Below are 55,025 nucleotides of genomic sequence, written 5' to 3'. Positions count from 1 at the left end.
CGCGGGTGTGTGAGGGTGGGATGACGGAGTCGACGTAGCCGCGTTCGGCGGCGACGTAGGGGTTGCAGAGGGTGTCTTCGTACTCCTGGATGAGTTCGGCGCGCAGTTTCTCGATGTCTTGGCCCTCGCTTTCGGCGTTGGCGAGGGTTTTGCGGTAGACGATGTTGGCCGCGCCTTGGGCGCCCATGACCGCGATCTGGGCGGTGGGCCAGGCGAGGTTGATGTCGGCGCCGAGGTGTTTGGAGCCCATGACGTCGTAGGCGCCGCCGTAGGCCTTGCGGGTGATGACGGTGACCAGGGGGACGGTGGCTTCGGCGTAGGCGTAGATGAGTTTCGCGCCGCGGCGGATGATGCCGTTCCATTCCTGGTCGGTGCCCGGGAGGAAGCCGGGGACGTCGACGAAGGTGAGCACGGGGACGTTGAAGGCGTCGCAGGTGCGCACGAACCGGGCGGCCTTCTCGCTGGCGTCGATGTCGAGGCATCCGGCGAACTGGGTGGGCTGGTTCGCGACGATTCCCACGCTTTGGCCGTCGACGCGGCCGAACCCGACGACGACGTTGGGGGCGAACAGTTCGTGGACCTCGAGGAACTCGCCCTCGTCCACCACGCGGCGGATGACTTCGTGCATGTCGTAGGGCACGTTGGGCGAGTCGGGGATGAGGGTGTCGAGTTCGCGGTCGTCGTCGGTGATGTCGTCGGCGACCGAGTTGCCCGAATGCGCTGGGGCTTCGAACACCGGGGGCTCGGAGAGGTTGTTGGCGGGCAGGAACGACAGCAGTTCCTTGACGTAGGAGATGGCGTCGTCCTCGTCCGCGCCGAGGTAGTGGGCGTTGCCCGACTTGGTGTTGTGCGAGCGCCCGCCACCGAGTTCCTCGAAGGTGACCTCTTCACCGGTGACGGTCTTGATCACATCGGGGCCGGTGATGAACATGTGCGACGTCTGATCCACCATCACCACGAAGTCAGTGAGCGCGGGGGAGTAGACGTGCCCACCGGCGTTGGCGCCCATGATCAACGAGATCTGCGGCACCACACCGGACGCCTTGACGTTGCGGGTGAAGATCTCGCCGTAGAGGCCGAGCGATACGACGCCTTCCTGGATGCGGGCGCCGCCACCCTCGTTGATGCCGATGATCGGGCGGCCGGTCTTGATCGCCAGGTCCATCACCTTGACGATCTTCTCGCCGTACACCTCACCGAGTGACCCACCGAACACGGTGACGTCCTGCGAGAACACGCACACCGGGCGGCCGTCGATGGTGCCGTAGCCGGTCACCACACCGTCGCCATACGGGCGGTTGGCGTCCTGGCCGAAGTTGGTGGAACGGTGTCGCGCGAGCTCGTCCAGCTCAACGAACGATCCAGGGTCGAGCAGCATGTCGATGCGCTCCCGGGCCGTCTTCTTGCCCTTCGCGTGCTGCTTCTCCACCGCACGCGCTGAACCCGCGTGGACCGCCTCGTCATTGCGGCGATACAGGTCAGCGAGCTTGCCCGCGGTGGTGTGGATGTCGACCGACTCCTCCGCCGAACCGTGCTGGCCCCCCAGCGGCTCCGTTGCGCTACTCATAAACCCGCAGCCTAAGCCACCTGCCTTACCTGTGTCGTGTGACGTCAGCAATATCACCGGTGTGCTCTTAAGGTGAGGACATGAGGACTGCTTGCAGGTCCGAATCATCGGACACCATGCTGGCCGCCGCTCGGTTGACGACGCGACGTGCCGCGACAAGAAGGAGGCCAGCATGACCGCACTCGACGCCGACCGGTTGCGCACGGAGCTCGTCACTTTACAGGCCTATGCCGCACTCGATGTCGTCGCCAGCACGGGTTCCACCAACACCGATCTGATCGAAGCCGCGCGTACCGGCGCGGCCGACTACACGGTGCTCATCGCGGAGGAGCAAACCGCGGGCGTCGGCAGGCTCGCGCGTACGTGGGTGTCGCCAGCGGGCGCCGGGCTGTACCTGAGCGTGCTGCTGCGCCCGGCAGAGGTGCCGCCGGAGGCCACTGGGTCGCTGGCGATCGTAGCCGGGCTCGCCCTCACCGACTTGTGTGACGACCTAGGCGTCGCCGCCACGCTGAAGTGGCCCAACGATGTCCTCGTGGGTAACGGCAAGCTGGCGGGCGTGCTGGCTGAGCTGGTGCCGCAGCGGGCCGTCGTGCTGGGTATCGGTCTCAACGTCCAGCCGCTGGGCGACGTCGAGCCAGGGCCGGGCGGGCTCGCGGCGACCTCGCTGGCCGAGCACGGGGCACGCACAACGGACCGCACTGAGATCGCGGCGACGTTGCTGCGCAGGCTGGCCGAACGGGAACGTGCGTGGCGGGTGGCGCACGGCGATCTAGCCAAGGCAGGGTTGCTCGCGGACTACCGCGAAGCGTGCGGCACGCTCGGCCGCACCGTCACGGTGTCGCTGCCACAAGGCGAAACGCGAACCGGCACCGCCGTTGACGTCGATGCCGTTGGCAGGCTCACCATCGAGGACGACAATGGGCAGCGCAGCACCGTCCTGGCGGGTGACGTCATCCATCTCCGCTGACACCACGCGGACGCGGCGGCGCGTTCACACTCCGGTGACGGGCCAAGTCGGTACGGTTGGCTGCGCTGACATCGAGGACACGGGAGCGTGGCGAGGTGGCTTACCCCAAGGACCTGCTCAGCACGGGCGAGCAGGTAATAGTGCACCGGCATCCGCATTTCAAGATGCTGATCATGCCGATCTTCGCGTTCGTGATCGCGGCCGCGGCGGGGATATGGGGCATCGTGCTCGCGGCCGAGTTCCCGCCACCGTGGGATTTGGTCGCGGCGATCGCGATAGGCGTCGTCGTGGTGCTCGTGCTGGTGTTGCGGGTGTTCGCTCCGTTCATCCGGTGGCGCACCACCCATTTCGTTGTCACGACCGATCGGGTGATCGCCCGGGAAGGCGTCATCACCCGGACGGGCATCGACATTCCGATGCGACGTATCCACAGCGTGCGGTTCGAGCATGGCCTGCTCGACCGCATCTTCGGCTGCGGCACGCTGTTCATCGAGTCGGCGTCCGAGGAGCCGCTCCGGTTCGACGACATCCCCCGCGTTGAGCAGGTGCACACCGACATCTACCGGTTCCTCAACGACAACCCGTACGACGACTACACCGACGATGAAACCGAGCTGATGGAACGGCCGCGTGAGACACGGCGGGGTTGGTGAGACGTGAGCGTGCGGGAACTGGGCCTGCCAGCCAGAGCAGCGGCGAGTGACATGCCGGAGAGCATCACGATCTGGGAGGTCGGTGCGCGCGATGGGCTGCAGAACGAGTCGGACATCGTCGACGTCGGCGTCAAGGTCGAGTTCATCGAGCGGCTAGCCGAGGCCGGGCTGACCACGATCGAGGCGACGAGCTTCGTGCACCCGAAGTGGGTGCCGCAGCTCGCGGACGCCGCCGAGGTGCTCGCCGGGCTGAAGCCGCGTGACGACGTCCGATACCCGGTGCTCGTGCCCAACCAGCGCGGGCTGGACCGGGCGCTGGAGTCCGGGGTGCGCCACGTCGCCGTGTTCGCCAGCGCCACGGAAACCTTCGCCAATCGCAACCTCAACAGCACGTTGGACGAACAGTTCGCCATGTTCGAGCCGGTCGTCGAGCGTGCGCGGTCGGAGGGGCTGGACGTGCGCGGGTATCTGTCGATGTGCTTCGGCGACCCGTGGGAGGGCGCGGTCGACCCGGCGCAGGTCGCGCGGGTGGGCGCGCGACTGATCGACATGGGCTGTTCGCAGCTCTCGCTCGGCGACACCATCGGCGTCGCCACGCCGGGCCAGGTGGAGGAGCTCCTGCGTGCGCTGGCCGCCGTCGGGGTCGACGTCGACGCGCTCGCGGTGCACTTCCACGACACCTACGGCCAAGCGTTGTCCAATACCTACGCGGCGCTGCGGCAGGGTGTGCGGTGCGTGGACGCGTCGGCGGGCGGGCTCGGCGGCTGCCCGTACGCGAAGTCCGCGACCGGCAACCTCGCCACGGAGGATCTGGTGTGGCTGCTCGATGGTCTCGGCATCGCCCACGGCGTCGACTTGGACAAGCTCGTCGACACCAGCGTGTGGATGTCGCGGCAGCTCGGCAGGCCAGCGCCGTCCCGAGTGGTGCGGGCACTGTCCGGCGATTGAGCGCGGCTTTCGCCGCGACGGGAACCGAGGCGGGTGCGTTAACGTCTCACTCCACTGCCGACCCGACACCCACCAGGGACCGGAGGACGCCGTGACCGACCATCGCGCGCAGGTCAACCAACTGCTCGCGGACTACGCCAGGAGCAGGGAGCAGCTCGCGACGGTGCATCAGCGGCTCGCCGCGATCACGGCGACCGAGCGCAGCGCGGACGGCGGAATCACCGTCACCGTGGGGTCGCGCGGCACGTTAACTGGGCTGACGCTGGCTGACGACGTCTACCGCGCGCATCGGCCGTCCGAACTGGCGACCGAGATCTTGCGGCTGGTGACATCGGCGTCCCGACGTGCCCTCGCGGAGGCGGCCGACGTCCTCGCGCCGACGCTGCCCGCGGGCACCGACTCGAAGGCGATGCTGCGCGGCACCGCCGATCTGACGCCGGATGAACTCCCGCCCGAACCACGCCCGACCCCTCGCGACTCCCCCGAGGACGCTGATGACGAGGACTTCGCCGCCACCAACTGGGTCGCCGAGGGCCGGCGGGGCACCTCATGACCGACGGCTGGTCCGCCAACGTCGAGCGGGTCGCCAAGCACGCGCGCGACTTCGACACGCATGCGGAACGCGCGACGCGCATCGCGAACACTCTCAGGGACGCGTTGGATACCACCGGTGCGCCGTGGGGGTCCGACGAGGTTGGCAGCAGCTTCGACGCCACCCACCGCGCGGCAGCGGATTCGGCGTTGGCGCTCATAACCGGGCTGGGCGACACACTCGGCCGGATGGGTGCCCGGCTGGCCGATGCCGCGACGACCTATCAGGCCACCGACGACGTGGGTGCCGACGATCTCGGCCGCATAGCGCGCAGGCTTGATCAGGCATAGGGGGCGTTGTGGGGATCGAGCTGCCGCGCGAACTCGCTGACATCGCCGCCCGCACCGGTGTGCGCTGGCCGGAAGCGGACGAAGACGCCATGCGTGAGCAGGCCAGGGCATGGCGCGATGCGGCGGCCCAACTCACCACACTCGCGAGTGATGCCGACGCGTCCGCCACCGCCGCGTTCGATGGCATGTCCGGCGAAGGCGCGGCGGCGGCGCGGATGTCGTGGGCACGCGTCGTCGACGCTGATACCGGCGAGCTGGATCGAGCGGCTCGGGGAGCGACCGAGGCCGCCGACCGGCTGGAGCACGCGGCTGACCGGATCGCGGAGAGCAAGGTGGAGATGGTGCGGCAGCTGACCGAGGCGGCACGCCAGGTCGACGCCGCGAACGTGGCGGCCGATGGTGGCCATCCCGACGCCCTGGCCGGGGTGTCGACCTTGCTCGGCAAGACGTCGGCTGATCTCAACGCTACCGCGAACACACTGGCCAGCGAGGTGGCTGACCCTGTGCGCGGCGGCTCGCACGCCCCGGACGCCCCGGTTCCCGAGACGGACCCTGAGCGGACGTCTCACGGCGGGGCCGAGTCCGTTTTGGACGTTCCTGGCGAGGCGGTCCAGCACGTCGGGGATACCGCGAGCGGTCTCACGGATGCGGGGCCGCTCGGCGCTGATGCCGCAGCGGACGACGTCCTCGGCGGTGCGGACGATGTGCCGGGGCGGACGCCGGACGATGTGCCGGGGCGGACGCCGGACGACGTCTCGCTCACCGCGCCGACACCGCCGTCCGGTGTCCCGATCGCGGGCGATCCGTACGCCGACGCGCCGACGCCGCCCTCGGGCTTCCCTGCCGGTGCCGGTTCACCCGGCGTGCCACCGCGCGGTGCCTACCCGAGCGGCCAGCCGATGCCGCCGATCGATGGCAGCACCGGTCTCGCGGGATTCGCCGACGCGCCCGCCATGCCACCGCCTGCTCCGGCCGCACCGTCCGCGGGCCCCGGGCCGGTCGGCGGTCCACCTGCGGGTTACAACGCACCGGGCGCAGGCATGGGCGCGGCTCCGTTCGGTGGCGCGGCACCGCCCGCGCAAGGGCAGAACGCGCCCCAACCGCACACCCGCAACCCAGCGTCGAGCCAGCCACCGCAACAAGCCGTACCGCAGCCGACGCACCAACCGACGCAACGACCCGCCCCGCCACCCGAGCCGCAGGCCAGCACCGGTACGCCACGGCAGGATCGAGGCAGTGTTGTCGCGTTGTTCCTTGTGCACATGTTCCCGATCGGCCACCTGCCGGTCCCGGCGAGCGCACCGGCGTACCAGCTTCCGCCGCGGGACGACGAAGCCGACTTCGCCACCGGCCTGCGCTTCCCGCCGCACGACCATCCCGAGTCGCACCGCATCGACCCTGGCGAGCCACCGGAGCCCGGCGCGGACCAGGCGGTGCGAGGATTGCCAGCCGAGCACCCCGCCGTCGCGGATCTGTGCGAGAACGACCCCCTTGCCGCCCCCGATGACGACGACTGGCGACGACGTTTCGTCGTCGCCCGCGATAGCACCCGCGTGGAGTACGTGTGGCCACCCGGTGAGCTGCATCCGGAGGGCTGCCGCGAGCACGGCGAGCCGATCGTGTTGCCGGTGGGCACGGTGATCGACAGATTCGGGGATGAACACGGACGGGTGTTCGCCGCCGACCGCTCGTCGTATCCCGCGCGGTCGCTGCCACCCGCTCGGCTGGAGAGCGGCTACCACCGGTACCGCGTGCTGCGAGAGCTGCCAGTGTGGGCGGCCGAGCTCGCGCCATGGTTCGGCCAGCCTGGTGGGGGTCTGCGTTACCGCGCCGTCTATCCGGTCACGGACCTCCTCGCGTTGGGGTATCTCGCGGAGGCCACGCCAGAACCATCCGAGACGGGGGAAGGCACATGAACGTCGAGTCGATCGCGAAGTGGCTGACCGCCATCGGCGTCCCGCCCGAGGTGATCTCCATCGGCGCGGAAGCCGACAACGCCTGGTGTGTGCTGCGCATCGAACGCCAGGTTCCGATGAGCGAGGACCAGCTCCGGCAGGAAACCGTGTGGGAGGTGTTCTGGCGTGAGCAGGGCAACCGCTACGACTGGGCGTGCTTCAGCAACGAACAGGTCGCCTGCAACTACCTCTTCGGACGTCTCGCCTGGACCCAAGTCGCGAGGGGCGCGGTCGGGTTGCTGCCGCCGAAGGAGAGCTAGTCGCGAAGCGGTTGCCGGCCGGGGACTTCTCCTGCGGAAACCGATACGGACGTATCGTCGGCGATACGGCCGTATCGGATTCTGTGCAAGACACCCGAGCCCATGCTCGGCCAACCAAACGAGCCGCCCGACTGTGATCCACGCTTATGAACAGACATTATGAACGTCAGGATGCTCGCGGCGAGGACTACACCAGACCGTCCTGACTCAACACCCGCAGCGTGGGATCGTGCAGCGCCCCGTTGGTCGACAGTGCGTTGCCGCCGTCGAACCGCTCCACGCCGGACAGGTCCGAGAACCGCCCGCCTGCCTCGCTGACCAGTACCTGCATGGGCGCGACGTCCCACGGGTTCACGATCGGCTCGGCCGCTATGTCGATCACACCCTCGGCGACGAGGCAGTGCGACCAGAAGTCGCCGAATGCCCGGTTCTCCCAGCACGCCTCGACAAGCCCGAGGTACGCGGGCAGGCTGTGGTACTCCGACCAGGTACTCAGGTTCGTCGTGGACAGGTACGCGTCCTCAAGCGCGGATACGCCGGAGACGCCGATCCGCCGCTCGTCAGAGCCAGTGCCGTTCGACGTGAAGGCCCCGCCGCCGCGATGTGCCCACCAGCGTTTGCCGAGTGCGGGCGCGCTGACCATGCCCACGACCGGCACTCCATCCTCGACCAGCGCGATCAGCGTCGCCCACGCCGGTATGCCGCGCAGGAAGTTCTTCGTGCCGTCGATCGGATCGAGGATCCACGTTCTTCCGCCAAGCTCGTCGGCGTTGAAACCACCCCGTTCCTCGCCTGCGATCGCGTCGCCGGGACGCTCGGTCGCCAGCACCTCCCGGATCGCGTCCTCCACGGTGACATCGGCGTCGGTCACCGGTGTGCGATCGGGCTTGCTCGTCACTTTAAGGTCGGTTGAGGTGAACCGATCGGTCGTGATGGCGTCAGCGACGTCCGCGAGTTGTGCGGCGACCGCGTAGTCCGCGAGATAATTGCGAGTCACAAGCAACGAGTTTTTCACGTACTGGAGTCGTAGAGTGAGCCAGGTGAACATGGTTCTACTCGCCGAGGACGATCCGGCGATCGCCGACCCGCTCTCTCGTGCGCTCCATCGTGAGGGCTACGAGGTGGAGGTCGTCGCTGATGGGCCGAGCGTCCTCGAGGCGACTCAGCGGCAACATGTGAACTTGCTCGTGCTCGACCTCGGGCTCCCGAGCATGGATGGCCTCGAAGTGTGCCGTCGGCTGCGTTCTCGTGGCGCTGACCTCCCGGTGCTGATGCTCACCGCGCGCACTGACGAGGTCGACTTCGTCGTTGGGCTTGACGCGGGTGCCGACGACTACGTGGCCAAGCCGTTCCGATTGGCGGAGTTGCTGGCCAGGATCAGGGCCCTGCTACGCAGGCAGGCGCCCGACGTCCTTGAGGCAGGCGGGGTGCGGATGGACGTTGGCGGCAGGCTCGTCACCGTCGAGGGCGCCGAGGTGCAGCTCGCCAACAAGGAGTTCGAGCTGCTGCGGGTGCTGCTCACCCGTGCTGGGCAAGTCGTCAGCAGGGAAGAGATCCTCGCCGAGGTGTGGAACGACCTCGACGCCAAGACCACCAAGACGCTGGACATGCACATGTCCTGGCTGCGACGCAAGCTCGCGATCGCGGCGGGTGACATCGACGGCACCGGAACGAAGGCGTCGGCCACCCCGCATGCCGACGCGGAGCGACGGATCGCCACGGTGCGCGGCGTCGGCTTCCGCTTCAACGTCGACTAGCACGCGGGAGCCGATTCAGTGCATCGCCGTATCCTTCTCGCGATTCTGCTGGCCGTCGCCGTGACGGGCGCCGCGCTTGGTATTCCGCTTGGGGTCACGGCGTCGTTGCTGGTGAGCAGCCTGGCCAGCGAAGACCTCAAGGACCGCGCGCAGCAGATCGTCAAGCAGCTTGACAGTGACATCGCGGCGGGCGAAGGCATCGACACCGACCGCGTTGACCTTGCGATTCCCCCTGGTGGCTACCTCGTGGTGCGCGGACCGGGTGGACGGGTTTACCGGGAGGGCGTCAAGCCGGAGGGTGGCAGGCTTACCGAAGAGGCGAACCTCGCTGGTACCGGTGAGGTGCAGCTGTCGGTACCGTCGGAGCCACTGCGAGAACGGCAGACTCAGGTGACCGTCGCCGTGTTGCTGCTGGCGGTGTTGTCGGTGGGGACCGGCATGGTCGTGGCGACCGTGACCGCTCGACGACTCGCCCGCCCGTTGCGAGAGATCTCGTCCCGTGCCGCGCGGCTCGGTGCTGGTGACTTCCGTCCGGATACCAATCGCTACAACATGCGCGAGCTAGACATGGTCGCTGATGCGCTCGACACGTCGGCCGAGGCGCTGTCCGCGTTGATCCGAAGGGAGCGCCAGTTCGTCGGCGACGTCTCCCACCAGCTCCGCAGCAGGCTGACGGCGATCCAGTTGCGGTTGGATCCGCTCACGACGCACTCTGATCCCGAGGTCGCCGAGGACTCCCTCGCCGCGCAGGAACAGGCCGACCAGCTCGCCGCCGTGCTTGACGAGCTGCTCGCCGCCGCCAGGGCGGCGAGGGAGGCGGGCGCGGAGCCGGTTGACCTGTCCGCCGTGCTCAAAACCATCGCGATCGAGTGGCGGCAGATCTTCAACGCCGAAGGCCGCACGCTGCGGTTGCGTATCGCCAAAGGGCTCATCGCGCGGGTCACTCCAGCGCGCCTCCGGGAAGTCGTCGGCGTCCTGCTCGACAACGCGCGCAAGCACGGTGCGGGCACGGTCACGATGGCCGCCCGCGGCGGTGACACCGACGGTACGGTCGTCGTGACGGTCAGCGACCATGGCGACGGCGTGCCGGACGCACTCGCCCCGCATATCTTCGACCGGGGCGTCTCCGGAGCGGGCTCGACCGGTGTGGGGCTGGCCTTGGCGAGGGCCTTGGTCGAGGCTGACGGTGGTCGGTTGGAGCTGTCCGTGCAGCGCCCAGCGATGTTCAGTGTTTTCCTGCTTGTGCCGCGCTCAACGGACCTGTCATCGGTGCGGTTGTCCACCGCGGGCTCCCCGCGCTGAGTGACGCTATGCCGCGTCCAGTACGGTGGAAGCGACATTCACCGCAGTTCGTCGGGAAACACCCACCGCCGGTATCCCCAGAAGCGGAACAACATCGCAAGCACCATGCCGATGATCGAGCCGCTGGTGAAGTCCGCGACCTCCTGCACCCACCGTGATACGTGCGGCACCTCGAGGTCGAGGATGTAGCGCGAAGTGTAAAGCGGGATCAGATTGATCACGATGGCACCGCCGCTGACCAGGAAGAACAACGCCGCCTCGTGGTGGCGCTCCCTACCGCCGCGCGTGCGGAAGGACCACTCGCGATTGAGGATGTAGGACACGATCGTGGCGACCAGGATCGCGATCCCCTTGGCCGTGGTCGGCTTGGACTCCAGCACCGTCAGCTTGAGCAGGTACCAGACCCCGTTGTCCACGACGAACGCCGTGCCGCCGACGATGCCGAACTTCAGCAGCTCCCGATGCTTGATCATGATCGAGCGGAGCGGCTCGGGCACGACGCCCAGCAGGTTCTCGACTACAGCCACGGGCGCAGTGTACTTGCGCGTGATGTCGGCGGTCCGCGGAACTGCCATTCCGCCGGGGCCGCTAGGCGACGTTGAGCAGCGACACCAGCAGACCGCGCAGGGCGCCGGCTCGGGAATTCCCCTCGGAACGGTGGCCGTGACCAGGCGCGTGCTCGCTCTTGCCCGGTGCGTCAGGCGTCGGTGACGACTCGGACGTACTCGGCGGCGTCGAGCCTGACGGTGATGGCGGTCGTTGCGACGATGGCGGCCCCGGCGAGGGTGGCTTCGACGATGGCGGATTATCTGGTGTCGTACTCGGTGGCTCCTGGCCAGGCTGCTTCGCGGGCAGCGGCGGCTTACCGTTGTCCGGCGCGCACACCTTACCGCCGATGCAGCGGACCGAGACCTTTTCGGTGTCCGATCCCTTGCCGATGCGCGCGGTCACGACCACCGTCTCGTTCTCTGGGAACCCGGACAGCACGGTGTGGAAGTGCACGTCGTCGCCTGGCTCGAGCGGCTCGTCGGTGTGGCACGTCGTGCGCCGTGCGTTGTCGGTGCAGGTGGCCTTGCCGTGCCCGCCGTAGGCCAGCATGGGTTGATCGATGACGACGTCGGCGCGCTTGGTCGTCTCGCCGGTGTTGGTGACGGTGATCTTCAGCACGCGCCCGACGTTGTGGACGTCGAGCTCGACGCCGTCGGCGGGAGCGGGCGGTGGTGGGGGCACCTCGTACGGCACCGTGATGACCAACGGCTGCGCGTTGCCACTCGACACGGTCCCCCGGATCTTGCCAGGATCGGCGCGCTTGTCCGCGATCAGCCGGAACAGCAACGTGACGGACTCATCGGGTGCTAGCCCTCGACCGGAGCTGCAGCTGACCTTGCCCTTGCCACCGGGGCAGCGCACCGTGCGTCCCTGCTTCGGCGCGGCGGCGGGGCGTGGCCCAGCGGCCGTGGGCTGTGCCGTGCTGGCGCCCCGCGCCGACATCGGTGCGGAACCGCCACCAGCAGGTGGGATCGCTCGTACGCCTCGGGGCAGGTCGAGGGTCACCACGACTGGGTCGGACTTCGTCTCGCCGTCATTGCGAATCGTGATCGGCAGGTCGACCGGGCCCCCACCCGGTTCGAGGTGGATGCCCTCTTCCGGAGTCGTCACCACGAGTTCCGGTGGCGCGGGCAACGTTGGCGGCGCGGGTTCTCGCTCCGGCACGGTCTGCGGCTGGACCGGTGGTAGTGCGGGGGGAGCGGCTGGCTCCCGCTCCGGTGACTCCGGTGCTGGCTGCGGCACTGGCGGCGCCGGCTCGGACGTCGTGGGTGCCTCAGCCTGTGGCTGAATCGCCACTGGAATCTGCTGCCCGCCACCCGCGGTGAGTCCCACCGCGACCGCGGCCGCGATCGCGACACCGGACGCCGCGACGCCAAGGAACTGCCTCGGCGCGCCAGCCGCGGCCCCTGCAGCGCCTCCCGCGCCGGACGACGACGCGGCGGCACCCGTGGTGGCGGCAGCACCGGCCGCCGCTGCCCCCGCCGTCGCGGCGGCGGCCTTGCCGGCACCCGCCGTGGCGAGATACGCCAGCGCGGCCCCGCCGAGCACCAGCGGTGCGATAACCGCGCGCAGCGCGCCGTTGACGTCGGCCAGTTCCGCCGCGAGCGCCCGGCATCGTTCGCACTCGTCGAGGTGCGCTTCCACCTGCGCGCGCTCACGTTTGGACAATCCGTCGCGGGTCCACGCGCCGAGCCGATCGGCCGTCGCACGGCACCGTTTCTCCGTCGTCTCGGACAGGTGTACCTGCAGGTACGCCTGCCGCAGTCCTTCCCGCGCGCGGTAGGCGAGCGCGGACACGCTGTTTGGCGTCAGTCCGAGGATCGGTGCTACCTCGGCGGGGGACTGCTGCTCGATCTCGGTGTGCCAGAGGACGGCTTGCCAGCGTTCCGGCAGTTTGGCGAACGCCTTGGCGGCCATGGAGCGTTCCAGCCCCGCGACCGCCGTGTCCGAGAACGGCACCGTCAGCGCCCCGCCGAGCGCGCCGGTTGCCTCGCTCATGTCCTCGTTGAGGTCGACGCGCTTGTCCTTGCGGGTCTTGTCGTAGGCGGTGTGGCGCAGTGCGGTGAGCAGGTAGGCGCGGAACGCGCTGTCCGGCCCTTTCCCCGCGCGCAGGGTGTCCAGAACCTTCGCGAAAGCCTCGCTGACCAGGTCGTCCGCCTCGGAGCTTGACCGTGTGAGCTGGCGGGCGAGGTTGTAGGCGGCGGAGACGTGCCGCTCGTAGAGCGTGCCGTACGCGGCGAGGTCGCCATCGCGGACAGCGGCGATCAGCTCGGCGTCGCTGTTGCCATCTGGCGCGGCTGGGACGGTCGACACTGGGGCTCCTCCTGGCTTGGGCTGGCTTCGCGGTGCCAGCCTGGCGCGGCCGCCGGTAGCGCGACGGCGCCAAGTTCACAGTGTGAGTGTGACTGAGAACCATGGTTCAGTCACGATGTGGGTCGGTTGAAGCTCGGCTACGACTGGCTAACGGCCTCGCGGAGTGCCTGGATACGGCCACGAGCTCGGACTTTAACCACCTTATTAGTGCTACCCGCAGTAATGGCTACCGCGCGTGTCGGGTCGGCAAGTTTTCGCGATTCCCGCCGTCACGTGCGTCGATGCCTCGCGTCTCCAGTAGCGAGCTCCCGATGAGCCACCGCCTTCGCTTTCACGCAGCGTGCAGGCGCGGGCGGCGCCGAAAGTCAACACGAAGGGTCGCACTGTGGTGGATGGGCCTGCCGCCGGTGCTCACTCGAACGACGAGGAGCAACCGTTCGACGGTGGCGTGACCGCCGTACCGGACGTCGATGGTGCCGAGCGCGGCGATGGTGGCTCCCTCGACAGCGCCGCGCGGACACTGCGTGCGAAGTGGCGTAGCGCGAGTCTCGCCGCGGGATGGCGTTTTCCGAGCGACTGGGGGCTGCCCGAAGTGGACACTGTGTGCGCCGCGCTGAGCGCGGACGGTCCGAGTGACGCGGCGGTGTCCGGACTCGGTAGGGCACGTGCGGCTTCGGGTGCCGGGCTTGACGAGACCCTCACTGACCTCGCCGCCTTGCACGCCGTTGTCGCGGACGGTAACCGTCACGGTGGGTTCGTCGTGCCGGACATCGACACCACGCCGTCCCGGCTGGTGCGCGTGACGGCGCTCGCGTGGGCCGATGTCGCCCTTGACAAGTACGCCCACACCGAAGTGACCGAACCGCTCACGGGGCTGCCGAGCGCTGCCTATCTCCGAACCAGATTGGCCGAGATGTACCGGGGTGCGGCGCGGGCCGGACGCTGCCCTACAGAAGAAGCCCTGCTGCTCACGGTGTCGTTCGATCTCGCTGGTATGGCGAGCTGGTCTCGGCTCGCCATGATGATCCTGGCGGCCGACGCACTGCGATCGGTATTCGACGGGCCGGAGACGTCGGCGGCGTTGGGGCCGTCTGTGCTCGTGGTGCTCGCCGATCGCGGCACCGATATCGCTGGGCAAGCCGTCGCGCTGCGCCGTGAGATCACCGAACGGATGCACGCCGATCCGCAGCTCGACGACGTCGTCAGCCCCGCCATCTCCCTCGTGCGGCTCCGCCCGACGTTCGAGGAGTCCTGCTCGCTGCTGCAGCGGATCGGACGGCGGTAGGGGCGCACCGCCTGCGACACTGGGCGCGTGCATCGTCTGAGCTCCCGTCGGGGTGTGGTCGCGTCACTCGCGTCACTCGCCGCCGTGCCGTTGGTTATCGGTGTCCTCGGCTGGCTTGCTGACTGGCCGCTCGGCATGGACAGCGCGGTCTACCGCGCCGGGGCGCTGACGCTGCTGCACGGCGACCCGCTTTACGACGCCGACACGCTCGCGTTCGAGCCGGAGTGGGCGCAACTGCCGTTCACCTACCCACCCGCCGCCGCGCTGCTGTTCGTGCCGCTCGCGGTGTTCCCCGCGCCGGTCGCCTGGGGTGCGCTCGGCGCGATCTCCATCGCCGCCGCAGGTCTCGTCGTGGCGTTGTCGCTGGGCGGCACCGGCTGGCGCGCCGGAACGTCGAGCGCGAAACAGTCGCCGTCGCTGGGTCTGCTCGCTCGCGGGACGCCGCTGGTCGTCGTCGGCCTCACCGCCGCCGTCCTGCTGCTCGAACCTGTCTGGCGCACGGTCTCGCTCGGCCAGGTGAATCTGATCCTGCTCGCGCTGATCCTGGTCGACGTCATGGTGCTCACGGCGCGCGGCAGCCGCGCCGGGGGCGTGCTGATCGGTGTCGCCGCAGCCGTGAAGCTCACACCGCTGATCTTCGTGCCGCATCTGCTGTTCACCGGCCGCTGGCGGGATGCCCTCCGCGCGCTGGCCACGTTCGTCACGCTGCAGGCGGCGATGCTGGCACTCATCCCACAGGACGTCGCTCGCTACTGGACGCGGGCCGTGTCCGATCCCACCCGCATCGGCACGATCCATTGGTCGGACAACCAGGCGCTGAACGGCCTGGTACTTAGGCTCACCGACGGCGCGCCGTGGTCGATGGCGGTCGCGCTCGGCGTCGGCGTGCTGTTGGCGCCACCGGCCGTCTGGCTGATGCTGCGCTATCACCGCAAGGGTGACGAGCTGCATGCCCTGCTGGTCACCGCAGGCTACGGGCTGCTGGTTTCGCCGGTGTCTTGGACACACCACTGGGTGTGGGTGATCCCGCTGCTAGTCATGCTGCTCGCGAGGCTGCCACGTGACGTCACCGCCGCGCCGAAGCGGCTCGCGACGCTCGCCGCCGTTGTGGTCGTCTTCGGTAGCTACGTTCTGCTGATCCTGCCCGGCGGTAGGGACCCGGACGGGTGGTCGGTGCTGGACCACGTGCTGGGCAACGCCTACCTGTATGTGCCGCTGGTGCTGGGCGGCCTCGCGTTCGCGAAAGAGTGGCGCACGCCCCAGCCACGTCGGCCGCCGACGGGCGTGCGCGCGGTCACCGGCTAGGCTGTGAGGCCGTACGTACCCGCCACAACCAGGGGATTCGCCCGCAGACATGGACGCACACACCGGTCTCCCGATCGTCGGTATGGTCGGCGGCGGCCAGCTCGCCAGGATGACGCACCAGGCCTCGATCGCGCTCGGCCAGTCGTTGCATGTGCTCGCCGCTGGCGAGCTGGACTCGGCAGGGCTGGTCGCGGGCAAGGTCGTCACCGGCCACCACACCGACCTCGACGCGCTGCGGTCGTTCGCGGCAGGCGTCGACGTCCTCACCTTCGACCACGAGCACGTGCCGTCCGATCACCTGCACGCGCTCGCGGCGTCCGGTGTTGTGGTGTGGCCAGGGCCGGACGCACTGCTGCACGCGCAGGACAAGCTGGTGATGCGCAGACGGCTGTCCGACATCGGCTGCCCAGCACCCGCCTACGCGCCGATCGAGACGCCCGAAGACCTCACCGCATTCGGTGACACGCACGGCTGGCCGGTCGTACTCAAAGCGGCGCGCGGCGGCTACGACGGCAAGGGCGTGTGGATCGTCGACACCCCGGATGAGGCGACGTCGCTGGTCACCGAGCTGCTGGACGCCGGGACGCCGTTGCTCGCCGAGCAGAAGGTCACCATGCTGCGGGAGCTGTCCGCGCTGGTGGCGCGCTCGCCGTTCGGGCAGGGCGCGGCCTGGCCGATCGTGGAGACCGTGCAGCGCGATGGCATCAACACCGAGGTGCTCGCGCCAGCGCCGAAACTGTCCGAGGACGCTGCGCACGACGCGCAGGAGCTGGCGCTACGCATCGCGGACGCGCTGGACGTGGTGGGCGTGCTCGCGGTGGAGCTGTTCGAGACGCCGGACGGCGTGCTGGTCAACGAGCTGGCGATGCGCCCGCACAACTCGGGGCACTGGACCATGGACGGCGCGCGGACGTCGCAGTTCGAGCAGCACCTGCGGGCGGTGCTGGACTACCCGCTCGGCGCGACCGACCCGCTCGCGCCCGCCTGTGTGATGGCCAACGTGCTCGGCGCGCCGGAGAAGCCAAAGATGGGGCCGGACGAGCGACTGCATCACCTGTTCGCGCGATTCCCTGACGCGCACGTGCACCTCTACGGCAAGGAAGAGCGGCCGGGCCGCAAGCTGGGCCACGTGAACTTCCTCGCCGACGGCTTCGCTGACCTCGCCGAGCGGGGACGGTTGGCTGCGCACTGGTTGGCGCACGCGGAATGGCTCGACGGTTACGAGATCCACTAGGGAGCTTGCATGACGACGAACGCCCGGGTCGGCGTGATCATGGGCAGCGACTCGGACTGGCCGGTCCTTGAGGCCGCCGGGCAGGCGCTTGACGAGTTCGACGTCGGTTACGAGGTGGGCGTCTACTCGGCGCATCGCACCCCGCAGCGGATGCTCGACTATGCGCGCACGGCCGCCGACCGGGGCATTCAGGTGATCATCGCGGGCGCGGGCGGAGCGGCGCACCTGCCGGGAATGGTCGCCTCAGCCACGGTGCTGCCGGTGATCGGCGTGCCGGTGCCGCTGAAGTACCTAGATGGTCTCGACTCGCTGCTGTCCATCGTGCAGATGCCCGCCGGGGTGCCGGTAGCGACGGTGTCGGTCGGGGGTGCGCGCAACGCCGGGCTGCTGGCGGTACGGATCCTCGCGGCGAGCGATGCCGGGCTGCGTGACCGCATGGCGAGCTTCCAGTCCGAGCTCGAGGAGCTCGTGCTGGCCAAGGACGAAGCGCTGCGTGATCGGGTCGAAAAGCGGTGATCGCGCCGTCCGCCCCGCGGGCGCCCTATCCCAGCAGGTCGACCGTGGTGCGCTCCGTGCTGCGCCGGTCGGCGAGCTTCGCCGGGTCGGCGTTGCTGATCTGCACGATCGACGCGCCCGCGGCCAGTGGTGCGAGCAGGACGTCGATGATGCCGTCCGGCAGCGTCCACTCTCGGGTCGACAGCACCCGGTCGCCCGCGCCGATGCCAAGGGCATCCGCGCGTTTCCTCGCCGTCGCTAGCACCTCGTCGACCGTCGCGGAGGCCAGCGCGGGGGTGTCGCCGTCGATCGGGAACAGCGGTGAGAAGTCGTCACCCGCCAGTTTCGCGTCCGAGAGGTAGTCGAAGGCGCCGTCTGGCGGGGGTGTGCGAAGGCCCTGTCCGAGCGGGTCGAACGCGACGATAGCGGTCTCGGCGGCCTCAGACATCTCGTCCGGTGGCACGAACGCCACCGACGCGCCCGCGTCGTCGCTGACCACGTGAGCACCGCACCAGAAGGCGCCGAGCAGCACACCGGCCGTCTGCCAGTGCGCGGGCAGCCGCACGCACACCGGATCACCTGGTTCGACGTCGAACTCCTCAACCAGCCAGTTGGCCGTCTTGGCCGCCCAGTTCGCCAACGTCGTCGTGGACAGTTCGATGCGGGCGCCTGTCTCGTCGTCGTAGTGCGTTATCGCGGGCTTCGCGGCCGCCGTCGCCAGCAGTGGGCGCAGCAGCGTCTCGGTGATGCTCACGCCTTGACCCTATCCATGCGGGAGGCGCTAGTTGACGCACGGGACGTCGCCCGCGGTGATCGGTTCCGGTGGTGGCGTGCCCTGACCGGCGGGTGCGCCACCGCTGTCGGTGTCTGACGGCTCCGGCGCGGCAGACGTGCCGGACGGCTCGGGTGCCGCGGACGTGCCGGACGGCTCGGGTGCCGCGGACGTGCCGGACGGCTCGGGTGCCGCGGACTCCGAGTGCCCGTCCACCAGCTCGTGCACGAACTCCCGCACCTCATCGACGTCGACCTCTACGATGCTCTGCCCGTCCGGACTGCGGCCGGTGATCGTCACGACGGGAATCGTCACGAACTCGACATCGCCCGCGGCCAACCCGCGCAGCCGCTTGACGAACTCCAGAACGTCGAGGTCGTCATCGAGCACGACGGACCGACGCACGGCCGCCAGCAGCTGGCTCAGTTTCGTGGGATCGCTCAGGGTGCCCGCCGAGAGCACCTTGTTCAATGCCGACCCGAGAAACACCTGCTGGCGCACGATCCGGTCGAGGTCACCGCGGGTCAGGTTGTGGCGCTGTCGCACGAACGCGAGCGCGTCACTGCCGCTGACCGTCTGGTGCCCCTCGGGGAAGTTCGCGCCCGACTTTGGGTCGTACACCGGGTTCTTCAGGCAGACGTCGACCCCGCCGATGGCCTCGGTGAGCAGGTAGAACCCGAGCAGGCTCACCTCGGCGTAGTGGTCGATGCGGATGTCGACGAAGTCCTGCACGGTCTGTATCAGCGCCTGCCGTCCCGCCTCGTCCGACTGGCGTTCCAGGAACGCCTGGTCCTCGATGCCCTCGTCGCGCAGCCGCTGGATCTCGGTCTGCTTGGCGAGGTTGAACGCGGCGGTGATCTTGGCCTTGCCGCCGGTCGGCACCTCGACCCAGCTATCGCGGGGGATGGACACCGCGTGCGCCGGATCGCCGTTGCCGGGCAGCCGCAGGATGATGATGGTGTCGGTGCGGACGCCGGCTTCGTTCCCTGTGCGGAGTTTTCGCAACGTCTCGGGCGGCAGCGGGTCCCCCTGAGCGTCTGTGCGGGAGTCGGTGCCGACCAGCAGGATGTCGATGGCGTCGTCGGGGTTGGTCGGTGTGTCCGGTACGCGGTCGAGGGCCGGCGTGCTGGTGACGCTCTCGCGGAGGGAACCGAGCATGACGTCGGCGTACCCGGTCACCGCGAGCACCGTGAACGACAGCGACGCGACGCAGGCGCGGAGGGCCAGTGACGCCATCCGTCCCGCCCGTGATCGCGGCTTGACGGCCTGCACCTGGATTCCCTCCCTCAGACCAGCGACGACAGGCTAAGTCACCTTCTGTCCGTATCGTCCGGATGCCACGGTGAATCACCAGTGAATCATCATCACGGAGCATCACGTCGACGATCGCTGCGGCGAAATCCCTACACTTGCCGTGGCGAGCTGGGGCTAAATGGAGGTGCGCCATGCGGGTGCTTGTGACAGGCGGAGCCGGATTCATCGGCTCGCACTACGTGCGGGAAGCGGTGGCTGGCTCGTATCCCGCGCTGGCTGACGCCGAGGTCGTCGTGCTCGACAACCTCACCTACGCTGGCAACGAGGCCAACCTCGCCCCGGTCGCCGACGCGGAGCGCTACCGCTTTGTCAAAGGCGACATCCGCGACGGCGCGCTGGTCGCCGACCTGATGCGTGGCACCGACCTCGTGGTGCACTTCGCGGCGGAGTCGCACGTGGATCGCTCCATTCTCGGCGCGGGGGAGTTCGTGCTCACCAACGTCCTCGGCACGCAGACGCTGCTGCAGGCGGCGGTCGACGCCGAGGTCGGCAAGTTCGTGCATGTGTCGACCGATGAGGTGTATGGCTCGATCGTGTCAGGGTCATGGTCGGAGGACCATCCGCTTGAGCCGAACTCGCCGTACTCGGCGTCCAAGGCGTCCTCGGACCTGATCGCTCGGTCGTTCTACCGCACCTACGGACTACCGGTCTGCATCACGCGCTGCTCCAACAACTACGGGCCGTACCAGTATCCGGAAAAGGTCATTCCGCTGTTCGTGACGAACCTGCTCGACGGCAAGCCGGTGCCGCTGTACGGCGATGGGCTGAACGTGCGGGACTGGCTGCACGTCGATGACCACTGTCGAGGCATTCAACTCGTCGCGGACGACGGCAGGCCGGGCGAGATCTACAACATCGGCGGCGGCACTGAACTCACGAACAAGGAACTCACGAAACGCCTGCTCGACGCCGTCGGCGCGGGCTGGGACATGGTAACCCCGGTCGAGGACCGCAAAGGTCATGATCGTCGCTACTCGGTGGACATCACCAAGATCCAGACCGAACTCGGATACCGCCCGCGGGTGGCGTTCGACGACGGACTCGCCGAGACTGTGCGCTGGTACACCGAGCACCGCGACTGGTGGGAACCGCTGAAGAACGAGACAGACCAAGAAGGCCGGAACTAGGTTGACTGGCAGAACCGGCTTGACGTGCCAGTTCGGCTTCGGTCGGATTGGTGGCTACTGGCACCGTAGGTGGGCTGATTATGGCGTTGGCGTTACTGATACCCGGAGGCAGTGGGCAGCTGGGAGGTGACATCGCGCGGCGCGCCAGCGAGGCGGGCGCAGTGGTCCGCGCACCCGGCTCGGCCGACCTCGACATCACGCAGGCGAGCCAGGTGATCGCCGCCGTGCGGGAGCTTGCCGCGCTGGCGAAGGACGAGGGGCATCAGCCACTGGTGATCAACGCGGCGGCGTACACCGACGTCGACGGTGCGGAATCCGATGAGCAGCGTGCGTTCGCCGTCAATGGCGACGGTCCACGCGGGATCGCGGCGGCATGCGCGACGACAAAGGTGCCGTTGGTGCACATCTCCACGGATTACGTCTTTTCCGGTGAGACGGAGCGCCCGTATGAGCCGAACGACGCGCTGTCACCACGCAGCGCGTATGGCCGCACCAAGGCTGCCGGGGAGGCGGCGGTGCTCGCGTCCGGAGCTAGGGCGTGGGTGGTGCGGACCGCGTGGGTATACGGCGCTGATGGGAACAACTTCGTCAACACCATGACGCGGCTGGAACGGGAACGCGACACACTGTCCGTCGTCAATGACCAGCATGGCTCACCGACCTGGACGTTCGACCTCGCTGGCGGGCTGCTCGAGCTGGTGTCCGCCATCGTGGACGGACGTCCGCCTGAGCAGCGGACGCTGCACTGCACCGGCGGCGGTGAGACGACCTGGTACGGGTTCGCGCGTGCGATCTTCGAGGAACTGGGCGCCGACCCGGAGCGGGTACGGCCGTGTACGACGACGGAGTTTCCGCGCCCTGCCGCGCGTCCCGCCTATGGTGTGCTCTCGAACGCGTCCTGGCGCACGGCGGGACTGACGCCGCTACGCGACTGGCGCGATGCTCTGACGGCCTTCATGGCAGCCAAGCGCGCCGGGGTGTGACGTCAGTTTGCCTCGCTCAGACACAGAATCGCGCCGGACGCCGTCGCGTCGTCGCCGTACCCCTCGAAGTAGACGAACTCCGCGTCCTTGAACGGGGCGCACGCCTTCTTGCCCGCCTTGCTCTCGAACTCAGCCATGGTCTTGTCCTCGACCCTGCCAACGACCCGGTAGGTGGCGTCCGGCGCGCCGCAGTCGGCGACCTCGATGGAGTACGGCTTGTTGATGTCGCCCGTGAGGCAGTCGCCTACCTCAGCGCCGGTGAGGGTGAAGAAGCGGGTATAGATGATCAACGCGGCCAGGCCGAGCGCGGCGATCCCTAGGACGGCGCCCACCATGATCAGGAGTGTTTTCGTGGTACTGGTCGTGCGGGCAGGCGGCCCGGGAGGGGCGTGCGGTTTGCGCTCCCCCGACGCGTCCTCGGGTGGGTTGGTCATGACGCCCCTCGCCCACACGCGAACCGGTACGCGTCCACGGTCAGCTCCGCGCAGCGGCGCCAGGTGAAGCTCGCGGCGTGGGCGCGACGGGCCTGTGAGATGGACGCCGAGTGGGAGTCACCGACCGCGTTGGCCATGCCCGCCGCGAGCGCGTCGACGTCACCGAACGGCACCAGCTCCGCGTATCCGCCCGCGACCTCGCGTAGCGACGGCACGTCGGTGCACACCACCGGGACGTCGCAGGCCATCGCTTCAAGCACGGGCAACCCGAAGCCTTCGTCGCGGGACGGCAGCACCAGTGCGCTCGCTCCGGCGACGACGTGTCGCAGGTCGACGTCGGAGACGTACCCAGCGTGTTGGGAGCGATCGTTGACCAGGAACGGTCCCGGTCCGATGAAGACCAACGGCGGCAGGTCGGGGTCGAGTTCGTGCGCGCGGGCCAACCATTCGAGGCCTTTGCGTGGCCCCGCCGCCCCGACGAAGAGCAGGTACTCGCTGGGCAGGCCGAACTTCGAGCGCAGGTCGTTGTTGGGTGGCAGCGCGGTGAACCACGCCGGGTCGACGCCCAGCGGGGTCACCATGATCTTCTCGCGGTCGACGTCGAGCTGCTCCGCGACACGATCAGCCACGGCCCCGGTGGGTGTGCAGATGGCGTCGGCACGTTGCGCGCTGACCCGTGCCAACTCAGGCAGTCGGACATCGCTTGGCGCCAACTCCTCGGGGCGATCGAGGAATGTGAGGTCGTGAATGGTCAGCACGCCGGCGGCTTTCGCGGTGCCCGGCAGCACGTAGTTAGTGCCGTGGACGACGTCGGTGCGCCCCGCGAACAGTTCGACCGGTGGGAACCGGCTGCGCAGCCATGCCGCCCGTAACGCCCGCGCCGAGACCGGCATCCCGCGCGCGCGTACCCCGTGGGGCAGGACGTGGCGGAGCTTGCGCCAGCCGCGCAGCGTGAAGGCGACAGAGCGGGTGTCCACCTCCGGCATCGACGCGAGTTCCTCGGAAAGCGATGCCGTATAACGCCCGACACCGGTGCGCTCACCGAGTAGGGGAGTGCCGTCAAACAGCACTCGGAGCGGACGGTCAGCCACGGTCGCCTCCCTTCAGCCTTGCCTTCCTGCGGTGTGCCGCGTCGCGAGCGTGCTGGAGGGAGTCCACGCGGGACCGGCGGCACGTGATCGCGTCGTCAGCACCCAGGTAGTTGACCACGATCATCGAGACGAAGGGGTCCCCCGTTGGCACTAGGCAGTCCTCCTTCGCCTGAGCCCTTATCGCCACGGGACCTGAGAGTAGTCCGCCAGGGCGTGGGGGTTGGGAGCGAGGCTGTGGTTGGTGCCGTCGCGGCGAATCGGAGGGTCTGTCGTGGCCGCTCCGGGGCGCTCAGCGCTGCTCGGAGAGCGATGAGAGTTCGTGCTCGATTCGTTCGACGATCACTGCCCGGTCCGCGCCGCGCGCGTTGAGGTAAGGGGCTTCGGCGTCCCCGGTGAGGTAGGTGATCCAGCGCACACCAGGATGGACGTCGAGCACGACGGGCGCGCGGCGGCCGTTGGTGTGGCGGCGGCCATGGCGGTCGCGCACGGCTACCATCAGCTTGGCCTCCCGCAAGCGCTGCTCGGGGTCGTGCAGAGCCTTCATCCGCTTGGCCTCGCGCGGCACGACGCGCTCGACGGCGATGCCGGACGTCGGGGCGGTGAGGTCGCTGACCGCGCAGGTGATGGTGCGCTCTGTCGCTGGTTGGCACTCGCCGAGCGCGTCGATGATGGCGTGTGGCAGGCGGTCAGGGCTGGTGTCGCGCAGCACGATCTGGTCGCCACCCTCGGTGTATTCGGCGTATACCGCGTCGGAGCCGCTGACGGCGGCGTGTGCGCGCCAGGACTTCTGCTCGGTGCCGATGTAGGCGTAGCACTCCTGTTCGCCCGCGCACAACGCGCGCAGTGCGATGACGACTTCGATACTCGGTGCGCCCCGGTCGAGCAGGTTCTGCTGGTTCAGCTCGGCGTGTGCCGCGCCGGACAGCTCCGCCAGTTCGTTCTCGTCGCGCCAGATTGGCTCCGGGCGCAGCGTTGCGGGCAGCGTCAGGCCCTGCCGCGACGTGAGGAAATCCAACGCGGACGACGTCAGCCACACGTCTTGGGTGAGCAGCACGGTCGGTATGTCCCTTGTGCTCTACTCGCCGATCACAGGTCTGACGACGAGATTGCCGGTTTGGTCGTCGACGAGCTTCTCACCGTGCTCGTCGTGTTCGACCTCGAGCCCGGCGTCCATCTCCTGCTTGATGTAGTAGCGGTCCTTGTGCTCTTTGTCTTCGTCGCCCTGGCCGCGTCCGGCGCCTGCGCCACCCATCATGCCGCCCATGCCGCCGCGCGGGCCGAATCCGGCTCCTGCCTTGCCCGCGGCGGCCTGCGCCGCGCCGCTGCCGCCAGGGCCGAACGGGGCCGCTCCGGTCGCCCTGCCCGGACTCCCGGGGCCGCCGTGGCCGTAGCCACCTGCCGCGCCAGCTCCGGTGCCCGCGCCCGCTCCAGCGAAACCGCCGCCCGCCACGGCGGCACCGGGAACCGCGCCGCCGCCGTGCGATCCCAACTCGCCGCCGTAGCCGCCGCTGCCGGAGCCGGACAGTCCGGACGCCGAGGTGCCGCCCGGCGGGATGACCGTGCCGTCCGGCATCACGATGGTGCCGTCTGGCCTGCGCAATCTTCCATCCGGGTAGCGGATGGAGCCGTCTGGATAGTGGATGCTGCCGTCCGGCATGCGCACCGACCCATCCGGTAGCCGGACCGCGCCGGACGGCAGGTCCGCCGACGTCGTGCCGCCGCCACTCGCGTAGCCGCCGGTGCCCGTGCCGGTGCTCCCGTAGCTACCGCTCCCGTAGCCACCGGGCGCGGTCGTTCCGCCACTGGACGGTGCGGTCCACGCGCCACCACCGGACGTCGTGGGCGAGCCGACGGACGGTCCCGCCGTGCCACCGCCGCCGCTTCCGGTGCCGCCCGACGAGCCGACGTTGAAGTCAATCTTCTTCGGGTCGCCGGTCAGCGTGCCGTAGCTAGACGGGAAGACGCCCGCGTTCTGTTTCGTGCCCTCGTAGTACGAGTTGTAGGCGTCGACGACCGCCTGGGCCTTGGCATTCCAGCTTTCGATCTGTTCATCGCGGTCGGTGAAGATCGGCACCCAGTCCGAGGCGAAGGTCGACTCAGGCTTCGGGCCAGGACCGGTGCCAACGGTGTTCTTGACCCGGTTGAACGACTCGCCCTGGGTGTCCATCTGCATGGAGACGTTGTGTTGATTCTCGGACGAGACCTTGGAGGCCTCTGACAGTGGCCGCATGGCTCCACGCGCGGCATCACCTGACTCGCCGACCCAGGCTGTTTCGAGCCGCCCGATCAGTCTGGCGAAACTGGACTGCCGTTCTTTGTATTCGTTGACCAGCTCACGGGAAGTCGTGCTCGATTCGTAATAGCTGTTAGGGCCTTCCCCACTCTGCAACATATCGGCAATCTGTTGTGCCGTGTAGCCCATGGTGCCTCTCCAATTACTTGCCCGTGCGCATAGTCTTGATGGCCATCTCGGCTGCCTTCTTCATAACCTCGCAGGGGCGGTTTCGGTCCGGAGAACCAAGGTTCATCTGTCCTCCAATGTTGATGACCTGCTGATCTGTCACTCCAACGCCGAGTGAACATGCGCCGTCCTCACGGTCATCGACCGCGCCGCCAAAAACACCCGGATACCCAGCGACGTTCACCGGCTCGAAGTAACCGAAGTACTCCTTATTCTTGTACACGCCAGCCATACCTTCTGGCTGGTTGTTCAAGATCACGATGGTGAAGCTGTTAGTGTCTTCGTCGAGCCATTCGCATTCGGGGCCGTTATCTTGGTCAGGCGGGCGTTTAATCTCGGCGGAATACCCCAACTTGGTCGCTTGCGCTTTAGTGAGCATTGAGCACGGGTCTTGTTTGTACTTATCGATTCCTTCGATCGGATCCGACACTGTCGGTGCGGTGACTTCTGATGCGCGGGTTGTCGGGCCATTCTCCGCGGTCGGTCCGATAGCCGTAGGTCCGCCGGTAGTCGGCTCGCCGGTTTCGCCACCGCCGCATCCGGTCAACAGTGTGGCCGTCGCTGCCAAGGTAGCGGTTGCGGTACGCAGTTTCACTCCAGACCTCGTTCTCTTTCGCGCATCATCTGCTCGGCGGCTTCTTCGCCATGCTTTTTCGCGTAAATGGCTCGTTGAATCGCGTAGCAATACGCATCGGCGTAAGCGTGCTGATCCGCGATGGCTTGGGCGAATGTCTTCCTATAGTGCTGTTTGGCGGCCTTGTAATGGATTTCGCTAGCCGGGTCACCCGCCATAGGTCGCAAGCCAAAAGAAGCTTGGTCGTTCTTACGCTTAATGCGTTCGAAGGCGTCTCGTTCCGCTTCGAACTCTTTCTTGATTCGTTCCATCTCTTCGAGGCTGAACTCGAACTTGCCGCTGCCGATGCTATTGGGGGCTGAGAGCTTCTCGTATAACGTTCGAGCAAGTCTGGCATGGGGTACGAAGTCCGCCACCGTGTCAAGAGCCTTCTCATTCGGGCTCTCGTAGTCAAGGTCGGGTTCGTCTTCGCCAGTCATGATCCCCCCTGGGCTTGATCAGATCCGCACCGGTCAACAGGATACCGAGCGATGTGCGACGTGTCAGCGAATCGGTGAAGGTCATGGGCGGCCGGTACCACCGACGAGTGCCGAGAACGTCCGGGCGTCGCGGAATCTCGCGCAGTGATGTCGCCCAGTCGCGTTACTCCATTCGGGTCGAATCTCGGGGCACGTTCAGGCGCGCCGTCGCTGCCCGACCTGGAGTGCGGTGCCCGAGTGGCCCGGCCGCGCGGTCGCTGCGATCGGTGTCCTCGTTAGCGATGCGCGCGAGTCTTGCTATGGCGTGCCGCCCCGCCGGCAGCCCCGCATGACGGTCCGGATGACGGGTCCTTGCGGGATTTCGTTGGCACGTCGATCCCGAAGTTTTCGCAGCTTATAGGCCATTCATGGAGCTGGGATACATGCGTGCCCGGTGGTGGCGTTGGCCGGATGCCAGGCGCGAGTCGACGTCTGGCGGGCCGTGCCCCGTTGCCATCCGAAGTGGACCCGACAGGGTCGGCGCACCGCCCGCACACGCGCCGCGACACCGCCCGATACACCGCGTGACGATGCTGACGCGAGACAGCGAGACGCTTGGCATGACCAGCACAATGGAGAACGTGCCTGAGCTCGTCGTTATCGCGGATCAACTCTTCGCGCCCGTCCCCGGCGGAACTGGACGATACACCGGCGAGCTGCTGCGCGCCCTAGCGAAGACCGCGCCCGACGACTGGGTTGTCACGAGTGTCGTGTGCCGCCGTTCCGACGTCCGACACGCCATGATCGAGGGTGTCAACGGGCCCCGCGTGCTACCGATGCCACGCAAGGCGCTGCTCGCCGCGTGGCAGGCGGGCATCCCGTACTGGCCAGGCGGCGACGCCGTACACGCCCCAACGCCGTTCGCGCCGCCGCGCAAGCCCGTCGCGGGCAAGTACGCCAAAGGCACTCTGGCCGTCACCGTGCATGACACTGTGCCGTGGACGCACCCGCACACCCTCACCCCCCGCGGCGCGAACTGGCACCGCTCGATGGTCGCGCGGGCGATGCGTCGGGCGGACGTCGTCGTGGTGCCTACCCAGTCCGTCGCCGACGACCTGCGCCGTTACGTGCCTGGCACCAGCTCGGTGCGGGTCATCGCCCATGGTGTCGCCGAGGTGTTCAACGCGGCGGAGGACGCGCAGGTCCGGGTCGATGTCTCCCATCTCGACCTGCCAGACCGGTATGTGCTCGCCGTTGGCACCTTGGAACCGCGCAAGGGACTCGACGTCCTGATCGACGCCGTCGCCCAGTTGCATCGGAACACCGTGTTCGCGCCCCACCTCCTGCTCGTCGGTCAGCCCGCCAAGGCGGGCATGGACCCGGCGGCGCTCGCGGCTGAGCACGGGCTGGCACCCGACGCAGTGCGGGTGTTCAGCAAGCTCACCGATCTCGAACTCGCTGAGGTTATGCGCAGATCAGCTGTGCTCGCCGCGCCCAGCCACGCCGAGGGGTTCGGGTTGCCGGTGCTGGAGGCGATGGCGGCTGGCGTGCCCGTGGTCCATTCCGACGCGCCGGCGTTGGTGGAAGTCGCGGGCGGGGCAGGGGTCACCGTGCGGCGTGGCGACGCGACCGCGCTGTCCGACGCGTTGCGCGATCTGCTCGGGGACCCGCTTTGGTCGGCGCAGCTCGCGGCGGCTGGACGTCGTCGCGCGGCGGAGTTCACCTGGAGCAGCGCGGCCGAGGCGATGTGGCAGTTGCACGTCGAAGGCTATGAGGACAGCAGGCAGACCGTGCGGGCTCGGGAATGACGCCGTCTCACGTGCACCCCCGCTCTCGCGCGGTAACGGGACGGGCACAATAAGCGTCGTGCCCACGCGATCGACGTCACAGCAACGGACCTACGGCGACGAACTCGCCGTGGTGACCGTCACCTACTCACCGGGCGAGACGCTCGAACGGTTCCTTGACACGCTGGCCAAGGCCACCACGCGTCCCGTGCGGGTGATTCTCGCCGATAACGGCTCCGCGGACGGCGCCCCGGAGAAAGCCGCCGAACGCGACGGCGTGCGGCTGGTGCCCACCGGGGGCAACCTCGGCTACGGCGGTGGTGCCAACGTCGGCGTCGCCGAGCTGGACGACAGCGTCGGCTGGGTCGTCGTCTGCAACCCGGACCTCGAGTGGGAACCGGGCGCGCTGGATACGCTGCTCGAGGCCGCCGAACGCTGGCCGGGTGCTGGCTCGTTCGGGCCGCTCATCAAGGAGCCGGACGGCACGGTGTACCCGTCCGCGCGACTGCTGCCCTCGATCGGCAGGGGCATCGGGCACGCGCTGTTCTGCAAGGTTTGGCCACGTAACCCGTGGACCCGCGCGTACCGCCAGGAATCCGGCACGCCGACCGAGCGCACGGCGGAGTGGCTGTCCGGTTCCTGCTTGCTGCTGCGCAGGGCGGCGTTCGACGACGTCGATGGCTTCGACCAGCGCTACTTCATGTACTTCGAGGACGTCGACCTCGGCGACCGGCTCGGCAAGGCTGGCTGGCAGAACGTCTACGTGCCATCCGCCGCCGTCATGCACATCCAGGGGCACTCCACCGGCAAGGAGTCCGCGCGGATGCTCGCCGTGCACCACGACAGCGCGTATCGCTACCTCGCCGACCGCTACACCAGCCTCGCGGCCAAGCCGATGCTCGCGATGATCCGGCTCGGCCTAACGCTGCGAGCGAAGCTGGCGGCTCGGTGGGACTCCTGAACCCGCGCTAGCCGTCCAAACGTCGGGACAGGTTCGACCTCGTCCGCTGCGTCGTTGTCGGGAGAAGACCGGTGATCTCCTCGGTCTCCACCTGGTCCGCCTCGCGTTGCGCCTGCTCCTCGAGGGTGCCGTGGTGGTGACCGGCACCACGTGCACGCGGTAACCGCTGCGCCTTGTCCCGCTCCGCGTGTGGCTGCCCGCGCTCGTCGTTCTCGCGGATCTGCTCGTCCGACAGCACGGTGGTGGCGTCCGGATCGATGTCCTCGTCGGCTCCGGTGACCATGGTGCGAGGTATCTGCAGAGTACTCGCGGCATCCATGGGTGAGACGGCGCTGTTCGGCGTCACGACGAACCTGCCGCGCGCTTGTGCTCGTGACAGCAGCGCATCCGCCCTGTCGAGAGGATCCATCTCCGACCTCCCCGGTCTTACCGGGCCGCATCCGATCTTCGCCCGTGCACCGTCCAGGGTATGCCCTCGTGGTGCGTCACGTCAGGTAGTCACACGGTCTGTCGCCCATCCATGTGGTGTGAGCCGGACGAATGAGAGTATGTGGACCATGCCGGAGCCTCGATCGGAGCAGCGCATGGCTGCCAACACGGATGCGATCGTCCTTGTCGGTGGGAAAGGGACGAGGCTGCGGCCACTGACGTTGACCGCGCCGAAGCCGATGCTGCCGACGGCGGGCGTGCCGTTCCTGACCCACTTACTCTCTCGCATCAAGGCCGCCGGGATGCGCCACGTCGTGCTCGGGACGTCCTATCGGGCCGAGGTGTTCGCGGAGTACTTCGGCGACGGTACACAGTTCGGCCTGGAGATGGAGTACGTCGTCGAGACCGAACCGCTCGACACCGCTGGGGCCATCCGCAACGTCGCGGACCGGCTGCGCGGCGAGGACGCCATGGTGTTCAACGGCGACATCTTGTCCGGCACCGACCCAGCCGCGCTGCTGAATGCACACCACGACGCCGCGGCTGACGTCACGCTGCACCTAGTCAAGGTGGCCGACCCGAGCCGTTTCGGCTCCGTGCCGACCGACGCGTCTGGGCGGGTGACGGCGTTCCTCGAGAAGACGCCAAACCCGCCGACCGACCAGGTCAACGCGGGCTGCTACGTCTTCCGACGTGACGTCATCGAGTCCATTCCCGCTGGCAGGCCCGTGTCCGTGGAACGCGAGACGTTCCCGGGCTTACTGGAGTCCGGCGCGACGCTGCACGGGTTCGTCGACTCATCCTACTGGCTCGACGTCGGCACTCCCGCCGCGTTCGTGCGGGGATCGGCCGACCTGGTGCGCGGCATCGCGCCGACCCACGCATTGCCGGGTTCGCCGGGCGAACGGCTGGTGCTCGACGGCGCTTCCGTCGCCCCGGAGGCCACTGTGGACGGTGGGTCATCCGTTGGAGCGTCGGCCTCGATCGCGGCAGGCGCGCGGGTGTCTGGATCAGTGGTCTTCGAGGGCGCGCGGATCGAGCGCGACGCGGTGGTCGAGGACTCCGTCATCGGACGCGATGCCCGTGTCGGTGCGGGTACGGTGCTGCGTGGTGTCGTCCTCGGCGACGACGTCGACGTCGGCGCTGGGTGTGAACTGCTCGAGGGCGCGCGGCTCTGGCCCGGTGTCGTCCTCCCGGACGGCGGGGTGCGGTTCAGCACGGACGTCTAGCGCGGTGCGCTGAATGACGCCTTCTCTGCGTTGGATGCGGCGAAAGCGGCTTTCACCGCGCCAACGCGGCGAAAGCGGCTTTCACCTCATCTGGACTCGGCACGTAGCGCGGCCCCCACGATCGCGAGCGCTTCGTCGTCACTAATGCCGAGGCTGATCACGGTTCTGGCGTAGCTCTTCGCCGCGGCGGCGGCCTTGCGCCGGGCCTTATCCTTCCCTGCCGCGACGAAGGTTCCCGCGCGGCCCTTGGTCTCGAGTAGGCCTGCCGCTTCGAGTTCCCGGTACGCCCGCGCGACGGTGTTCGGTGCGATTCCCAGGTCTCCTGCCAGGTTGCGAACCGTCGGCAGCTTGCTCCCCACAGGCAGCTCGCCTGTGTTGATCTGATCGGCGACCTGTGATCGCACCTGCTCGTACGGTGACAGTCGCGATCCCGTATCGATGCTGACGATCATTGGTCGAGTATGCCGTGTCTGTTGCTACTCGTGAACGCGCGGTAGGGGGCCATTACCACGTATGGGCTAACCCAGGGGTCTGTTCACGCCTGCGATTCATACTGGGAGTGGGTCGAGGCGATCAGTGGAACGAGATCATCACTTCCGTCGGGAAGTGCGTCGATCGGCCACCATCGCAAATCGTCGGACTCGTCACTCCGCACTGGTTCCGCGCCAGCGGGCGCCCGTACCACGAATCGGACGTCGAAATGCCGCGTCGGGACGCCCAGCGAACAGGTCACCGGATGAACGTCCAGGTGCACCGGCAGTGGATCGATGCGCAGATCGTCCATCCCGGACTCCTCGGTGGCCTCGCGTAGCGCGGCCGCGCGCAGGGAGACGTCGCCGGGCTCGCAGTGGCCGCCTAACTGTAGCCAGCGGCCCACTCTGGGATGCAAGGTCAGCAAGACGTGCCGCTCGGTGCTGTCGAGTACCAGCGCGGACGCCGTGAGATGGCCCGGCGCGCAGGCGCGTTCGCACGCGTCGGCTCGCGCGTCCAGATAGGACAGATACGCCTGCCGCAGCGACTCCTGCTCCGGTGTGGACGGTCGCCACGCGCTGAGCGTGTCGGTGGCCTCGACGTGCAGGCTCACAGTTCCGTCAGTCCCTCTCCCAGTTCGCGTGGCGGCCGGGGCGATAAGGCGCCGTCCGCCGGGTGTCCGATCGCGATGGCACCGAGCGGCTGCCAGGTGTCCGGTAGGTCCAGCGTCGCGCGGACGACCTCGGGCGCGAAGATCGTGGAGCCGACCCAGCAGGAGCCGAGCCCTTCCGTCGCGAGCGCGACAAGCAGTCCCTGCACGGCGGCCCCACCCGCGACGGTGAACATCGTGTGCTCAGACTCGCGACGTCGTTGGTCCGGATAATCGTGCGCGCCGTCGGCGACCAGGAACGGCACCACCAACTCGGGCGCGTCGAACAGCAGCTGCCCCCGCCGCACCCTGCGTTCGATCCGCTCGGGGGCGAGGCCGTCATCGGCGAGGTCGGCGCGCCAGGCCTGGCGCATCGCTTCCAGCAGGTCCTTGCGCCTGGCTGCCTCGCGCAGCCACACGAACCGCACTGGCTTGGTGTGGTGCGGTGCGGGTGCGGTGAGCGCGACGCCGACGGCGCGGCGTAGCGCATCCGCGTCCACAGGGTCGTCGTTGAACGCGCGCACCGACCGTCGTAGGAGCACCGCTTCCGAACGCCCCTGCTTGATCGCCTCCTCGGTGCCGAGCCGGAACAGATCCTCCTCGACCGGCCGGATCAGATCCCGTGCCCGGGAGCCGTCGTCATTGATGCTCAGCCCTCGGACGACCGCGACCGGTGTGCCACCAAGCTTGCCCTTGACCAGGTCCGCCGCTGCCGCGATCTCGTCCGCGACGGCGACCTCGGTCACCTCCAGCTCGTTGCCCTCGGAGTCCACGGATCCGGCGTAGGAGTGGAGGACCCGCAGTCCGCTCGCGCCGATCGCGGTGTCGGTCTGCCCAATCCGCCATGCCCGGCCCATGGTGTCGGTGATGACCACGGCGACGTCGACACCAAGCCGGTCGCGGAGCCCGGCGCGGAGGATGGCGGCGGAGGCGTCTGGGTCCTCGGGGAGTAGCGCGATCTCGTCTCCCGCCACATTGGACGCGTCCACACCGGATGCCGCCTGCACTATGCCGAGCCGATTCTCGGTGATCAGCGTGGCCTTCATCCGCGCGAGTACGCGCACTGACTCCTCGTCGACGTAACGACGTCGAGCGGCATCCCGTGCGGCTTCGTCGGTGGGCACCTGCCGGATACGGCCCTCCACCTTGGACACGATCTTCGACGTCACCACGACGACGTCGCCGGCTGCCAGCCATGGCGCGGCGTCCGCGATCGCGGCGGCCAGGTCATCGCCCTCGCGAAACGTGGGGAGCCCTTCGACGGCGCGGATGTCCACTCGGGGCGCGGCGTGGTCAGTCAACGTTCACTCCCGCCAGATCGAACGCCGCTAGCACCATCGCGGCCGTGGCATCCACATCGGACATCAAAAGCGGAACGTCCGACACGTCGACGCCAGGCACGTCGGCGGACTCACCGGCCGCGATGAGCCAGCCGTCCAGGATGCCGTCGTCCTTGCGGGCGCCGTAGTGCTTTCCGACCGCCTCGGCAGTGGTGTCGACGCCGATCGCGGACAGGCAGGCGTCCGCCATCCCGCGCAGCGGCCGGTCGCCGATGATGGGGGACACGCCGACGACCTTGGCCTTCGTGGCTTGGAGTGCGGGCTTGATGCCAGGTACGGCGAGCACGGTGCCAACGGACACCACCGGGTTCGACGGCGCGATCAGCACGACGTCCGCCTCGGCCAGCGCATCGGTGACGCCCGGGGCTGGCTTCGCCTCGTCCGCGCCGATCGGCACTATCGAGTGCGCTTGCAGTGCGGCGCGGTAGCGCACCCACCATTCCTGGAAGTGCAGTGCCTTCTGCTGGCCGTGATCGTCTGGGTCGTCGACGACGACGTGCGTCTCCACGCGGTCGTCGGACATCGGCAGCAGCGTCACGCCCGGCTGCCACCGGTGGCACAGCGCCTCGGTGACCGCCGACAGCGGATAGCCCGCGCGCAGCATGCGCGAGCGGATGAGGTGGGTGGCGATGTCCTTATCGCCCAGTCCGAACCACGTCGGGTCCGCGCCGTAGGCCTTGAGCTCCTCGGAAACGGTCCACGTCTCGTTCGCGTGGCCCCAGCCACGTTCGGTGTCGATGCCGCCGCCGAGGGTGTACATACAGGTGTCGAGGTCGGGGCAGATCCGCAGCCCGTGCAGCCAGACGTCGTCAGCGGTGTTGACCAGCGCGGTCACCTCGTGGGCGCTCTCCGCCGCACCGATCGCCGGCATGTCCAGTGCGGCTTTCACGCCGAGCAGGAACCGGGCGCCACCGACACCGCCCGCGAGCACAACTACCTTCACGAGTGCCGATCCTCCCACGTGCCGGGCTGGGCGCGGAATGTCGCCCATACTCGACATCGCCATCCTGGAGGGACGACTCGCCGATCCAGACGTGTTTGGCACCACATTAGCCCCCTTCGGGGCGTCTCATCGCGTGGAATAAGGGTGGCCTCACGACCGCTCGCCGGTACGTTCGGCGTACTGTGCGGGGTAGCCACCACAGCTAAGAGGACATCTCAGGAGAGCGCAGTGACCTACGTGATCGCCGAGCCCTGCGTCGACCTTCTCGACAAGGCGTGCATCGACGAGTGCCCCGTTGACTGCATCTACGAGGGCGAGCGCATGCTCTACATCCACCCTGACGAGTGCGTGGACTGTGGTGCGTGTGAGCCGGTCTGCCCGGTCGAAGCCATCTTCTACGAGGACGACGTCCCCGACGAGTGGGCGACCGAACCCACCAACTACACCAAGGCCAACGTCGACTTCTTCGAGATCGACGTCAATGGTGAGGGCCCGCTCGGCTCGCCGGGGGGCGCCGCCAAGGTGGGCAAGGTCGCGGCCGACCCGCAGTGGATCAAGGACCTGCCCCCGATGGGCGAAGAGCACTAGATGGCTCGCGCGCGGAGCGCGCTGCCCGACTTTCCGTGGGACTCTCTGACGCCCTACGGGGATAAGGCGCGCTCCCATCCCGGCGGCATCGTCGACCTGTCCGTCGGCACGCCGGTCGACCCCGTCGCGCCGGAGATCCAGCGAGCGCTGGCTTCGGTCGCGGAGGTCCCCGGTTATCCGGCCACCCACGGCACGCCTGAGCTGCGCGCCGCCGTCGTTGACGCGCTGGTGCGCAGGCACGGCGCGGCCGGGATCGAGCCGGACGCCGTCCTGCCAACGGTTGGCTCCAAGGAACTGGTCGCGTTACTGCCACAACTGCTCGGACTGGGTGACGGCGACGTCGTCGTCATCCCCGAGTTGGCGTACCCGACGTACGAGGTAGGCGCGCTGCTCGCGGGGGCTAAGGTGCGCCGCGCGGACGGGCTGACCCAGCTCGGCCCTGAGCGCCCCAAGCTACTCTGGCTGAACTCGCCGTCGAATCCGACCGGGCGCGTGCTCGGTGTCGACCACCTGCGCAAAGTCGTGGAATGGGCACGCGAGCGCGGGGTCGTCGTGGCGTCGGACGAGTGCTACCTCGCGCTCGGCTGGGACAGCGAGCCGGTGTCGGTGCTACACCCCGACGTCAACGGTGGCAGCCTCGACGGCCTGCTCGCCGTGCACTCGCTGTCCAAGTCCGCGAACCTAGCCGGGTACCGCGCCGGGTTCGTCACCGGCGACCCCCGGCTGGTCGCTGACCTGCTCGCGGTGCGCAAGCACGCCGGGCTGATCATGCCGCGTCCGGTGCAGGCCGCGATGACCGCCGCACTCGCCTCCGACGACGTCCTGGCCGTGCAGCGCGAGAAGTACGCGGCGCGGCGCGACTCGCTGCGCAAGGTGTTGCAGGCGGCCGGGTTCCGCATCGACCACTCCGAGGCCGGTCTGTACCTGTGGGTGACCCGCGACGAGGACGCCTGGCAGACGGTGGACTGGTTCGCCGAGCGCGGCATCCTCGTCGCGCCGGGCACGTTCTACGGCCCGGCTGGCGGCAAGCACGTGCGGATCGGGCTCACCGCGACGGACGAACGCGTGCGCGAAGCCGTCACCCGGCTTGACACCTGAGGTGCGGCCCGGCGCTCGCGGTTCTGGGCGCGGTCGTCACACCAGCGGCTTCGCCCGTTTAAGCACCTTCTGGCAGCGGCCGGACAGATCCGCACGTGCCTGTGCCTTCCGCGCCATTTCGCGCTCCACCAACCTGCCCGCCACGAACGCGGGCAGCGGCTCGTCCTGCTCCGCGCCCAACTCCCGCACCCGCTTGGCCGCCACCACGGCATCCTGATGCACACCGAGCACGTCCTGCAGCCGCTTCGCCGCCTTGATCAGCTTCGTGAGCCGCTTGACGTCGGACGGCTTCGCGGCCGGTAGCGCCGTCTCCGCCGTGTACCGGAGCCGTTTGCCCTTGATCCGCAGGTCGTGTAGCTGAGCGTCCTCGGGATCGTCACCCAGGTCGTCGATGGCCTTACGCAGCGCGCGATACGGTTTGCGCAGCGAACTGACGAACGTCGTCCCCGTGAGCGGGTCTCGCGCGTCGTCGCCGTCACCGTTCGCGAGCGTGGCGAGCCCCGTGAGCATGGCCTGGTACCGCGCGCTGGACAACGCTCTGCCCAGGGCCATTCGGTGCGTGCCGCGCTCCTTGACCAGCGCGGACATCAGTCGTTCCGCCGCGGCCAACTCGTCGTCGTCGAATCCGGCTGTCTCCGCCCGCAGTCGCATCAGCAGGACATCGAGGTCTCGCACCGGGTTGGTGAGGTCACCGAGCCAGCGCAGCTCGTCCCGCAAGTCGGCGGCGGTGTAACGGGCGAAGGGTGCCTGCTCGGGTGGTCGCGTGTCCGTCGCCGACCGCGCTTCCCCGGTCAGCGACGGCACGGCCTTGAGCACGCTGCGCAGTCGCCGGATCGCGACCCGGAACTGGTGCAGTTCTTCCGGATCCTTGCCCTCGCGTGTCCCGTCCTGGTGACGGAGCAGCGCGCGCAGCTGCTCGTCGATCCGCGCACGGGCCTGCTCCGTCGCGGTGGTCGAGGCCGAGACGTCCTTCGGTTGCTCGCCCAGCCCGACCTCAGTGGGGGTTGGAGCCGCGCGCTGTCCTCGTGCCGACGTCATCACCATGATCGTAAGCCAGGACGCCCGCGTTAGTCGTTCTTGTGCAGCTCCGCGTTCAACTCGATACCGGTGCCTTCCCTACGCACGGCCTCGACCACGCCGGTCGCCGAGTTACGGCGGAACAGCGCGCCGGAGATGCCGGAAAGGTCGGCCGCCTTGCGCAGCGTGCCATCGATGCTGACCTTGGTGCCCGCCGTGACGTACAGCCCAGCCTCGACGACGGAGTCGTCCCCGAGCGAGATGCCAATGCCCGCGTTCGCGCCAAGCAGGCAGCGCTCGCCGACCGAGATGACCTCCTTGCCACCGCCAGACAGTGTGCCCATCACGGACGCGCTGCCGCCGAGGTCGGTGCCGTCGCCGACGACGACGCCCGCGGAGATCCGCCCCTCGATCATCGATGCGCCGAGGGTGCCCGCGTTGAAGTTCACGAAGCCCTCGTGCATCACCGTCGTGCCGCTGGCGAGGTGCGCGCCGAGCCGCACCCGGTCGGCGTCACCGATGCGGACGCCGGTCGGGATGACGTAGTCGACCATGCGCGGGAACTTGTCGATGCTATAGACCGTGACGTGGCCGCGCGCTCGCAGTCGCATCCGGGTCGCCTCGAACCCGTCGACGGGGCAGGGGCCGAAGTTGGTCCACACGACGTTGCTGAGTAGCCCGAAGACACCGTCCATGTTCTGGCCGTGCGGGCGCACCATGCGGTGCGAGAGCAGGTGTAGCCGCAGGTAGACGTCGTGGGCGTCTCGTGGCGCCGTGCTGAGCGAGCCCATCCTGGTGCGCACGGCGATGACCTCGACACCCCGGTCGGTGTCCGCGCCGAGCAGTGTCGTCGCGGCCTTGCCGAGCGCCGCGGCTGCCTCGTCGTCGCTCAGGCGCGTCGTGCCGGACTCACCCGTCTCGGTGAGCTTGGGGTGCGGAAACCAGGTGTCGAGCACGGTGCCATCGGTGGTGATGGTGGCAAGCCCGACTCCGGTGGCGCCGGTGGTCTCGGGATTGGGGGTCTGCTCGCTGTTCACGCCTATCACCGTAACCCGCGTGCCTGACACGCCCACCGTGTGGCCCGGCTGAGTGTGGGACGCCGCGCCGCTACGCCCCGAGGGCCTGCTTGGCGGCGGTGACGGCGTCGGCGAGATCTTCGAGCGCCGTGACGCACTCGCCCTTCCCAGCGGTGTCCTGCCGCATGCAGTTGGCGTCCCGGTAGTCGGCTATCGCGGCCGTCATCCGCTGTCCCGGCTCCGCGAGCCGCGGGAACCCGGTGTTGGCCGCCGCCTCGATGGTGTTCGCGGCGTTCGCGAGCTGGGTGACGTATTTCTCGCACTGCGATGGTGCGCGCGACGCTGGGTCGCTGTGACACGGGTCCGAGGTCAGCGCGCGCAGCTTCGTCTCGATGGTTTCCACATCGATGCTGTCGCGGACGTCGCGCTCAAACTCGCCCGCGTCACACGCCGCGAGCATGGCGATCGTCGCCGCGCTGAGGAGGATGCCGATGGTCCTGCCGAGAGACGTCAAACCTTCGCTGATGCGCACACCACACACGGTACTCACCGTCAGTGCTCGGTACTGTCTCGGCCATGGAGCTTGACCTGGGCGCCGACCCCGTTGACCTGACCGCTGCCATCGTCGACATCCGCAGCGAATCCGGTGAGGAGAAGCCGCTGGCGGACGCTGTCGAGCACGCGCTGCGCACCCAGGCGCCACACCTGGAGGTTGTCCGCGATGGCAACGCGGTGCTGGCACGGACGTCGCTCGGCAGATCATCGCGCGTGGTGTTCGCGGGTCACCTGGACACCGTGCCGATGAACGACAACCTGCCGCTGCGACGCACCGGCTCCGGCACGACCGAGGTGCTGCATGGTCTCGGCGCCGTCGACATGAAGGGCGGCGACGCGGTGTTCCTCTCGCTTGCCGCCACCGTCACCGAGCCACGCCACGACGTCACGTTCGTGTTCTACGACTGCGAGGAGGTCGAGGCCTCCCGCAACGGTCTCGGTCGCATCGAGCGGAACCTGCCGGACTGGTTGCGCGGCGACCTCGCGGTGGTGGGGGAACCGTCCAACGCGGTGATCGAGGCCGGTTGCCAGGGCACTCTTCGTGTGGAGTTGCGCTGTGACGGCAAACGCGCCCACACCGCGCGGGCGTGGATGGGTGTCAACGCCATCCACGCGCTCGGTGAGCCGCTGCGAAGGCTGGCGGAGTACCAGCCGAGGGTGGTCGACATCGACGGCCTCACCTACCGCGAGGGCCTGCAGGCGGTGCGGGTCGGCGGCGGAGTCGCGGGCAACGTCGTCCCCGATGAGGCGACGTTGGCCGTCAATTACCGGTTCGCGCCGGACCGCTCGCCTGATGAGGCGTTGGTGCACGTGCGGGAGGTTTTCGGCGGCTACGAGCTGTCCGTCGCTGACCTCTCCGGCGGTGCTTTGCCAGGGTTGTCCGAACCGGCGACAGCGGAGCTGGTGCGGGCCTCCGGGGGTGACCCGGTCGCCAAGCTGGGGTGGACCGATGTCGCACGCTTCGCCGCATTGGGCATGCCCGCGGTGAACTTCGGGCCGGGTGACCCGACGTTGGCCCACACCAAGGAAGAGCACGTGGCGGCCGCTGAGATCGGCAGGGTGGCCGAGGTGCTGCGCGCGTTCCTGAGCTGAGCGCGTCGGGATAGGCTCGCGGGCGTGGCAGAACCAGGAGCGAATGTCGACCACACCTATCCGGAACATCCCAGGGAGAAGCACCGGGGTCCCGTCGTGCTGCGCCGTTCCCGCAGGGAGGAGACGAGCACGACCGACCAGCGGCTGCTCGACACGCGCGGGCCGTCGGACTGGGTGCACACCGACCCGTGGCGCGTGCTGCGCATCCAGGCGGAGTTCGTCGAGGGCTTTGGCGCGCTCGCCGAGGTCCCCCGCGCGGTGACCGTATTCGGGTCGGCGCGCACCAAGCGTGAGCACCCCGAGTACGAGCTCGGCCGCAAGATCGGCGCCGCGCTGGTCGACGCGGGCTTCGCCGCGATCACCGGTGGCGGGCCAGGCGCGATGGAGGCGGTCAACCGTGGCGCTTCCGAGGCTGGCGGGCTCTCCATCGGCCTCGGCATCGAGCTGCCGTTCGAGCAGGGCCTGAATCCGTGGGTCGACCTCGGTGTCAACTTCCGCTATTTCTTCACCCGCAAGACGATGTTCGTCAAGTACTCGCAGGCGTTCATCTGCCTGCCAGGTGGGTTCGGCACGCTGGATGAGCTGTTCGAGGCGCTGTGCCTCGTCCAGACCAAGAAGGTCACCAAGTTTCCTGTCGTGTTGTTCGGCAAGGACTACTGGCGCGGCCTCTACGAGTGGATCAACGACAGCGTCCGGCGCGAAGGCAAAATCAACGAGGCGGACATGAACCTGCTGTACCTCACTGACGACATCGACGACGCGGTGCAAGTCGTCCGGGAGGCGTACCAGGCGTGGGAGGACACCCACTGATGGCGCGGTTGGGTCCAATCAAGGCTGTTTGCGTCTTCTGCGGCTCGTCCACCGGCACGGGCAGCCGCTACGTCGACGCCGCGACGTCGCTGGGTGAGCACCTGGCGCGCTCCGGCGTCCGGGTCGTCTACGGCGGTGCGCACGTCGGCACCATGGGCGTGCTCGCCGACGCCGCCCTCGCGGCCGGTGGCGAGGTCGTCGGTGTCATCCCGGAGGGCATGGTCGAGCGGGAGATCGCCCATACCGGCCTGACCGAGCTGCACGTCGTGGCTGACATGCATGAGCGTAAGGCCCTGATGTCGGAGCGGGCGGACGCCTTCATCGCGTTGCCCGGCGGCGCGGGCACGCTGGAGGAGCTGTTCGAGGTATGGACCTGGGCGCAGCTCGGGTTGCACGCCAAGCCGATCGGCCTGCTCGACATCGACGGCTTCTACCAGCCGCTGCGCGCTATGACCGACCACATGGTCGACGAAGGCTTCCTACGCGCCGGTCACCGCGACGCGTTGCTGTTTGACACCGACCCCGACCGACTGCTCAGGGGACTGGCCGAGCATCGGCTACCCGAGGTGAACAAGTGGGCGGGCTGAGCGCTCAGGCAGCCTTCGGTCGTTCGTGGTAGCGGTCCACGTAGGTCTGCTCGGACAGTTCGAGGATCGCGTACATGATCTCGTCCGTGACCGACCGCCGGATCGCCTGCGAGGCGTCCATTCCGTAGTAGCGGGAGAAGTCAAGCGGCTTACCGAACCGCACCTCGATCTTGACCGGACGCGGTATCCGCGCACCGACTGGCTGCATCCGGTCGGTGCCGATGAGCGCGACCGGCACCACGGGTGCTCCGGTGGACAGCGCGAGCTGCGCGACGCCGGTGTGACCCCGATGCAGCTTGCCGTTCAGCGAGCGGGTGCCTTCCGGGTAGATGCCGAACGCGCCGCCCTCATCAAGCACCTTGCGCGCCGCCGTGAGTGCGGCCAGCGCGGCGTGGGCGTTCCCCCGTTCCACCGGCACATAGCCGAGAGCGGAAAGGAACGCCGCGACGAACCTGCCCTTGATGCCGCGCTGGGTGAAGTACTCCGCCTTACCGAGGAATGCCACCTTGCGCGGAGTCACCAGCGGGATCACGGCGGTGTCAACGGCGGACAGGTGGTTCGCGGCGATGATGAGGGGCCCCTCGTGTGGCACGTGCTCCGTCCCGGTCACCTTCGGGCGGTACAGCAAACGAGCGAGCGGGGCGAGAACCCAGCGAATCAGTGCGTCCAACACGGCAAGATCACTCTCGGTCAGCCTCGAAGGATGGTGGTAAGGCATGGTGGCGAGACATCGGCGCCGTCCCCAAGCATGGCACGATCTGAGCCTGTGATGCCGGTCGGAAACACAACCCTTACCTGGGTGGAGCAATTCCCCCTTGTCATGGGAGTCGCGTCGGATTCGGCTCAGGCGGGACGTGTGTTGCGCGATGGCGCCGACATCGTTGACCTGGGCCGAGCGAGCGGCGCACTATTGCGTGAGTTACGTCACACTCACGCGGGTGTTCCGCTCGCCGTGGACGTCGCTGGCGTCTCCGACGCCGCCGCCAGGGTGCGTGAGTTGGCTGGCGCCGGTGCGGATTTGGTCTACGCCACTGGCGGTTCCATGGAGCGGGAGCTTGCCGTGCTCGCCGCGGAGTCGGGTGCCGCTGTGGTGTGCTCTCCGGGGGAGGTCGAGTGGCTGCGCGCCGAGGGGGTGGCGCGGGTGTTCGTCACGCCAGGGTGGCGGCAGTCCGCGTCTGCCCGCACGCTGCGGTGGGGCAGGGAGCTGGCCGATGGGGACTGGCCGGTGCTGTTGACGGTGTCCGACGGCGACGCCGAGAACGGCCCGGACACCATTGCCGCCGCCGCACTCGCCGCGATGGCGGGCGTGCGGGTTCTGCGTACGGACCGCGTGACCGAAACGAGAAGGACGGTGGACATGATCGCCAGCATCGCCGGGACCCGCCAACCGGCCAGGGTCAGGAGGGCGCTGGCATGACGTCGCCTGACTCCGGGGCGGGCTCCGGCCGCTTTCTACCGCGTACATACCAGTACGTGGACTGGACGGTGACCGATCTGCTGTGCGCCAAAGGCGAGCGCACGGTGTCCGTGGTCCTCCCGGCGTTGAACGAGCAGGACACCGTCGGCGGCGTCGTCGCGTCCGTGCGGCCGCATCTCGGTGAGTTGGTGGACGAGATCGTCGTCGCCGACTCCGGATCGACGGACGACACCGTCGCTCGCGCCATCGAGGCGGGCGCGCGGGTCGTGCGCCGTGACGAGGTCCTGCCCGAGCTATCGCCGTGGCAGGGCAAAGGCGAGGTGCTGTGGCGTTCGCTCGCCGCGACGTCCGGCGACGTCGTGGTGTTCCTCGACTCGGACCTCATCGACCCCGACTCGTCGTTCGTGCCCGGCCTGCTCGGGCCGTTGCTGCTGGCCGACGGCGTGCACCTGGTGAAAGGCTTCTATCAGCGACCGCTGCGGCTGGAAACCGAAGTCGCCAACACCGGTGGCGGCAGGGTGACCGAACTGCTCGCGCGGCCGGTGCTCGCCGCGTTGCGGCCCGCGCTGTCGGGCGTGGTGCAGCCGATCGGCGGTGAGTACGCGGGAACACGCGAGTTCCTGGAGTCGGTGCCGTTCGCGGCTGGCTATGGCGTGGACATCGGGCTGCTGCTCGACGCGGAGCAGCGCTACGGCGTCGATGCGCTGGCGCAGGTCAACCTCGGCGTGCGCAAACACCGCAACCGCTCGCTCCTGCAACTCGGCGTGATGGCCAGGCAGTTGCTCGGCACGATGCTGGCGCGCAGCGGCATTGATACGGCCGAGGCGGCGGCGTTCACCCAGTTCACGCAGGTCGCGGGGGAGTGGCTGCCCGAGACGTCCGAGGTGTTCGTGGCCGACCGGCCGCCGATGCGTGAGGTACTGGCCGCGAGGCCGTTCGGTTAGATAGGTGTGTCTCTCTACCAAAATCCGATACAGTCATATCGTGACCGATACGACTGTATCGGATTTCGCGCGAGAGACATTCGTCCACGAAGGCCCGCGAGCCCGCCGGTAGGCGGTGGGTGGCGCTTTCACTGCATCGAGCGCACCCATAGCGTCGTCGCTCAGTTCGGACGTGTGGAACGATCGGCGCGTGGGCACCGCGCTGATTTACCTACTCGTCATGCTGCTGGTCGCGGCGGTCGTATTCCTGATCGCTTCCATGATCTTCGGTCGGGGGGAGGAGCTGGAACCGCTACCGCCGGGGGCGTCCCCGACCCGACTGCCCGCCGCCGAGATCACGTCCTCGGATGTCGCCCAAGTCCGGTTTCAGTTGGTCCTGCGCGGCTACCGGATGTCGGAGGTCGACTGGGTCATGCAGCGGCTGGGCACGGAGATCGACCAGCTGCGCGCTAGGGTGGCCACTCTCGAACATCAGCTGAGCGAACAGCAGGGTGGCAGGTCATGACTTCTGTCGATGACGGAAGGAAGCGGTGCGACTGGGCCACGGTCGCCGCGGACTACGCCGAGTACCACGACATCGAGTGGGGTGTGCCGCTCTATGGCGAGATCGCCATGTTCGAGCGACTCTGTCTGGAGTCGTTCCAGTCTGGCCTGTCGTGGCTGGTCATCCTGCGTAAGCGCGAGGCGTTCCGGGAGGCCTTCGCCGGGTTCGACCCCGGCCTCGTCGCGGACTTCGATGACTTCGACGTTGAGCGGCTGCTGGCGACGACGGGTATCGTGCGCAACCGGGCAAAGATCAACGCGGTGATCAACAACGCCCGCAAGGTGGTTCGGCTGGACGTCCCGCTCGACGAGCTGCTGTGGTCCTTCGCGCCGGAGCGGACCAGCCGCCCCAGGGCGGAGAAGGTCGACGATGTGCCGTCGACGTCCGACGAGTCGAAGGCCATGGCGAAGGAACTCAAGCGGCGTGGGTTCAGTTTCGTTGGCCCGACGACGTGCTATGCGCTGATGCAGGCCACCGGCATGGTCGATGACCACATCGCCAGCTGCTGGCGCGCCACCTGAGCTCCCTGCCGCTCAGGCCCCAGTGAACTTCGGGTCGCGCTTGTTCACGAAGGCGTCCACCGCCTCGTGGTGATCGGATGTCGCGCCAAGTTCGTTCTGCGCCACCTGCTCGGCGGCCAGCGCCTCGCGGAAGCTGGACGACGTCGCGGCGGAGAGCGTCTGCTTGATCTTCTGGTACGCCACCGTCGGTCCCGTCGCGAGCTTCGCGGCCAGCTCCCGCGCCCGCGCGAGCACCTCGCCGTTGCCGGTGTCCTCGATGATCTCGCTGACAAGGCCGATCCGTAGCGCCTCGTCGGCGTGGACCTTGCGCGGCAGCATCATCAGCTCAAGCGCCCTGCCATAGCCGATCAGCCGCTGCAGCGTCCACGACGCGCCGGAGTCCGGCCCTAGGCCGACATTGGCGAACGCCATCAGGAAGTTCGCCGAGCTGGCGGCGACCCGCACGTCCGCGGCGTAGGCGAACGCCGCGCCCGCACCCGCGGCGGGCCCGTTCACCGCCGCGATGATCGGTTTCGGCATCTCAGCGATCGACGTCGCGATCGGGTTGTAGTGCTCCTCGACCGTGCTCAGTGGCGCTGGGTCCTTGTCGAGCAGCAGCCCGACATGCTCCTTGAGATCCTGACCAGCGCAGAACGCCTTGCCTGCCCCGGTAAGCACGACCGCGCGCACGTCGTCGTCGGACGCCGTGTCCCGCAGTGTCTCGACCAGCCGGTTCTTCAACTCGATGTTGAGCGAGTTGTAGGCAGCGGGCCGGTTCAGCGTGATGGTCCTGACGCCGTCGGTGTCCTCGACGAGCACCACATCGTCGGTCGCGGTCTGCTGCTCAGGTGTGCTCGGCACTGCTTGCCTCCTGGTCGTAGGTGTCGTGCTCGTTCTACACGCATCCGACACCGGCTGTCACGGGCCGGGTGGCGAAGTCCGCGCGCGCTCGCCTCGGCACGCCAGATACCGCCCGATAGGCCCTGCTGCGGGCCGCATACCAGCGTGGATGCGTGAGAAAAGGCCACCTCCTGTGCACCACGAGATCAGCGATAGGGGAGAATAGGAGCGTGAGACCCGGTTTGGGCTTGCAGGGTTCGGCCCAGGGGCGTAACCAGACACACGCATTTCCGTGTCGGAGGACTCTGAGCCGGACGAGCACGACCGGTGACGCTGGTTGATATGGAGGGAGCACGCTATGGCGGCCATGAAGCCCCGGACCGGAGATGGTCCCCTCGAAGTCGTGAAGGAGGGTAGGGGCCTCGTGATGCGCGTACCGCTCGAAGGTGGCGGACGGCTCGTCGTCGAGCTCACCGCTGAAGAGGCCAAGGACCTGGGCGTAGCCCTGCAGGAGGCAACGAGCTGACCCTTACCCACGGGTCGAATTGAGGTATCGATGGTGCGAACCCCCGTGCCGTCGCTGCCGAGCACGGTGCCGGATGTCGAGATCGCTTCCAGTGTGCGGCACGGGGTCCCGATCGTGCTGCTCACAGTGCCCTTCGATGCCACGGTGCACGGCGAGCGGACATCGGTCAACGGTGACTCGGCGCGGTCGGCTCACGGTACGCCGCTCCCGGAATCGGCGTTGCCCGCCGGCGTGGTGACCGGCAAGGCAGGTGAGATCCAGTCACTCCGTGGTGCGACCCGCTGGCTACTCGGGCTCGGCGCGGACCTCACGGACGCGGGTAGCTGGCGCTCGGCGGGCGCCGCGTTGGTGCGGGCTGTCAACGCCGACCTCGCGGCGCACGACGACGCTGGGTCCACCGCGCCGGATACGGTGCAGGTGGAACTGCCCGGTGATGTCGAGCCCGGCTGCGTGACCGGTTTCGTGCTGGGTGTCTGCCTCGGTGGTTACCGGCTGAGGGTGACCGAGGAGAAGCAGCCGCCGCGGCTGGCGGCCATTCGGCTCGTCGTAGGCAAGGACCGGCTCGTGGAGCTGACCGACGTCGCGGGCGCCGCACGCCAGCTGGCCGAGGCGACCTCGCTAGCTCGTGACCTCGCCAACACTCCCTCCAACGTCAAGAACCCCGACTGGCTCGCCCGCACGATCAGCGACGTGCTCGCCGACGTGCCCGGCCTCGACGTCGAGATTCGCGACAACGACTGGCTCGCCGACAACGGCTTCGGGGGCATGCTCGCCGTCGGCGGCGGGTCGGCGAGCGAGCCAAGACTCATCGAGATCGCCTACCAGCCGAAGGGTGCTTCCCAGACGTTGCTGCTTGTCGGTAAGGGCATCACCTTCGACACCGGAGGCCTCTCGCTGAAGCCGTCCGAGGGCATGCACCTCATGCGCACCGACATGTCCGGTGCCGCCGCGGTCGCCGGCGCGATGCGAGCCATTGCCCAGCGCGGTGTGAACGTCGCGGTGCGCGCGCTGATCCCCGCCGCGGAGAACCACGTGTCCGGCTCGGCGTACCGGCCGGGCGACGTCGTGCGCCACTACGGCGGAAAGACCACCGAGATCGGTAATACCGACGCCGAGGGCAGGATCGTGATGGCCGACGCTCTGGCGTATGGCATCGAGCGGTTCGCGCCGGACGCCGTCCTCGACGTCGCGACACTGACCGGGGCGATGAAGGTCGCGCTTGGGCTGCGTACCGGCGGTTTCTTCGCGACGACCGATGAGTTGGCGGACGCCCTGAACGCCGCTGGTGAGCGGGTCGGCGAGGTGTGGTGGCGGATGCCGCTGCTCGTAGCGCACGAGGAAGCCGTGCGGGGACGGCTCGCCGACGTCCGACAGACGCCGGACGGGCCGGGCGGTATCACGGCCGCGCTGTTCCTGCGTGAGTTCACCGGCGGCCTGCCATGGGCACACCTGGACATCGCGGGTCCGGCGCGGGCGGACAAGACGTACGACGAGGTCACGCCAGGCGGTACCGGATTCGCGGCCCGCACGCTGGTCGAGTTCGTCGCCGCCTATGCGGAAGGGTGACGCGCGGGTCCCGCGTTCCGGTGTCTGCTGCGACACAACCAGCGGACCAAGTCGTTAGCAATGCGTAGTATCTGTGCGCGTGGCTACCAGCGCGCCGTCCGATGAGCAGGCTCCTGTCACGCGCGCCGCAGCGCGCTACCTGACGCTCGCGGTCGCGGCCGCGGGCATCGCATCGTTCGCGCTGCTCTACGCACCGCAACCGGTGCTACCGCGAATCGCGGCGGCCTACCGCATTGATCCGGGCACCGCCTCACTCGCCGTCAGCGTCGCCACCGCGGGGCTGGCCATCGCGGTACTGCCGATCGCGACGCTGTCCGAGATCATCGGCAGGCGGCGGGTCATCATCACGTCGCTGGTGTGCTCAGTGCTGCTCGGGCTCGCGATCCCGTTCGCACCGAACTACCCGGTGCTGCTGGTGCTACGAGGGCTGCAGGGCGCGGCGATCGCGGGCTTTCCCGGCGTCGCCGCCGCCTTCCTGGTCGAGAAGCTGGGCGCACGCGGGGTGGCGGGCGCGGTCGGCGCGATGGTGGCGGGTAACACCATCGGCGGCATGCTGGGCAGGCTCGCGACCGGCTTCACCACCGACCGGTTCGGTTGGCAGGCGGCGCTCGGCTCGTCCGCGGTGCTCTCGCTGGCCTGCGCCTCGGTGGCGTTGCTCGCGCTGCGGGCACAACGCCGCAGGTCGGAGCCGTGCCATCGGGTGCGAAGCAGTGGTCGTGGCGCGCTCATCGGCATAGCGACCGCGTTGCGCCAGCCGTTGTTGCTAGCGCAGTACGGCGTCGCGCTGCTTGGCATGGGCGGGTTCGTCGCACTCTACAACGCGGCGGCGTTCCGGCTGACCGCCGAGCCGCTGAACCTCTCACCCGCGGTCGCCTCGCTGGTCTTCCTCGCCTACGCGATGGGCGCGGTGTCGTCGTCCTTCGCTGGTCGTCTCGTCGCAGCGTTCGGCAGGGTCCGCTCGCTTGTCGGCGCGCTGATGATCATGGCCGCTGGTTCGGCGCTCACGCTGTCGACGACGTTATGGCTGGTCGTGGTCGGGTTCGTGGTGCTGACCGGCGGCTTCTTCGCCGCGCACGCCGTGTCGAGCGGCTGGACGGCGTTCGCCGCCAACCCGGCTGGCAGGGCACAGGCGTCCGGGCTCTACACGTTGGGCTACTACGTCGGCAGCAGCGTTGGCGGCACCGTCGGCACCATGGTCTACGCGGCGGCAGGCTGGGGCGCTGTGGTCGGCCTCGTCGCCGCATGGCTCGCCGTCGCCGGTCTTGGCGTCCTCGTGGTGGGCCGCACCGAGCCCAGCGTTACGCCAACCGCGCCGCGGCGAGCAGACCCCCGGCGACCGGCAGCATCGCGGGCATGAGCCGGTCGTCGGCGGCTACCGACCTGGCGACCTCGCGCAGCGCGAGCGTGTCCTGGTCGCGGCGCGAGGGGTCGGAAAGGCCGCCGTTCGCGAGGATGCCGTTGAACGCGATTACCCCGCCCGGTCGCAGCAGTTCGACGCCCTGCTCGTAGTAGTGCGGGTACTCGGCCTTGGCGGCGTCGACGAACACCAGGTCGTAGCCGCCTGAGGTGAGCCGAGGCAAGACGTCGACGGCACGGCCCATGATCAGCCTAGTCTTGCTGCCGCCGAAGCCAGCTTCGGTGAACGTCGCGCGGGCTGCGCGGTGGAACTCCGGCTCGATGTCGATCGAGGTCAGCACCCCGTCCGTGGCCATGCCCCGCAGCAGGTAGAGGCCGCTGACCCCGGTGCCGGTGCCGATCTCGACCACGGCGCGGGCGCTCAGCGTCGCGGTGAGGAAGCGCAGCGTGCACCCGACGGACGGCACCACCGTTGGACAGCCGAGCTCATCGGCTCGTGTGCGCGCCGTGAGCAGCGTCTCGTCGTCAGGCAGGTACCCGTCGAGGTACTCGGCGAACGTCGGCGGCGCGGTCGGTTCGGTCTCTGAGCTCACAGGGGCAGATTAGACCTGGCTGCCGCCGCGGTAGGGCAGGCAGGGCCGTAACAAGGGACTGAGGCCCCTCGACAACGTGGGGAGTCACCTCTCAGGTTGCTCTCAGGGCAGTCTCACTAAAACCGTAAGGAGACGGGTCACAGTGGGTCGTATCCCGTGGTGGGAACAACGGGGAGGGAATCCGCGTTGTGTGGAGTAGTTGGGAGATCGCCGATGCAGGCGCATCCGGAGCCGAAAAGGAGTCAGATGCCGGCAACGATGGCGCAGGGTACCGAGTCCGCTGCCGTGGCGGCGGAGGATGCTGCCTGGACACCGCCGTCGTGGGACGAGATCGTGCGTACCCACGCCTCCCGTGTGTATCGGCTCGCGTACCGGCTCTCCGGCAACCCGCACGACGCGGAGGACCTCACCCAGGAGACGTTCATCCGGGTGTTCCGCAGCCTCTCGTCGTACAAGCCGGGCACGTTCGAGGGCTGGTTGCACCGCATCACCACGAACCTGTTCCTCGACATGGCACGCAGGCGGCAACGCGTGCGTATGGAGGGGCTGCCGGACGACACCGACCGCATCGTCGGCGATGACCCGAGCCCCGAGCAGGTCTTCTCCGACACGCACCTCGACCCTGACCTGCAGGCCGCGCTCGACGAGCTGCCGCCGGAGTTCCGCGCCGCCGTCGTGCTGTGCGACGTCGAGGGCCTGTCGTACGAGGAGATCGGTGCCACCCTTGGGGTCAAACTTGGTACCGTACGCAGCAGAATTCACCGTGGCCGCCAGGCTCTGCGCGCCTCACTCGAGCGGCGCAAGGAGTCGCAAGGGGAAACGATGAGGACGAGGGCATGACGCAATCGCGTGCCGAAGGTCCCGGCGGGCAGCGGCACAGCGGGCGGATGTCGGGTAGCTGGCAGCTGCCCGAGTCGCACTTGCTGCCCGACGCGATCGTCGCGTTCGTGGATGGCGAGTTGGAGGCGGGTGCGCGGGAACGCGCCGCGACCCACATCATGCGGTGCGCCGCGTGTGCCGCGGACGTCACCGCGCAGCGCCAGGCGCGCGAAGCCGTGCACGACTCGCAGGTGCCCGCCATGCCAGCAGGGCTGCTCGCCTCGCTGAGCTCCATCCCGCAGACCACTGACATTTCCTCGGGGCCGGACAACCTCGCCGTAACGGCGGACGGCCAGCTCGTCGCGGTGCAGCGCCCCGACCGCCCGCAGCAGGGCAGTACGTTCGGCTCGACCCGGCTCGGATCGAGCACTCCGCTCGGCGCCAACGCCCTTGGTCGGAAGTCGAGCAAGCGCACCGCGCAGGGCGCTGGCGTCGTCGTGTCCGGGCTGGTGCTCACCGCGCTCGCGTTCGCGCTCACGGTCGAGGAGGGTGGCGTGCCCACGCGCACTGGCACGGAGTCCGGCGTGATGCCCGCCCGCTACACCGAGGGCACCGGGACGACGTCGAACACGGCCGTACCGACCACCACGAGCGCCGTCACCGCATCGACCAGCCTGGTTCGCTGAGGCGCCGCGGGTTCACCGCAACGCTGATTTCACCATGCCAGCGGCACACTGGGGAGTGAAACGTGCGCCAGGAGCCGGGCGCGCGTAACCGCCGCATCTTCGGGGAGCGATGAGCGACAACTCGCAGCAGCCCGCCGAGCCCAGCGACGCGCACGGCGAGCGGGGAGACTCACGGGAGGCACAGCGCCCCGCGGCATCGACCGCGGGGGCGCGGGTGCCTCCGGTCGATGCCGCCTCGGCTGCCGCGTTCAGCCGCCCCTCTGGTGTTGATGGCCCGTTCGACCCCAGGCAATGGGATAGCGAGCGGGATGGCTCCGCCACCGCGGGACCGTCGCGCCCCGCCCAGCCGCCCGCATCGCTGGTGGAGGCCTTTTCCCGCGACACGGCTGACGAGGGCGTCGTATTGCAGCGACCGCCCGGCGTGGACGTCCCGGATGGCGCGAGAGCCAAGGGCGGCAATGGCACCGAGCCGCTCTGGTCGTCAAGCGCTGACCCGTGGCGCAATCCCGGCTCGGGTGCCGTGCTCGGCAACCCCGCGCTCGCGGAGGACGTCGATGACGCCGAGGAACAGCGGAAACCGAGGGAAAGGCCGTTCAGCCTCGCCGAAGTGATCTTCGGTGGCAGGTTGCGGACCAGCGCGCTTGTGATCCTGGCGGTCGCCACACTCGTCGTCGGCGCGCTCGGCGGCACCCTTGGCTGGTTTCTCGCGCAGCAAGGTAACCAGCTGACACGGGAGGTCACGCTGGCGCAGGTGGACGAGGCGGTCGAACGCCCTCCCGGTTCAGTGGCGCGGACCGTCGCGAAGGTCGCGCCCGCCGTGGTATCGATCGAGGTGACCTCGGGGAAAAGCGGTGGCGTCGGTTCAGGGGTCGTCATCGATCGTGATGGCTACATCGTCACCAACGACCATGTCATCGCGTCGGCGAAGTCCAACGACAAGGTTGAGATCACCGCCGTGTTCACCGATGGCAGCAGGGCGGAGGCGCAGCTAGTCGGTGCCGACCCGAAGACCGACCTCGCCGTTCTCAAGGTCAACGTCAGCAACCCAACGGTGCTGCGGCTTGGTTCGTCGGAGCGGTTGCGGCCTGGCGATACCGTGATCGCCGTCGGGTCGCCGTTCGGGCTGGAGAACACGGTGACCGTCGGCATCGTCAGTGCGTTGAACCGGCCGGTCTCCGCGCCAGCGGAGACCGGCGGCGAGCAGGTCACCTACGACGCCATCCAGACAGACGCCGCGGTCAACCCCGGCAACTCGGGCGGCGCGCTCGTCGACAAGAACGGCCTGCTCGTCGGCATCAACTCACTGATCAGGACGGTCGGCAACGCACGGGGGCAGGGCGGCAGCATCGGGCTCGGGTTCGCCATCCCGGTGGACGACGTCATCAGGATCGTGGAGTCGCTGATCGCTAACGGTTCGGTGTCTCACGCCTTCCTCGGTGTCAGCGCGGCCTCGGTCGCGGCGAACTCGTCGCGGGGCGCGCAGGTGAACAACGTCGCTCCAGGGGGCCCCGCGGAGCGAGCTGGCATCAAGGAGGGTGACGTGATCGTGCAGGTCGGTGAGCGGACGGTGCGCAACGCCGCCGAGCTCACCGTCGCGGTGCGCAAGCATGATGTGGGAGATACCACGCGGGTCAAGCTGGTGCGCGACGGAAGGGAGCTCGTCGTCGATGTCAAGCTGGGGTCTGACTGAGGTCAGCTCCGGCCGGTACGCTGGGGGTGTCCGAATGATGGAGGGCCCGAATGTTCGACAGCATTGGCATGTGGGAAATCATCGTGCTGCTCATCGCCGCCCTGTTCATTCTCGGACCCGAACGGCTACCGGACGCCGCGGCCTGGGTCGGTCGCAGTGTGCGCAAGGTGCGCGAGTTCGCCACTGGCGCGCGGGACCAGCTGCGCGATGAGATGGGCCCCGAGTTCGACGAGTTCCGTAAGCCGATCGAGGATCTGCGCAGCCTGCGCAACTTCGATCCGAAGCGTGCGGTGACGCAGCACCTGTTCGACGGTGATGAGGACCCGCTCGGGCTGAACGACGACGGCAGCGCGGGTGCCGGGGCGGGCGCGGGCAACAGCAGCGGCAACCGTCTCACGGGAAACAACGGCACGGCCGCCAGTGGCACGACCGCCTCGGGGCGGGCGGCCCCAGATCCCCTAGCACCCGGCGAGAAGCCCCCGGTCGACCCCGACGCGACGTAGCCTCGCGATAGACACGACGCACGGGTGTGCGGCGCAGGTCGTCGGCCTGCTACTTAGCGCCCGGCGGGGGTAACGTTCAGCATCATGCCCGCAAGGCCACGAGCCCGAACGGACAACTTCGAGGCCGCCTCGCGGAGCACCTCCGAGGCCGGGGCGTCCGGTTCGGTAAGCACCAGCGGCGTTCCCTCGTCGCCCTGCTCGCGCAGCCGCGGGTCGAGCGGCACCTGCCCGAGCAGTGGCACCTCGGCGCCAACGGACTTCGACAGCGAGTCGGCGACCTGTTGCCCGCCGCCGGAGCCGAAGACCTCGACGCGTGAACCGTCCGGCGCCTCGTACCAGGACATATTCTCGATCACGCCTGCCACCCGCTGCCGGGTTTGCAGCGCGATCGCGCCAGCGCGCTCGGCTACCTCCGCGGCCGCCTGCTGAGGCGTCGTGACGACCAGGATCTCCGCGTTCGGGATCAGCTGCGCCACGGAGATCGCGATGTCGCCCGTGCCTGGCGGGAGGTCGAGCAGTAGGACGTCGAGGTCGCCCCAGAAGACGTCGGCGAGGAACTGTTGCAGCGCGCGGTGCAGCATCGGCCCGCGCCATACCACCGGGGTATTGCCCGGCGTGAACATGCCGATCGAGATGACCTTCACGCCGTGCGCCTGCGGCGGCATGATCATCTCTTCGACCTTGGTCGGCTTCTCGCTCGCACCGAGCATGCGCGGGACGGAGTGGCCATAGATGTCGGCGTCGACGACGCCCACGGACAGCCCTCGCTCGGCCATCGACACCGCCATGTTCACGGTGACGCTGGACTTGCCGACTCCGCCCTTACCGGAAGCGACGCAGTACACCCTGGTCAGCGAGCCAGGCTGCGCGAAGGGAATCACCGGTTCCTTGGCGTCGCCGCGCAGCTTCTTGCGCAACTCGGTGCGCTGCTCGTCGCTCATGACGTCGAGCTCGACCTGTACCTCACGCACTCCGTCGAGCGCGCCGACGGCGGTCTTGGTGTCGTTGGTGATGGTCTCCTTGAGCGGGCAACCAGCGACGGTGAGATAGATGCCGACCTTGACAAGGCCGTCCTCGCCGATCTCGACGTCCTTGAGCATGCCGATCTCGGTGATCGGCTTGCCGATCTCCGGGTCCTTGACACCCGCGAGTGCTTCACGCACCGCCTCGTCGCTGGGAAGCTGCTGGGTGCTTGTCACGCTTGCGCACCGACCTTCGTAAGGGGGTATGTCCTTGCTCTCTAACCATGCTACGGGTGCTGTGTCCGGCGCCGTGTTCGCGCCTGGCTGAGCGGTCACGAATCCGCCGATGGCCCTGTTCTTGTCGGCGTCGCGGCGTAGCATCGGAGCCAGGTGATCCGAATGGAGATCGTGCTCTACGTCGTGCTCGCCATCGTGCTGGCGGCTGGTGGTTACGTCGGTGCGGGCCTGCGGGTGGTGCGGCAGTACGAGCGAGGCCTCGTACTGCGATTCGGCAGGGTCCACCGCGCGCCGAGGGAACCGGGTCTGAAGTTCATCGTCCCCGGCGTTGACCACATGCGGAAAGTGAACATGCAGGTGGTGACGCTTCCTGTGCCTGGCCAGGACGGCATCACAAGGGACAACGTGACGGTGCGGGTGGACGCCGTCGTGTACTTCAAGGTGATCGATCCGGTGCAGGCGATTGTCGGGGTGGAGAACTACCGCTTCGCGATGTTGCAGGTCGCGCAGTCCAGTCTGCGTCGCATCATCGGTGAGAGCAGCCTTGACGACCTGCTGTCGAACCGCCAGCGGTTGAACGAGGG

The 55,025-nt window shown here is 68.5% G+C and carries 59 protein-coding genes (2 of these 59 running past the window's edge); 35 read left to right on the top strand and 24 right to left on the bottom strand.

What is annotated here, in order from left to right:
• A protein-coding gene (locus tag ACFQGD_RS28825) for an acyl-CoA carboxylase subunit beta (RefSeq protein WP_345406203.1) crosses the window boundary here: on the bottom strand, positions 1-1,567 show its 5' portion. 83 nt of this gene lie to the left of the window's left edge; only the first 1,567 of its 1,650 coding nucleotides appear in the window; the start codon lies at positions 1,565-1,567; its stop codon lies off the left edge, out of view.
• A gap of 172 nt (positions 1,568-1,739) precedes the next feature.
• Here ACFQGD_RS28825 and ACFQGD_RS28820 point away from each other — a divergent pair, with 172 nt between their 5' ends.
• From ACFQGD_RS28820 to ACFQGD_RS28790, 7 genes are all read left to right on the top strand, one after another.
• On the top strand, positions 1,740-2,534 hold the full coding sequence (locus tag ACFQGD_RS28820) for a biotin--[acetyl-CoA-carboxylase] ligase (RefSeq protein WP_345406206.1): 795 nt from the start codon (positions 1,740-1,742) through the stop codon (positions 2,532-2,534).
• Between the two features lie 95 nt (positions 2,535-2,629).
• On the top strand, positions 2,630-3,187 hold the full coding sequence (locus tag ACFQGD_RS28815; RefSeq protein ID WP_345406209.1) for a PH domain-containing protein: 558 nt from the start codon (positions 2,630-2,632) through the stop codon (positions 3,185-3,187).
• Positions 3,188-3,190: 3 nt separating this feature from the next.
• Entirely contained in the window at positions 3,191-4,135 is a 945-nt protein-coding gene (locus tag ACFQGD_RS28810; RefSeq protein WP_345406212.1) for a hydroxymethylglutaryl-CoA lyase, read from the top strand.
• A 91-nt stretch (positions 4,136-4,226) separates the two neighbouring features.
• Positions 4,227-4,688 (top strand): YbaB/EbfC family nucleoid-associated protein, encoded by a 462-nt coding sequence (locus ACFQGD_RS28805; protein ID WP_345406215.1) that lies wholly within the window; start codon positions 4,227-4,229, stop codon positions 4,686-4,688.
• Positions 4,685-5,017, top strand: a complete 333-nt coding sequence (locus tag ACFQGD_RS28800; protein WP_345406218.1) for a WXG100 family type VII secretion target — start codon at positions 4,685-4,687, stop codon at positions 5,015-5,017. Before ACFQGD_RS28805 ends, ACFQGD_RS28800 begins: the two co-directional genes overlap by 4 nt.
• An 8-nt stretch (positions 5,018-5,025) precedes the next feature.
• Positions 5,026-6,933 (top strand): TNT domain-containing protein, encoded by a 1,908-nt coding sequence (locus ACFQGD_RS28795; RefSeq protein WP_345406221.1) that lies wholly within the window; start codon positions 5,026-5,028, stop codon positions 6,931-6,933.
• On the top strand, positions 6,930-7,232 hold the full coding sequence (locus ACFQGD_RS28790; protein WP_345406224.1) for a hypothetical protein: 303 nt from the start codon (positions 6,930-6,932) through the stop codon (positions 7,230-7,232). The genes ACFQGD_RS28795 and ACFQGD_RS28790 overlap by 4 nt, the downstream gene beginning before the upstream one ends.
• Before the next feature lie 187 nt (positions 7,233-7,419).
• Here ACFQGD_RS28790 and hisN read toward each other — a convergent pair whose 3' ends face one another.
• Positions 7,420-8,229 carry a histidinol-phosphatase gene (hisN, locus tag ACFQGD_RS28785; RefSeq protein WP_345406227.1) on the bottom strand — a complete coding sequence of 270 codons (810 nt, stop codon included), beginning with the start codon at positions 8,227-8,229 and terminating at the stop codon, positions 7,420-7,422.
• 49 nt (positions 8,230-8,278) lie between these two features.
• On the opposite strand from hisN, the gene ACFQGD_RS28780 reads away from it, so the two are divergent.
• Together ACFQGD_RS28780 and ACFQGD_RS28775 are read left to right on the top strand one after the other, a co-directional pair.
• A complete protein-coding gene (locus ACFQGD_RS28780) occupies positions 8,279-8,989 on the top strand; it encodes a response regulator transcription factor (protein ID WP_345406593.1) in 711 nt (236 codons plus the stop codon).
• An 18-nt stretch (positions 8,990-9,007) separates the two neighbouring features.
• Positions 9,008-10,291: an ATP-binding protein gene (locus tag ACFQGD_RS28775; RefSeq protein ID WP_345406230.1), complete on the top strand. Its 1,284-nt coding sequence runs from the start codon at positions 9,008-9,010 to the stop codon at positions 10,289-10,291.
• A 38-nt stretch (positions 10,292-10,329) separates the two neighbouring features.
• On the opposite strand, the gene ACFQGD_RS28770 is transcribed toward ACFQGD_RS28775, so the two are convergent.
• Both ACFQGD_RS28770 and ACFQGD_RS28765 read right to left on the bottom strand, forming a co-directional pair.
• Positions 10,330-10,818 carry a GtrA family protein gene (locus tag ACFQGD_RS28770; RefSeq protein ID WP_345406233.1) on the bottom strand — a complete coding sequence of 163 codons (489 nt, stop codon included), beginning with the start codon at positions 10,816-10,818 and terminating at the stop codon, positions 10,330-10,332.
• A 61-nt stretch (positions 10,819-10,879) separates the two neighbouring features.
• Entirely contained in the window at positions 10,880-13,153 is a 2,274-nt protein-coding gene (locus tag ACFQGD_RS28765; protein WP_345406236.1) for a sigma-70 family RNA polymerase sigma factor, read from the bottom strand.
• A gap of 385 nt (positions 13,154-13,538) precedes the next feature.
• Between ACFQGD_RS28765 and ACFQGD_RS28760 the strand changes: the two genes are divergently transcribed.
• From ACFQGD_RS28760 to purE, 4 genes are read left to right on the top strand one after another with little or no spacing between them, the layout of a single operon-like run.
• Positions 13,539-14,438: a GGDEF domain-containing protein gene (locus tag ACFQGD_RS28760; protein WP_345406239.1), complete on the top strand. Its 900-nt coding sequence runs from the start codon at positions 13,539-13,541 to the stop codon at positions 14,436-14,438.
• Between the two features lie 27 nt (positions 14,439-14,465).
• The gene (locus tag ACFQGD_RS28755; protein ID WP_345406242.1) at positions 14,466-15,743 is read left to right on the top strand and encodes a glycosyltransferase 87 family protein; all 1,278 of its coding nucleotides are present in this window, start codon (positions 14,466-14,468) and stop codon (positions 15,741-15,743) included.
• A gap of 49 nt (positions 15,744-15,792) precedes the next feature.
• Positions 15,793-16,977, top strand: a complete 1,185-nt coding sequence (locus ACFQGD_RS28750) for a 5-(carboxyamino)imidazole ribonucleotide synthase (protein WP_345406245.1) — start codon at positions 15,793-15,795, stop codon at positions 16,975-16,977.
• A 9-nt stretch (positions 16,978-16,986) separates the two neighbouring features.
• Complete coding sequence (gene purE / locus ACFQGD_RS28745) at positions 16,987-17,493, top strand: 5-(carboxyamino)imidazole ribonucleotide mutase (RefSeq protein WP_345406248.1); 507 nt, start codon at positions 16,987-16,989, stop codon at positions 17,491-17,493.
• A gap of 25 nt (positions 17,494-17,518) precedes the next feature.
• Here purE and ACFQGD_RS28740 read toward each other — a convergent pair whose 3' ends face one another.
• The gene (locus ACFQGD_RS28740) at positions 17,519-18,226 is read right to left on the bottom strand and encodes a TIGR03089 family protein (protein ID WP_345406251.1); all 708 of its coding nucleotides are present in this window, start codon (positions 18,224-18,226) and stop codon (positions 17,519-17,521) included.
• Positions 18,227-18,253: 27 nt separating this feature from the next.
• Positions 18,254-19,516 (bottom strand): LCP family protein, encoded by a 1,263-nt coding sequence (locus ACFQGD_RS28735; protein WP_345406254.1) that lies wholly within the window; start codon positions 19,514-19,516, stop codon positions 18,254-18,256.
• A 173-nt stretch (positions 19,517-19,689) separates the two neighbouring features.
• Here ACFQGD_RS28735 and rfbB point away from each other — a divergent pair, with 173 nt between their 5' ends.
• Positions 19,690-20,685 (top strand): dTDP-glucose 4,6-dehydratase, encoded by a 996-nt coding sequence (gene rfbB, locus ACFQGD_RS28730; RefSeq protein ID WP_345406258.1) that lies wholly within the window; start codon positions 19,690-19,692, stop codon positions 20,683-20,685.
• An 80-nt stretch (positions 20,686-20,765) separates the two neighbouring features.
• Positions 20,766-21,668 (top strand): dTDP-4-dehydrorhamnose reductase, encoded by a 903-nt coding sequence (rfbD, locus tag ACFQGD_RS28725; protein ID WP_345406596.1) that lies wholly within the window; start codon positions 20,766-20,768, stop codon positions 21,666-21,668.
• A 2-nt stretch (positions 21,669-21,670) separates the two neighbouring features.
• On the opposite strand, the gene ACFQGD_RS28720 is transcribed toward rfbD, so the two are convergent.
• The 6 genes from ACFQGD_RS28720 to ACFQGD_RS28695 all read right to left on the bottom strand — a co-directional run bounded on the left by ACFQGD_RS28720 (position 21,671) and on the right by ACFQGD_RS28695 (position 26,707).
• A complete protein-coding gene (locus ACFQGD_RS28720) occupies positions 21,671-22,102 on the bottom strand; it encodes an LppU/SCO3897 family protein (RefSeq protein WP_345406261.1) in 432 nt (143 codons plus the stop codon).
• Positions 22,099-23,193 (bottom strand): glycosyltransferase family 4 protein, encoded by a 1,095-nt coding sequence (locus ACFQGD_RS28715; RefSeq protein WP_345406264.1) that lies wholly within the window; start codon positions 23,191-23,193, stop codon positions 22,099-22,101. The genes ACFQGD_RS28720 and ACFQGD_RS28715 overlap by 4 nt, the downstream gene beginning before the upstream one ends.
• Positions 23,194-23,482: 289 nt before the next feature.
• Entirely contained in the window at positions 23,483-24,247 is a 765-nt protein-coding gene (locus ACFQGD_RS28710; protein ID WP_345406270.1) for an ESX secretion-associated protein EspG, read from the bottom strand.
• A gap of 21 nt (positions 24,248-24,268) precedes the next feature.
• A complete protein-coding gene (locus ACFQGD_RS28705) occupies positions 24,269-25,423 on the bottom strand; it encodes a hypothetical protein (RefSeq protein ID WP_345406272.1) in 1,155 nt (384 codons plus the stop codon).
• Positions 25,424-25,628: 205 nt separating this feature from the next.
• The gene (locus ACFQGD_RS28700; protein ID WP_345406275.1) at positions 25,629-26,249 is read right to left on the bottom strand and encodes a DUF3558 domain-containing protein; all 621 of its coding nucleotides are present in this window, start codon (positions 26,247-26,249) and stop codon (positions 25,629-25,631) included.
• Positions 26,246-26,707, bottom strand: a complete 462-nt coding sequence (locus tag ACFQGD_RS28695) for a hypothetical protein (RefSeq protein ID WP_345406278.1) — start codon at positions 26,705-26,707, stop codon at positions 26,246-26,248. The genes ACFQGD_RS28700 and ACFQGD_RS28695 overlap by 4 nt, the downstream gene beginning before the upstream one ends.
• A 620-nt stretch (positions 26,708-27,327) precedes the next feature.
• Here ACFQGD_RS28695 and ACFQGD_RS28690 point away from each other — a divergent pair.
• Together ACFQGD_RS28690 and ACFQGD_RS28685 are read left to right on the top strand one after the other, a co-directional pair.
• Positions 27,328-28,494, top strand: coding sequence for a glycosyltransferase family 4 protein (locus ACFQGD_RS28690; RefSeq protein WP_345406599.1), 1,167 nt, complete (start codon positions 27,328-27,330; stop codon positions 28,492-28,494).
• Between the two features lie 58 nt (positions 28,495-28,552).
• Complete coding sequence (locus tag ACFQGD_RS28685; protein ID WP_345406281.1) at positions 28,553-29,434, top strand: glycosyltransferase family 2 protein; 882 nt, start codon at positions 28,553-28,555, stop codon at positions 29,432-29,434.
• Positions 29,435-29,441: 7 nt separating this feature from the next.
• Here the strand turns inward: ACFQGD_RS28685 and ACFQGD_RS28680 are convergent, their stop codons facing one another.
• Positions 29,442-29,843, bottom strand: a complete 402-nt coding sequence (locus ACFQGD_RS28680; protein ID WP_345406284.1) for a hypothetical protein — start codon at positions 29,841-29,843, stop codon at positions 29,442-29,444.
• A 175-nt stretch (positions 29,844-30,018) separates the two neighbouring features.
• Here ACFQGD_RS28680 and manB point away from each other — a divergent pair, with 175 nt between their 5' ends.
• Positions 30,019-31,092 (top strand): mannose-1-phosphate guanylyltransferase, encoded by a 1,074-nt coding sequence (gene manB / locus ACFQGD_RS28675; RefSeq protein ID WP_345406287.1) that lies wholly within the window; start codon positions 30,019-30,021, stop codon positions 31,090-31,092.
• An 86-nt stretch (positions 31,093-31,178) separates the two neighbouring features.
• Here the strand turns inward: manB and ACFQGD_RS28670 are convergent, their stop codons facing one another.
• From ACFQGD_RS28670 to cofD, 4 genes are all read right to left on the bottom strand, one after another.
• Complete coding sequence (locus ACFQGD_RS28670) at positions 31,179-31,544, bottom strand: GntR family transcriptional regulator (RefSeq protein ID WP_345406290.1); 366 nt, start codon at positions 31,542-31,544, stop codon at positions 31,179-31,181.
• An 83-nt stretch (positions 31,545-31,627) separates the two neighbouring features.
• Positions 31,628-32,176, bottom strand: a complete 549-nt coding sequence (locus tag ACFQGD_RS28665) for an NUDIX hydrolase (RefSeq protein ID WP_345406293.1) — start codon at positions 32,174-32,176, stop codon at positions 31,628-31,630.
• Positions 32,173-33,513: a coenzyme F420-0:L-glutamate ligase gene (locus ACFQGD_RS28660; RefSeq protein WP_345406296.1), complete on the bottom strand. Its 1,341-nt coding sequence runs from the start codon at positions 33,511-33,513 to the stop codon at positions 32,173-32,175. The genes ACFQGD_RS28665 and ACFQGD_RS28660 overlap by 4 nt, the downstream gene beginning before the upstream one ends.
• The gene (gene cofD, locus ACFQGD_RS28655; RefSeq protein WP_345406299.1) at positions 33,506-34,495 is read right to left on the bottom strand and encodes a 2-phospho-L-lactate transferase; all 990 of its coding nucleotides are present in this window, start codon (positions 34,493-34,495) and stop codon (positions 33,506-33,508) included. Before cofD ends, ACFQGD_RS28660 begins: the two co-directional genes overlap by 8 nt.
• Positions 34,496-34,723: 228 nt before the next feature.
• On the opposite strand from cofD, the gene fdxA reads away from it, so the two are divergent.
• Together fdxA and dapC are read left to right on the top strand one after the other, a co-directional pair.
• The gene (gene fdxA, locus ACFQGD_RS28650) at positions 34,724-35,083 is read left to right on the top strand and encodes a ferredoxin (protein ID WP_345406302.1); all 360 of its coding nucleotides are present in this window, start codon (positions 34,724-34,726) and stop codon (positions 35,081-35,083) included.
• A complete protein-coding gene (gene dapC, locus ACFQGD_RS28645; protein WP_345406305.1) occupies positions 35,084-36,181 on the top strand; it encodes a succinyldiaminopimelate transaminase in 1,098 nt (365 codons plus the stop codon).
• A 36-nt stretch (positions 36,182-36,217) separates the two neighbouring features.
• Here the strand turns inward: dapC and ACFQGD_RS28640 are convergent, their stop codons facing one another.
• The 3 genes from ACFQGD_RS28640 to ACFQGD_RS28630 all read right to left on the bottom strand — a co-directional run bounded on the left by ACFQGD_RS28640 (position 36,218) and on the right by ACFQGD_RS28630 (position 38,746).
• A complete protein-coding gene (locus tag ACFQGD_RS28640) occupies positions 36,218-37,219 on the bottom strand; it encodes a CHAD domain-containing protein (protein WP_345406308.1) in 1,002 nt (333 codons plus the stop codon).
• Between the two features lie 29 nt (positions 37,220-37,248).
• Positions 37,249-38,235, bottom strand: a complete 987-nt coding sequence (gene dapD / locus ACFQGD_RS28635; protein WP_390221119.1) for a 2,3,4,5-tetrahydropyridine-2,6-dicarboxylate N-succinyltransferase — start codon at positions 38,233-38,235, stop codon at positions 37,249-37,251.
• 70 nt (positions 38,236-38,305) lie between these two features.
• Entirely contained in the window at positions 38,306-38,746 is a 441-nt protein-coding gene (locus ACFQGD_RS28630; RefSeq protein WP_345406311.1) for a hypothetical protein, read from the bottom strand.
• A 44-nt stretch (positions 38,747-38,790) separates the two neighbouring features.
• Here ACFQGD_RS28630 and dapE point away from each other — a divergent pair, with 44 nt between their 5' ends.
• Genes dapE through ACFQGD_RS28615 form a run of 3 tightly spaced genes read left to right on the top strand, consistent with a single transcriptional unit; the run spans position 38,791 to position 41,258 of the window.
• Positions 38,791-39,861, top strand: a complete 1,071-nt coding sequence (gene dapE / locus ACFQGD_RS28625; RefSeq protein ID WP_345406314.1) for a succinyl-diaminopimelate desuccinylase — start codon at positions 38,791-38,793, stop codon at positions 39,859-39,861.
• A gap of 24 nt (positions 39,862-39,885) precedes the next feature.
• Positions 39,886-40,671: an LOG family protein gene (locus tag ACFQGD_RS28620; RefSeq protein WP_345406317.1), complete on the top strand. Its 786-nt coding sequence runs from the start codon at positions 39,886-39,888 to the stop codon at positions 40,669-40,671.
• Positions 40,672-40,688: 17 nt separating this feature from the next.
• Entirely contained in the window at positions 40,689-41,258 is a 570-nt protein-coding gene (locus tag ACFQGD_RS28615; RefSeq protein ID WP_465261645.1) for an LOG family protein, read from the top strand.
• A gap of 4 nt (positions 41,259-41,262) precedes the next feature.
• On the opposite strand, the gene ACFQGD_RS28610 is transcribed toward ACFQGD_RS28615, so the two are convergent.
• Positions 41,263-41,931 carry a lysophospholipid acyltransferase family protein gene (locus ACFQGD_RS28610; protein WP_345406323.1) on the bottom strand — a complete coding sequence of 223 codons (669 nt, stop codon included), beginning with the start codon at positions 41,929-41,931 and terminating at the stop codon, positions 41,263-41,265.
• Positions 41,932-42,057: 126 nt separating this feature from the next.
• Here ACFQGD_RS28610 and ACFQGD_RS28605 point away from each other — a divergent pair, with 126 nt between their 5' ends.
• From ACFQGD_RS28605 to ACFQGD_RS28590, 4 genes are all read left to right on the top strand, one after another.
• Complete coding sequence (locus ACFQGD_RS28605) at positions 42,058-42,675, top strand: hypothetical protein (RefSeq protein ID WP_345406326.1); 618 nt, start codon at positions 42,058-42,060, stop codon at positions 42,673-42,675.
• Complete coding sequence (locus ACFQGD_RS28600; protein WP_345406329.1) at positions 42,672-43,619, top strand: glucosyl-3-phosphoglycerate synthase; 948 nt, start codon at positions 42,672-42,674, stop codon at positions 43,617-43,619. The genes ACFQGD_RS28605 and ACFQGD_RS28600 overlap by 4 nt, the downstream gene beginning before the upstream one ends.
• A gap of 190 nt (positions 43,620-43,809) precedes the next feature.
• Positions 43,810-44,124, top strand: a complete 315-nt coding sequence (locus ACFQGD_RS28595; protein ID WP_345406332.1) for a DivIVA domain-containing protein — start codon at positions 43,810-43,812, stop codon at positions 44,122-44,124.
• Positions 44,121-44,684, top strand: a complete 564-nt coding sequence (locus ACFQGD_RS28590; RefSeq protein ID WP_345406334.1) for a DNA-3-methyladenine glycosylase I — start codon at positions 44,121-44,123, stop codon at positions 44,682-44,684. The genes ACFQGD_RS28595 and ACFQGD_RS28590 overlap by 4 nt, the downstream gene beginning before the upstream one ends.
• 12 nt (positions 44,685-44,696) lie before the next feature.
• Here the strand turns inward: ACFQGD_RS28590 and ACFQGD_RS28585 are convergent, their stop codons facing one another.
• Entirely contained in the window at positions 44,697-45,524 is an 828-nt protein-coding gene (locus tag ACFQGD_RS28585) for an enoyl-CoA hydratase/isomerase family protein (protein ID WP_345406336.1), read from the bottom strand.
• A 337-nt stretch (positions 45,525-45,861) separates the two neighbouring features.
• Between ACFQGD_RS28585 and ACFQGD_RS28580 the strand changes: the two genes are divergently transcribed.
• From ACFQGD_RS28580 to ACFQGD_RS28570, 3 genes are all read left to right on the top strand, one after another.
• Complete coding sequence (locus ACFQGD_RS28580; RefSeq protein ID WP_345406339.1) at positions 45,862-46,029, top strand: DUF3117 domain-containing protein; 168 nt, start codon at positions 45,862-45,864, stop codon at positions 46,027-46,029.
• 30 nt (positions 46,030-46,059) lie between these two features.
• Positions 46,060-47,595 carry a leucyl aminopeptidase family protein gene (locus ACFQGD_RS28575; protein WP_345406342.1) on the top strand — a complete coding sequence of 512 codons (1,536 nt, stop codon included), beginning with the start codon at positions 46,060-46,062 and terminating at the stop codon, positions 47,593-47,595.
• Between the two features lie 139 nt (positions 47,596-47,734).
• On the top strand, positions 47,735-48,952 hold the full coding sequence (locus tag ACFQGD_RS28570) for an MFS transporter (protein WP_345406604.1): 1,218 nt from the start codon (positions 47,735-47,737) through the stop codon (positions 48,950-48,952).
• On the opposite strand, the gene ACFQGD_RS28565 is transcribed toward ACFQGD_RS28570, so the two are convergent.
• Positions 48,894-49,544 (bottom strand): O-methyltransferase, encoded by a 651-nt coding sequence (locus ACFQGD_RS28565; protein ID WP_345406345.1) that lies wholly within the window; start codon positions 49,542-49,544, stop codon positions 48,894-48,896. The two genes, ACFQGD_RS28570 and ACFQGD_RS28565, sit on opposite strands and share 59 nt — an antisense overlap.
• A 213-nt stretch (positions 49,545-49,757) precedes the next feature.
• Here ACFQGD_RS28565 and sigE point away from each other — a divergent pair, with 213 nt between their 5' ends.
• The 4 genes from sigE (at position 49,758) to tatB (ending at position 53,242) form a co-directional block, all read left to right on the top strand.
• Positions 49,758-50,384, top strand: coding sequence for an RNA polymerase sigma factor SigE (sigE, locus tag ACFQGD_RS28560; protein WP_345406348.1), 627 nt, complete (start codon positions 49,758-49,760; stop codon positions 50,382-50,384).
• A 47-nt stretch (positions 50,385-50,431) separates the two neighbouring features.
• A complete protein-coding gene (locus ACFQGD_RS28555; RefSeq protein ID WP_345406607.1) occupies positions 50,432-51,049 on the top strand; it encodes an anti-sigma factor family protein in 618 nt (205 codons plus the stop codon).
• A 109-nt stretch (positions 51,050-51,158) separates the two neighbouring features.
• A complete protein-coding gene (locus ACFQGD_RS28550; protein ID WP_345406351.1) occupies positions 51,159-52,739 on the top strand; it encodes a trypsin-like peptidase domain-containing protein in 1,581 nt (526 codons plus the stop codon).
• A 50-nt stretch (positions 52,740-52,789) separates the two neighbouring features.
• On the top strand, positions 52,790-53,242 hold the full coding sequence (gene tatB / locus ACFQGD_RS28545; RefSeq protein WP_345406354.1) for a Sec-independent protein translocase protein TatB: 453 nt from the start codon (positions 52,790-52,792) through the stop codon (positions 53,240-53,242).
• Positions 53,243-53,295: 53 nt separating this feature from the next.
• Here the strand turns inward: tatB and ACFQGD_RS28540 are convergent, their stop codons facing one another.
• The gene (locus ACFQGD_RS28540) at positions 53,296-54,441 is read right to left on the bottom strand and encodes an Mrp/NBP35 family ATP-binding protein (RefSeq protein WP_345406357.1); all 1,146 of its coding nucleotides are present in this window, start codon (positions 54,439-54,441) and stop codon (positions 53,296-53,298) included.
• Positions 54,442-54,603: 162 nt separating this feature from the next.
• Between ACFQGD_RS28540 and ACFQGD_RS28535 the strand changes: the two genes are divergently transcribed.
• On the top strand, positions 54,604-55,025 hold the 5' portion of the coding sequence (locus tag ACFQGD_RS28535) for a slipin family protein (protein WP_345406610.1). The gene runs 472 nt beyond the window's last position; the window shows 422 of its 894 coding nt (coding positions 1-422); the start codon lies at positions 54,604-54,606; its stop codon lies off the right edge, out of view.

It is taken from the genome of Haloechinothrix salitolerans, assembly GCF_042662605.1.
Classification (GTDB): domain Bacteria; phylum Actinomycetota; class Actinomycetes; order Mycobacteriales; family Pseudonocardiaceae; genus Haloechinothrix_A; species Haloechinothrix_A salitolerans.
This window is presented reverse-complemented; position numbering and strand designations above follow the sequence as displayed.

What these genes read in the sequence shown, in the direction of transcription:
- ACFQGD_RS28820 (WP_345406206.1), top strand. Translation starts at nt 1,740, where the DNA reads ATGACCGCACTCGACGCCGACCGGTTGCGCACGGAGCTCGTCACTTTA.
- ACFQGD_RS28800 (WP_345406218.1), top strand. Translation starts at nt 4,685, where the DNA reads ATGACCGACGGCTGGTCCGCCAACGTCGAGCGGGTCGCCAAGCACGCG.
- ACFQGD_RS28790 (WP_345406224.1), top strand. Translation starts at nt 6,930, where the DNA reads ATGAACGTCGAGTCGATCGCGAAGTGGCTGACCGCCATCGGCGTCCCG.
- ACFQGD_RS28780 (WP_345406593.1), top strand. Translation starts at nt 8,279, where the DNA reads ATGGTTCTACTCGCCGAGGACGATCCGGCGATCGCCGACCCGCTCTCT.
- ACFQGD_RS28750 (WP_345406245.1), top strand. Translation starts at nt 15,793, where the DNA reads ATGGACGCACACACCGGTCTCCCGATCGTCGGTATGGTCGGCGGCGGC.
- purE (WP_345406248.1), top strand. Translation starts at nt 16,987, where the DNA reads ATGACGACGAACGCCCGGGTCGGCGTGATCATGGGCAGCGACTCGGAC.
- rfbB (WP_345406258.1), top strand. Translation starts at nt 19,690, where the DNA reads ATGCGGGTGCTTGTGACAGGCGGAGCCGGATTCATCGGCTCGCACTAC.
- rfbD (WP_345406596.1), top strand. Translation starts at nt 20,766, where the DNA reads ATGGCGTTGGCGTTACTGATACCCGGAGGCAGTGGGCAGCTGGGAGGT.
- ACFQGD_RS28720 (WP_345406261.1), bottom strand. Translation starts at nt 22,102, where the DNA reads ATGACCAACCCACCCGAGGACGCGTCGGGGGAGCGCAAACCGCACGCC.
- ACFQGD_RS28705 (WP_345406272.1), bottom strand. Translation starts at nt 25,423, where the DNA reads ATGCGGCCACTGTCAGAGGCCTCCAAGGTCTCGTCCGAGAATCAACAC.
- ACFQGD_RS28695 (WP_345406278.1), bottom strand. Translation starts at nt 26,707, where the DNA reads ATGACTGGCGAAGACGAACCCGACCTTGACTACGAGAGCCCGAATGAG.
- ACFQGD_RS28680 (WP_345406284.1), bottom strand. Translation starts at nt 29,843, where the DNA reads ATGGATCCTCTCGACAGGGCGGATGCGCTGCTGTCACGAGCACAAGCG.
- manB (WP_345406287.1), top strand. Translation starts at nt 30,019, where the DNA reads ATGGCTGCCAACACGGATGCGATCGTCCTTGTCGGTGGGAAAGGGACG.
- ACFQGD_RS28670 (WP_345406290.1), bottom strand. Translation starts at nt 31,544, where the DNA reads ATGATCGTCAGCATCGATACGGGATCGCGACTGTCACCGTACGAGCAG.
- dapC (WP_345406305.1), top strand. Translation starts at nt 35,084, where the DNA reads ATGGCTCGCGCGCGGAGCGCGCTGCCCGACTTTCCGTGGGACTCTCTG.
- ACFQGD_RS28640 (WP_345406308.1), bottom strand. Translation starts at nt 37,219, where the DNA reads ATGACGTCGGCACGAGGACAGCGCGCGGCTCCAACCCCCACTGAGGTC.
- dapE (WP_345406314.1), top strand. Translation starts at nt 38,791, where the DNA reads ATGGAGCTTGACCTGGGCGCCGACCCCGTTGACCTGACCGCTGCCATC.
- ACFQGD_RS28600 (WP_345406329.1), top strand. Translation starts at nt 42,672, where the DNA reads ATGACGTCGCCTGACTCCGGGGCGGGCTCCGGCCGCTTTCTACCGCGT.
- ACFQGD_RS28590 (WP_345406334.1), top strand. Translation starts at nt 44,121, where the DNA reads ATGACTTCTGTCGATGACGGAAGGAAGCGGTGCGACTGGGCCACGGTC.
- ACFQGD_RS28580 (WP_345406339.1), top strand. Translation starts at nt 45,862, where the DNA reads ATGGCGGCCATGAAGCCCCGGACCGGAGATGGTCCCCTCGAAGTCGTG.
- ACFQGD_RS28575 (WP_345406342.1), top strand. Translation starts at nt 46,060, where the DNA reads ATGGTGCGAACCCCCGTGCCGTCGCTGCCGAGCACGGTGCCGGATGTC.
- sigE (WP_345406348.1), top strand. Translation starts at nt 49,758, where the DNA reads ATGCAGGCGCATCCGGAGCCGAAAAGGAGTCAGATGCCGGCAACGATG.
- ACFQGD_RS28555 (WP_345406607.1), top strand. Translation starts at nt 50,432, where the DNA reads ATGTCGGGTAGCTGGCAGCTGCCCGAGTCGCACTTGCTGCCCGACGCG.
- ACFQGD_RS28550 (WP_345406351.1), top strand. Translation starts at nt 51,159, where the DNA reads ATGAGCGACAACTCGCAGCAGCCCGCCGAGCCCAGCGACGCGCACGGC.
- tatB (WP_345406354.1), top strand. Translation starts at nt 52,790, where the DNA reads ATGTTCGACAGCATTGGCATGTGGGAAATCATCGTGCTGCTCATCGCC.